Below are 41162 nucleotides of genomic sequence, written 5' to 3' on the forward strand. Positions count from 1 at the left end.
AGGGGCACATCCGGAACACCGGATGTGCCCCTCTCACTCGTTCGGGTGAGGATGTGCGGTGATCCGGCCCGATCGGACCATGCGCTGACCACAATCATGTTCGGCTGCCGGGCGACCGGAGCGAGCGCGCAGCACAGGCCGAGGGGGCCGTCGGCATGATCTGTTCCAAGACCAGGGCCCGTCCGGCGGATCAGTTCGGACCTGGACGGTCTCCGCGACCGCGCTGGCGGCCGGGCCGACCGCGATGGGGGATGCGCCGGGCGCGATGGCGGGTGCGACCGGTGCTACCGGGCGTGGCCCGCAGCCGCGTTCCCGCCGGGCACGCCTGTGCCACCGTCGCGCGACGGCCCGAGCCGCGCTGGATCAGGCGCGTACGACTGCTCGGCCTGCCGGCCGTGTGGGGAGCGGCCGGCGTCGCGTTCCGGATGACCTGCCCGCTCGCCCGGGGCGACGGGCTCGGCGAGCGGATCGTCGGCAGTGCCGTGTTCTTCGCCGCGGGAATCGGCCTGATACTCCGGGTTCGACACGTCCTGCTGCGCGAGTTGCGTCAGGCCCGCGCCGTCGCGGGCGCCGCCCAGTCCGTACTGCTCAGACCGCTGCCGCCGCGCATCGACGGGCTCGCGCTCGCCGCGGGCCAGCTCTCCGCCGACCGGGGCGCCAGTGTGGGCGGCGACCTGTACGACGTGGTGGCCACCGACCACGGGGTGCGCGTGGTGATGGGCGACGTGCGCGGCCACGGGCTCGCCGCGCTCGCCACCGCGGCGGCCGTGCTCGGCAGCTTCCGCGAGGCCGCCCACGACGAGGCCGAACTCGCCCGTGTCCTGCGGAGGCTGGAGCGCGGCCACGCCCGGCATGTGCGCCAGCGCTCGCGCGACGAGCACCCGTCCGCGGGCGGTGGACGGCCGCAGCATCCGCTCGCCGAGGAGTTCGTCACCGTACTCCTCCTGGAGATCCGGCGGGACGGCGCGGTGCACGCCCTCAACTGCGGTCATCCGTGGCCGTATCTGCTGCGTCCCGAGGCGGAGCGCCCCGCCGTGCCGGTGCGCGGCGGGGACCCGCTGCCGCCGCTCGGGGTCCTCCCGCTGCCCGACCGGCTCGTCCCGGTGCGCTGCGGGCGGCTCCTGCCGGGGGAGGGGCTGCTGTTGCACACCGACGGCGTGGAGGACGCCCGCGACGCGCATGGCCGGTTCTTTCCGCTGCCTTCCGTGGTCGCGGACGTCGTGCGGCACCGGACGGTGGCCCCCGCCGCCGTACTGCACGGCGTCTACGACCGGTTCGTGCGCCACGTCGCCGGACCGCTCGGCGACGACGCGGCGCTGCTCGTGCTCCGCAACGACCGCAGCCGTGTGCCCCAACAGGCCGGTGAGCCCCTGGCGCGCCCGGCGCACACCGTTCCCTGAGGTCACCTCAGGCCACCCGAGGGCACGGCCCCCGGAACGCGTCGCCCGCCCGCCGCGGAGTTTCGGGCAGGCGCACGGGCGGGCGACGCGGGAACGGGCCGCCGCACTGTCGAGGGGGAGCCGGCGGCCCGGCCGGCCTCTTGCGAGGCCCTTCAGTCAACAGGGTCGAATCCAGCCACAACAGAGTGCACCGCGCCCGGAGTTGGGCATTCCGTTCACACCCCGTGTGAACGGGGCGCGACTACTCTGTGCGGTACCGAGGCAACGGAGGGCATCCATGCAGCCCAACACCCTGCTCGACGCGATCCTCGACGAGGCCGGAGTCTCGCACGCGGGCCTCGCCGCGCACGTGAACCAGGCCGGAAAGGCCCGCGGTCTCGCACTGCGCTACGAGCACACCGCGGTCGCGCGCTGGCTCAAGGGCCAACGCCCGCGCGGCCAAGTACCCGACCTCATCTGCGAGGTGCTGGCCGCGCGCCTGCAACGGCAGGTCACCCTCGACGACATCGGCCTCGGCATCCCCGGACAGCCGACCGCCTCGCACGCCTCGTCGCTGTCCGGCTTCGTCGAGCGGGCCACCGCGCTGTGGCGCTCCGACGAGCAGCAGCGCGGACATGTCCTGGACGCCCCCGCCCTGACCGGCACCCCGGCCGTGATGCCGGTGTGGGAGTGGGAGAACCCGCCGGAGGACACCGACGTCTCGCGCGGCGGACGCCACCCGGTCAGCCCCGCCGACATCGACATGATGCGGTCGGCCCGCACCCACTACGAGCAGATGTACCGCAAGGCGGGCGGCATCGCGACACGCACCCGGATCGTGGGCTTCCTCAACGCCGAGGCGGCGCCGCTGCTGCGCGGTCGCTACACCGACGCGACCGGGCGGCAGCTGCACCGCGCGACCGGCGGTCTCGTCGCCATCGCCGGGATCTGCGCGTACGACTCCGACGCGCACGGCCTCGCGCAGCGCTACTTCCACCAGGCGCTGCGCCTGGCGAAGGCGAGCGCCGACCGGGGGCTCGGCGCGTACGTGATAGCGCTCCTGGTCAACCAGGCGCTGCACATGCGTGATTACCGGCAGGCCGTCGCCTTCGCGGAGGCGGCGCTGCGCGCGGCGGGCCGCCACATCACCCCGGCGCTCGCCTCCGACCTGTACGCGATGCAGGCGAAGGCGTACGCGCACCTGGGTGACGGCACGAGCGCCCTGGAGTGCATCCGGCGCGCCGAGTCCGCAGCCGACCGGATCCGGCGCGGTCATGAACCGGACGAGACCGGGTATGTGCAGCCGGGTTTCGTCAACGTACAGGTCGCTGAGGCGCTGTTCAGCCTCGGTGACTACGAGGGCGCCAAGGAGCACGCCACCGAAGCGGTGCACACTCCGGCGCACGACCGGGGGCGCGTGCACCGTCTCGCCGTGCTCAGCCAGATCCAGCTGCGCCAGGGCGACGGGGAACAGGCCGTGGCCACCGCCGTCGAAATGGCCGAACGGGCCCGCGGAATGGAGTCCCAGCGGCTGCGCGACAGACTCCGGGCCGTCCGTGAACACCTCGTGCGCAGCGGTTGCGCGGGCACGGCGGAGGCGGCCGAACTCATCGACGGCGCACTCCGCGTGCCCCTCTGATCCCGTCCGATCCGCTGCACGGGGAGCCCTTCGTCGCCGCTGCTGCGATATTGCCATCAACTCGGCGGAAGGTGGCAGAACCGTGCAGTGGACGAAACTCAACGAACAAACTGTGTATGGAAATCGCTGGTTCAGCGTCAATCTGGCGGACGTCGAACTACCCGACGGACGGCACCTCGACCACTTCCTGATCCGCATGCGCCCCGTGGCCGTGGCCACGGTGGTCAACGACGCCCATGAGGTGCTGCTCCTGTGGCGGCACCGTTTCATCACCGACAGCTGGGGCTGGGAACTTCCGGCCGGGGTCGTCGACGACGGAGAGGAGATCGCCGAAGCCGCCGCCAGGGAACTGGAGGAGGAGTCCGGCTGGCGGCCGGGACCGCTGCGGCACCTGATGACCGTGGAGCCGTCCAACGGCCTCACGGACGCCCGGCACCACATCTACTGGACCGACGAGGCGACGTACATCGGCCACCCCCAGGACGACTTCGAGTCGGACCGCAGAGAGTGGGTCCACCTCAAACTCGTCCCCGACATGATCGCTCGTGGAGAGGTCCCGGCCGCCAACATGGCAGCCGCGTTACTGCTCCTGCACCATCTCCGGCTCGGCTGACCGCTTCCTGCCCGCGGCCCCGGCTCAGCGGCCGAGCGCCTGCCAGAGTGTGACGGCCAGCGCTCCCACCGCGGCCAGCGCGGCGACCGTCGGCACGGGCCATCGGGTGCGCTCCAGCGCGGACACACGTGCGCTGAGCTCGTCCTGGTCCTTGGCGTTCTGGTCGTCGCGGTGGGCGAGCAGGGCCAGCCGGCCGTCGACGCGTGTCAGGCCGACCTCGAAGAGGCGTCGTAACTCTGCGAGTTCTTCCGGGACCACGGGATGCTCCGGATCGGTGGTCACGAGTCAGCTCCTTTCCGTGGGCGTCACATCCCCGTTGTGCGCATCGGAAGTCAACTCGCCTGGTCGACGCGGCGGGAGCGTGTGCGGAGGGCATATGCGTGCCCCCTGCGCACACCCGGTGCGAACGCGGCGGGCCCGGTGTTCCCGAGAACACCGGGCCCGCCGTCGTGCACGGAGTGTGAGCGGCCTACGAGGACCCGCGCGTCAGCCGTACGTGTAGAAGCCCGAGCCGGTCTTGCGGCCGAGCCGGCCCGCGTCGACCATCCGCTGGAGCAGCGGGGGAGCGGCGTACAGGGGCTCCTTGTACTCGGAGTACATCGAGTCCGCGATGGAGGCGATGGTGTCGAGGCCGATCAGGTCGGAGAGCTTGAGCGGGCCCATCGGGTGGGCGCAGCCCAGCTCCATGCCGTTGTCGATGTCCTCCCGGCTGGCGATGCCGGACTCGAACATCCGGATCGAGGACAGCAGGTAGGGCACGAGGAGCGCGTTGACCACGAAGCCCGAGCGGTCCTGGGCGCGGATCGCGTGCTTGCCGAGCACCTTCTCGACCAGCGCCTGGGCCCGGCTGATGGTGCCCTCGGAGGTGGTGAGCGCGGGGATCAGCTCGACGAGCTTCTGCACCGGCGCCGGGTTGAAGAAGTGGATGCCGATGACATGGTCCGGGCGGGACGTCGCCACCGCCAGCTTCACCAGCGGGATGGAAGAGGTGTTCGAGGCGAGGATCGCGTCGGGGCGGGCCACGACCTGGTCGAGGACCTGGAAGATCTCCGTCTTGACCTGCTCGTTCTCGACGACCGCCTCGATCACGAGGTCCCTGTCGGTGAACTCGCCGAGGTCGGTGGTGAAGGTGAGCCGGTCCTGGGTGGCCTTCAGCTCCTCCTCGCTGATCTTGCCGCGGGCGGCGGCCTTGGTGAGGGAGTTGAGCAGCCGGGTGCGGCCGATCTCCAGAGCCTCGCCGGTGGTCTCGGCCACCATCACGTCCAGACCCGCCCGGGCGCAGACCTCTGCGATCCCGGCGCCCATCTGGCCACAGCCCACCACTCCGACGCGTGAAATGTCCGTCAAGGCGTCCGTCACCTCGTGCCTCTCGCTGGTCTACCGGCCCTGCACGTTACCCCGTGCGCGTCCGGGGCGGGCAGTCAGGGTTAACGCCTGTTCATTCGTCTCATTCGTCCCCCGCGCACGGTGGCACAGGAAACCGGCGCCGACCATGCGATCCTTCTCACGCGGGCAGCCCTGTACGGGCCCGCGCCCCGTGACCGCCGGGGCACGACCCCTTCGCTCGCTTCGGCTGCTTCGGTCTCGGCTGTCGCGGCTACTTCGGCAGATCGGTGTCGTGGCGCACGACGGTGTCGGGGCCCGGCGACATGATCGCCTCGTGGCCGTCCTCGAAGCGCACACGGAAAGGCGGTTCGCCGTCCGTGCCGAGGACCTCGACGACCTCGGCGACACGGTCGTGCTGTCCGACGGTCCGGCCGTGCATCAGAAGCTGATCGCCTGTGGTTGCGTGCATGGGAGACCTCCTCGCGGTCCGGCCCTCGCTGTAGTGGCTCCTCGTCTGCAAGTCTAGGGTCTGTCCGCCCGAGGGGCGCTGCGCGCGAGCTCGCTGCGTCGCGGCGACACAGGCCAGCACGCACACCGCCGTGAGGGGCGCGGCCGCAGGCAGGTGCTCACCGAGCAGCAGCACCGACCAGGCGAGCGTGAGCAGCGGCTGGGCGAGCTGGAGCTGGCTGGCGCGGGGGATGCCGATCAGGCTCATGCCCTTGTACCAGGGCGTCAGGCCGACGAAGCTCGCCATCACGCCGACCCAGGCGAGACCGGCCACGCCCTGCCCGGTCAGGCGCACCGGCTCGTACGAGAGCGCCACCGACGCCGCGACGCCGGCCACCGGCAGGCACGCGACCAGGGCCCAGCCGACCACCTGCCAGCCCGGCAGTACCGAGGCCAGGCGCCCGCCCTCGGTGTACCCGGCGGCGCAGACCAGGAGCGAGGCGAACAGGAGACCGTCGGCGCGGGTCGGGGCGCCGCCGCTCTGCTGCAGGGTGAAGCCGACGACCGCGGCCGCGCCCAGGCACGCCGCCACCCAGAAGGCGCGGGGCGGCCGGGCGCCGGTGCGCACCGCCGAGAAGAGCGCGGTGGTCAGCGGAAGCAGCCCCACCACGACGGCCGAGTGCGCGGTCGTCGCGGACTGGAGGGCGAGCGTCGTCAAGGCCGGGAACCCGAGCACGACGCCGCCCGCGATCACGGCGAGGCCCGGCCAGTGACGCCGGTGCGGCACCGGCACCCGCAGCACCAGCAGGCACGTGCCCGCGAGCACACCGCCGATGGTCGCGCGCAGGGCGACGAGTGACCACGGGCCGAAGCTCCCCAGGCCCCACACGGTCGCCGGGAAGGTCAGCGAGAACGAGGTGACACCGGCGGCGGCGAGCAGAGTCCCGACGAGCCGGCCGCCGGGAGCGGCGCGAGCGCCTTCGGCGCCGGTCGCCGCCTCCACCGCTATCCTGCCCTGCCCGATAGCGCTATTGTCTGTCTTCATGCAACAGCGTAGCAGCGTGGGTGATTTGGCAGAACGGCTGCGGGAGGAGCTGAACCGCTACTCAGTAGGTGAGAAGCTGCCGTCCAGTCGTGCTCTTGTGGAGCGGTTCCGGGTCAGTCCGGTCACCGTCTCCCGCGCGCTCTCCCGGCTCGCCGCCGAGGGGCTTGTCGTCACTCGGCCCGGCGCGGGCGTCTTCCGGGCCGAGCCACGCGCCGCCGCCCCGGTCGGTGACACCTCGTGGCAGGAGGTGGCGCTCAGCGCGGACGCGGCGGCGGACATCGTTCCGCGCGCCGTCGACGCCTCCGGCGTCCTGGTCACGCTGGCCGCACCGCCGTCCGGGGTCATCGAGCTCAACACCGGCTATCTGCACCCCGTGCTCCAGCCCACGACCGCCCTGTCCGCCGCGCTCGCCCGCGCCGGACGCCGCCCCGGCGCCTGGGCCAGGCCGCCCGTCGACGGCCTGCCCGAGCTGCGCGAGTGGTTCGCGCGCGGCATCGGCGGGGCGATCACCGCCGCCGAGACGCTGATCACCGGAGGCGGCCAGTCCGCCCTGACCACGGCGCTGCGCGCGCTGGCCCCGCCCGGGGCGCCCGTGCTCGTCGAGTCGCCCACCTATCCGGGCCTGCTGGCCGTCGCGCGGGCCGCCGGGCTGCGCCCGGTGCCCGTCCCGGTGGACCGCGACGGGGTGCGCCCGCGGCTGCTCGCCGCCGCGTTCCGGGCGAGTGGCGCCCGCCTGTTCGTGTGCCAGCCGCTGTTCCAGAACCCGACCGGGGCTGTGCTCTCGGCGGAGCGGCGGCCCGAGGTGCTGCGCATCGCCCGGGAGGCCGGGGCGTTCGTCCTCGAGGACGACTACGTGCGGCGCCTCGTCCACGAGGACGCGGGCCCGCTGCCCGGGCCCCTGGCCACCGATGACCCCGACGGCGTCGTGGTGCACGTCTGCTCGCTGACCAAGGCGACCTCACCGAGCCTGCGCATCGGCTGTCTCGCCGCCCGCGGCCCCGTGCTGGAGCGGCTGCGCGCCATCCAGGTCGTCGACCACCTCTTCGTGCCGCGCCCGCTGCAGGAGGCCACGCTCGAACTGGTCGGTTCCCCGGCCTGGCCGCGCCATCTGCGGGCCGTGGCGGGCGAGTTGCGGAACCGGCGCGACGTGCTGGCCGCCGCCGTCGAGGCCCGGCTGCCCCGCCTGGACCTGACGCACGTCCCGGCCGGCGGCTACCACCTGTGGCTCCGGCTGCCCGACGGAACCGACGAGGCGACGCTCGTCGCGGGCGCGCTGCGGCAGGGCGTCGCCGTCGCCCCCGGCCGCCCGTACTTCGCCGCCGAGCCCCCGGCCCCGTACATCAGACTGAGCTTCGCCGGGGTGGCGGCCGCCACGGAGATCGCCGAGGGGGTACGACGCCTCGCGGCGGCCTGCGACGAACTGCTGCCGCGCTGACCGGGCCTGCCGCGGCCCTGTGCGGGGCCCGAACTCGTTCGACGCGGCCTGCCCTGCCCTGCCACGATGCCCGCATGCCAGCAGCGAAACCCGAGAGGCTCCCCGAGGGCTACGAGATCTCCACCGACCCCTCCCGCATCGACGCGGCCCGCGTGCACACGTGGCTGTCCACCGACGCGTACTGGGCCACGGGCCGTGCCCGCGAGACACAGGACGCGGCGGTCGCCGGATCGCTCAACTTCGGCGTCCACGACACCGCTTCGGGCGAGCAGGTGGCCTACGCCCGTGTCGTCACGGACCATGTCACCTTCGCCTGGCTGTGCGACGTGTACGTCGACCCTTCGGTGCGCGGCAAGGGCCTGGGCACAGCGCTGGTCGCCGCCGTCCGCGACCACCTCGAACCGCTTGGCGTGCGCAGGATGCTGCTCGCCACGCGGGACGCGCACGGGGTGTACGAGCAGGTCGGATTCGAGCCGCTGCCCGCCCCCGGCCAGTGGATGGCGCTCTACTTCGACGACTCGGCACGACCGCGGACCCGCTGAGCGGCATCAGCCGGGAGCGAAGCCTTGACCTGGGCCCGGGTCGGTCACACGATCGAGCCCATGCAGCTCAGCGTCACCCTTCTGGCCGCCGCGCGCGGCTCCTCGCTGCTCGCCGAACGGTTCGACGACGACCGTCCGCTCGACTCCGCGGGCTGGGACGACGTGCGGCGAGCGGCGCCGGGTCTCGCTCCGCTGGCCGCCGCCGAGCTGCGCTACTGCTCGCCGACGCCGCGCAGCCGCGCCACCGGGGACGCGCTCGGCCTGACGCCCCTGATCCAACCCGCCCTGCGCGACTGTGACATGGGCCGCTGGCGCGGGCACACACTCGGCGAGGTGACGGCCGTGGAACCGGCCGCCGTCGACGCGTGGCTGCGTGACCCGTGCTCGGCGCCGCACGGCGGTGAGCCGCTCATGGCGTTCATCGCGCGGATCGGCGAGTGGCTGGACACCCGGCCCGCGCAGGACGGCACGCGCATCGTGGCCGTCGCCGAACCGGCCGTGGTCCGTGCCGCGCTCGTCTATGTCCTAAAAGCGCCCCCGCCCTCCTACTGGAACATCGACGTGGGCCCGCTCTCCGCGGCGACGGTCACCGGTCACCGGGGACGCTGGAGTCTGCGGTTCGCCGGTGGTCCGTCGTGAGCAGCAGGTCCTTGGCGGGGCCGCGCACCCGCCACACCACCCGCCACCGGTCGGCGCCGTACACCGTGAACTCGCCCCGGTAGAGGTCCGCCGCGCACGGGTGGTCGGCCACGTCGTGCCCGGTGCGCAGATCGAGGCCGTGGAAGAAGCGCCCGTCCGCGAAGTGCGCCTCGGCCGTGCCCGGCGCCTCGCCCGGCAGCCAGCGCAGCGTCCGCTCGGCGGGGCGCGCCGTGCCGCGCCAGGTGAAGGTGCCCGACTCGCGGTGCAGAAGGGAGCCGCCGGGCCCGGCGGCGTCGGCGGTGACGTCCGCCGTGAAGTCCGCGGCGCCGCAGAACGTGCCGGTCAGGTCGTCGGCGAGGTCCCGCACCGTCCGCTCGACCTGCCAGCTGCCCCGCAGATAGGCCAACACGTCGGAAACCGGCCAGAGTTCAGCCGACACGCAGTATCCTCCCGATCACCTCTGCGCGAACCGTTGACGCGCGTACCGTCGCTTGCCGTCTTGTCGTTCGCACTCCAGGATGCCGTACGACATGTCGAACGACGCGATGAGGAGGCGGGCAGGGGCATGCGGCCTACGGTCCGGACGGGCCGGTGGAGTGCGCGCAGGAGCCGGTGACCTCCCAGGCCGCCTCGATCGTCCGGAAGATCTCGTCCACCGCGGCTCGCGGATCGGCCGCCTCGCGAGCCAGCGCACAGGCGTCGATCGCGAACCCGGCGATCGCCCGGCAGGCCGTGGTGGTCCGTGACGGGCCGGGATCGGCGGCGATGGCCGTCGCCGGCGCCTCCGCGTGGCGCAGTCTCATCGACTCCTCGTACTCGCGCAGGGCGTGATCCGGGAGCTCGTCGAGCTGACCGGGGACACGCGGAAGGTGATCTCCATCGCCGATCTCGGTGCGCCGGAGTTCGGTGTCCGATTCTCCGGCGCGGCCGGAAGCATGCCGCGAGCGCTGGCCGAGGCCGCCGACCTCATCTCGCGGGGGAGGCTCCGCATTCCGGTCGAGAAGGCGTACCCGCTCGCCGAGGCCGCGGCGGCGCACATCGACAGCCGGGCCGGTCACGCGCGCGGACGCCGGGTTCTGGTCATCTGAAGCGGGCTGTGCCTCGCCCTCGGTAGGAGGGGGCGGCGGCGCCGTCCGGTCTGCGGACGGCGCCACCTCCGGCTCGCCCCCGGCTCACCCGGCACGGCGGCCGACCATTGCATAAACGTGCATAGCGACGTATAGTCATGCCATCCAAGAGGAGGGCTTCATGGCGGTACGCGCAGCAGTGGCTGGAGCGAGCGGATACGCGGGCGGGGAACTGCTGCGTCTGCTGCTCGGCCACCCCGAGGTGGAGATCGGTGCCCTGACGGGCAACACGAACGCCGGCCGGCGACTGGGTGCGCTCCAGCCGCACCTGCTTCCGCTCGCCGACCGTGTCCTGCGGGAGACCACCCCCGACGTCCTCGCCGGGCACGACGTCGTCTTCCTGGCGCTGCCGCACGGGCAGTCGGCCGCCGTCGCCGAGCAGCTCGGACCGGACGTGCTCGTCGTCGACATGGGCGCCGACTTCCGGCTGAAGGACTCCGACGACTGGGAGACGTTCTACGGCAGCCCGCACGCCGGAACCTGGCCCTACGGCCTTCCCGAACTGCCGGGCGGCCGCGCCGCGCTGGAGGGGTCCAAGCGCGTCGCGGTGCCCGGTTGCTACCCGACCGCGGTCTCCCTCGCGCTCGTCCCCGCGTACGCGGCGGGACTCGTCGAGAACGAGGCCGTGATCGTCGCCGCGAGCGGCGCGTCCGGCGCGGGCAAGGCGCTCAAGCCGCACCTGCTCGGCAGCGAGGTCATGGGCTCCATGTCCCCCTACGGCGTCGGCGGTGGCCACCGGCACACCCCGGAGATGAGCCAGAACCTGACGGCCGCCGCCGGGGAGCGGGTCCGCGTCTCCTTCACGCCGACCCTCGCGCCGATGGCCCGCGGCATCCTCGCCACGTGCAGCGCCAAGGCCAAGGACGCGGTGGGCGCCGACGCCGTACGGGCCGCGTACGAGAAGGCGTACGGCGACGAGCCGTTCGTGCACCTGCTGCCCGAGGGGCAGTGGCCCGCCACGGCGTCCGTGTACGGGTCGAACGCCGTACACATCCAGGTCGCCCACGACGAAGCCGCCGAACGCGTCATCGTCGTCAGCGCGATCGACAACCTGACCAAGGGCACCGCGGGCGGTGCCGTCCAGTCCATGAACATCGCCCTGGGTCTCGCCGAGACCGCCGGGCTCTCGACGATCGGAGTCGCGCCGTGAGTGTGACGGCAGCCAAGGGATTCCAGGCCGCGGGCATCGCCGCCGGGATCAAGGAGAGCGGGAACCCGGACCTGGCCCTCGTGGTCAACCGCGGACCCCGCCAGGCCGCCGCGGGCGTCTTCACCTCCAACCGCGTCAAGGCCGCCCCGGTCCTGTGGTCCGAGCAGGTCCTCAAGCACGGCATCGTCTCCGCCGTCGTCCTCAACTCCGGTGGCGCCAACGCCTGCACCGGCCCCAAGGGCTTCCAGGACACGCACGCCACAGCAGAGAAGGCCGCCGAGGTCCTCGGCCTCAACGCCGGAGAGGTCGCCGTCGCGTCGACCGGGCTCATCGGCGTGCCGCTGCCCATGGACAAGCTGCTGCCGGGAGTCGAGACCGCCGCCGCCGCGCTGTCCGAGCACGGCGGCGAGAAGGCCGCCATCGCCATCAAGACCACCGACACCGTGCACAAGACCACCGTGTACGAGGGCGACGGCTGGACCGTCGGCGGCATGGCCAAGGGCGCGGGCATGCTCGCCCCCGGCCTCGCCACCATGCTCGTCGTCCTCACCACCGACGCCGACCTGCCCGCCGACGTCCTCGACAAGGCGCTGCGCGACGCCACCCGCGTCACCTTCGACCGGGTCGACTCCGACGGTTGCATGTCCACCAACGACACGGTGCTGCTGCTCGCCTCCGGTGCCGCCGAAGTCCGCCCGGAGTACGCGGAGTTCGCGGACGCCGTACGGTCCGTCTGTAAGGACCTCGGGCAGCAGCTCATCCGGGACGCCGAGGGCGCGAGCAAGGACATCAGGGTCGACGTGGTCAACGCCGCGAGCGAGGAGGACGCCGTCCAGGTCGGCCGGTCCATCGCCCGCAACAACCTCCTCAAGTGCGCCATCCACGGCGAGGACCCCAACTGGGGCCGCGTCCTGTCCGCCATCGGCACCACGTCCGCCGCCTTCGAGCCCGACAGGCTCAACGTCGCCATCAACGGCGTGTGGGTCTGCAAGAACGGCGGCGTCGGCGAGGACCGCGACCAGGTCGACATGCGCTACCGCGAGGTCGTCGTCACCGCCGACCTCGCCGCCGGCACCGAGACCGCCACGATCTGGACCAACGACCTGACCGCCGACTACGTCCACGAGAACAGCGCGTACTCGTCATGAGCAACACCGAAGAGACCCAGCCCACCGCGCGCAAGCACACCGCGCTCCCCAAGGCCCAGACGCTCATCGAGGCGCTGCCCTGGCTGACCCGGCACCACGGCAAGACCGTCGTCATCAAGTTCGGCGGGAACGCCATGGTCGACGAGGAGCTGAAGGCCGCCTTCGCCCAGGACGTCGTCTTCCTGCACCACGCGGGGCTCAAGCCGGTTGTCGTGCACGGTGGCGGCCCGCAGATCAGCGCCGCCCTCGAAACCCACGGCATCGTCAGCGAGTTCAAGGCGGGCCTGCGCGTCACCACCGAGGACGCCATGGACGTCGTCCGGATGGTGCTCGCCGGACAGGTGCAGCGCGAGCTCGTCGGCCTGCTCAACCGGCACGGGCCGCTCGCCGTCGGCCTCACCGGCGAGGACGCCCATACCATCACCGCCACCAAGCACCAGCCCCGCATCGAGGGCGAACTCGTCGACATCGGCCGCGTCGGCCAGATCACCGAGATCGACACCGGCGCCATCGAGGCGCTGCTGGCCGACGGTCGTATCCCGGTCGTCTCCTCTGTCGCCCGCTCCCAGGACGATCACCATGTCTACAACGTCAATGCTGATACGGCGGCTGCGGCACTCGCTGCGGCGCTGGACGCCGAGACCCTGATGGTCCTGACCGACGTCGAGGGGCTCTACGAGGACTGGCCGAACTCCGACGAGGTCATCAGCAAACTCACCGCGGGCCAGCTGGAGAAGCTGCTCCCGGAGCTGGCGAGCGGCATGGTGCCCAAGATGGAGGGCTGCCTGTACGCCGTGCGCAACGGCGTGCACACCGCCCGCGTCATCGACGGCCGGGTCCAGCACTCGATCCTGCTGGAGATCTTCACGGACGAAGGCATCGGCACGATGGTCGTGCCCGACGCGGAGGGGGAGAGCGGCTCATGACGGGCAACCAGGAACTGACGGCGCGCTGGCGGGGCGCTCTGATGGACAACTACGGCACCCCGGCGCTGCCGCTGGTCAAGGGGCAGGGCGCCAGGCTGTGGGACGCCGACGGCAAGGAGTACCTCGACTTCGTCGGCGGCATCGCGGTCAACGCGCTCGGCCACGCCCACCCGGCGGTCGTCGAGGCGGTCTCCCGGCAGATCGCCTCCCTCGGTCACGTCTCGAACCTGTACGTCGCCGAGCCGCCCGTCGCCCTCGCCGAACGGCTGCTCCAGCTCTCCGGCCGCGACGGCGCGGTCTTCTTCTGCAACTCGGGCGCCGAGGCCAACGAGGCCGCGTTCAAGATCGGCCGGCTCACCGGCCGCCGCCACATGGTCGCCACCACCGGCGGCTTCCACGGCCGCACCATGGGCGCCCTCTCCCTGACCGGTCAGCCCGGCAAACAGGACGGCTTCACCCCGCTGCCCGGCGACGTCACGCACGTACCGTACGGGGACGTGGACGCGCTCAGGGCCGCGGTCACCCAGGAGACCGCCTTCGTGATCCTCGAGCCGCTCCAGGGCGAGAACGGTGTCGTGGTGCCGCCCGCCGGATACCCCGGCTACCTCAGGGCGGCCCGCGAGATCACCCGCGCCACCGGCACCCTGCTCGTCCTCGACGAGGTGCAGACGGGCATCGGACGGACCGGGCACTGGTTCGCCCACCAGGCCGACGAGGGCATCGAGCCGGACGTCGTGACGCTCGCCAAGGCGCTCGGCGGCGGCCTGCCGATCGGCGCGCTCATCGCCTTCGGCGAGACCGCGAAGCTGCTGCGGCCCGGACAGCACGGCACGACGTTCGGCGGCAACCCGGTCGCCTGCGCCGCCGGGCTCGCCGTCCTCGACACCATCGCGGACGAGAGCCTGCTGGAGAACGCCAAGCGGATCGGCGCGAAACTGACCAGCGGAACGGAGGGCCTCGGCCACCCGTTGATCAGCCACGTGCGGGGCGCCGGACTGCTACTGGGTATCGTGCTCACCGGGCCGCGCGCACGCGAGGTGCAGCAGGCGGCCCAGGACGCGGGCTTCCTGGTGAACGCGCCCGCACCCGACGTCGTCCGGCTCATGCCGCCGCTGAACCTGACCGACGCCGAGGCGGACGCGTTCCTGACAGCGCTGCCCGCGATCCTGGACGCGGCGGCACGATCCTGAGGGACCCCGGGCAGAGACGGAATGGGACGACGATGAGCAGCGAAGCCGAGCACGCGGGCACCGGCGAGCGCGCCACAGCGGGCGGCCACGGCCCCGCCGTGCCGCAGACCCGCACCGCGCGCCACCGCCGGATCGTGGACATCCTCAACCGGCAACCGGTGCGCTCGCAGAGCCAGTTGGCCAAGTTGCTGGCCGACGACGGGCTGACCGTCACCCAGGCCACGCTCTCCCGTGACCTCGACGAGCTGGGCGCCGTGAAGATCCGCAACACCGGGGGCGAGCTGATCTACGCGGTGCCCAGCGAGGGCGGCTTCCGCACCCCGCAGGCGCCGCTCGGCGAGTCGGCGAAGGAGGAGCGGATGCGCCGCCTCGCCGGTGAACTGCTCATCTCCGCGGAGGCGTCGGCCAACCTGGTGGTGCTCCGTACGCCGCCGGGCGCCGCCCAGTTCTTCGCCTCGGCGATCGACCAGGCCGAACTCCACGTCGTCCTCGGCAGCATCGCGGGCGACGACACGGTGATGCTGATCAGCCGGGACCCGGCCGGCGGGCAGGCCCTCGCCGACCACATGCTGCGGCTGACACAGAACGACCACTGACACGTGCTGCGCCTGACGCGGAACGGCCACTGAGCGGTACGCACGTGTGCACGGCCGCCCGCGGGCCGACCGGACGGTGTTCCGGCCCGCCCGCGGTCAGCCGCAGCTGTCGACCGGTGTGAGCGCCACCACGTCCGTGTTGCGCAGTGTGACCTGCCGCTGCGCGCCGTCGCTGCCCGTGACCCGCAGCCGCACTCCGCCGATCCCCGCGCCCAGGAACTCCCCGCACCGCTCACCCGTCGTCGTGGTCACCCGCACCTGGGGCGCGGCCGCCGACCCGGTGGTGAACCAGGCCACCGTCACCGCGGACGCCGCGAGGACGATCCCGGCGACACAGCACACCGAGGCCCACCGCAGGGCGCGCGTCACCCGCACGACCTCGCCCTCCGTCCACCGCCGCAGAGCCTGGCCCGCCAGCAGGACCTGTTCTCCGGGCCGCCCGTGCGCGGCCCGCACGGACAGCAGTGAGCCCACGACGAGCAGCGCGAACGCCGCACCGAGCAGCCCGGACGCGAAATACCGTGCGCGGTCCGGCAGCTGGCCCAGGTCGTCCCGTCCCTTGAGCGTGACGAGCACGGCGAGCAGCGCGGCGAGTCCCGCCAGGCCGTTGCGCCAGCCCTCGGCCCGGTGCCTGAGCTCGGGCAGCTGCTGGAACTCCTGCTCGCGCGCGAGCAGTGACCACCGCCGCTGGGACTCCCCGCTCACGCCGGGTCCACCGCAGCCACGCGCCAACTCGCGCCGCACCCCACGAAGACGGCGTCGGCGGGCATCAGGGGATGCGGGTGCCCGCACTCGCAGTAGTGCCACTCCTCCAGCAGCGCGGCCAGGTCGTCGGCGGGCCGCGGCGCCTCCTGCTCCCCGCGCAGCCAGGACAGCAGCCCCTTCGTGCCCGCCCCCGGCACTCCGTGCCGGTACTCGGTCCTGGTCCGGCCGTGGCAGCCGGGGCACACGCCTTCGAGCACCACACCGCGGCCGTCCGGCGTGGGGCGGCCGGTGAACCGGGTGGTCGCGGTGCCGAGGTGCTGTTCTGCGTAAGCGGTGTCGAAGCTGTGGGGGACAGAGGCGGGGAGAGGGGGAACGGCGGCGGAGTCAGGCATCGGCGTCCTCGGCGATGTGCAGAGCGAACAGGTCGGCGTACAGGCGCAGGCGCCGGGCCACCCAGGCCGCTGACTCCCCGACGGCTTCGGCGGCGCGGGCGATGCCCGACGCCCCGACCGCGCCTTCGAGCGCCGGTTCCGAGCCGTCGAGATGGCGGGTGAGGATGGTCAGGTCCTGCCAGAGGGGAACGGTGTCCGGGGCGGCGGACAGGTCGGGCAGCGGCGGCCCCGGCAGGCCCGCGCACAGGGGCAGGTACGGCGCGATGCGGGCGACCGCCTTCGCCGGGGTGTCGCCGACGCGGGCAGCCGCGCGGACGAGTTCGAGCGGGGTGAGGGAGTGCGGGTCGTCCGGATGGGGCCAGAACGTGTGCAGCACATCCAGGTCGTAGGCGTCGGGGACCGGGCCGCGCAGCGCGTCGAGGGCGTCCGGGGTGAGCTCGGGGACGCGCGCCCCCAGTCGGCGCAGGCGCGTGAGTGAGGTCAGGGCGTCGGCCGGGGACAGACCCGTCAGGTGAGCCCGCAACGCCAGCTGCGGAGGGGTCAGCGGGACCCACACGGCCTCGCCGTCGTCGCGGTCATGGTCGCCGTTCTCGTCGACGTGGCCGAGGAGGGCGGCGCCCTCCGCCTCCACGGGCTGGTGGTCGAGGAGTTCCTCGGGCACGTCCGGCACGGGAAGGCCGATCGCGTCCGCCTCGGACCGGACGAGCTCCACGACGTTGCGCAAGGGCTCTTGCAGGATGAGGGCCGCGTTGAACAGTGTGGCGGAACTGAACGTCTCCGCCGGGAAGTTGCTGTTGGCGGTGGTGGAGAACGGGTGCGGTTTTCCGCCGAGAACGTAGCGGACGCGCAGCGGCAGCCGCGTCCACTGCTGGGCCACGCGGTAGGCGCGGGGAATCGGCAGCCCCATCGCCCGCAACTGGTCCACGGTCTCGTCGTCGCAGTCCACCAGTCGGCTCAGGTGCGGCCGGGACTCCGGGTCGAAGAACAGGCCCGTGTCATGTTCCAGATGGTCGGCGGCCAACGGTGTGGGCCGGATCTGCCGGGCAGGGTGCTCGGCGGCGGGAAAGGCCCGCCGGTAGTTCAGACGGAGTTTTGTGGCGAGGGAGGCCAGACGGTCCTCCGCCTCCCCGAGCGTACAGCTCTCCCGTCGGGCGAGAGCGGCGGTGGCGCCCCACCTGAGCACGGTCTCGCCGTGGCGCGTGTGGTGGAGGAACCTGATCAGGACACGGAAGTCGTCTCGGGGCACGTCCATCCAGGCCAGCACGTCGTCCAGGTCCGGCACGGCCCAGCCGAGCCACGCGTGAGCCGCGAGAACCTCCAGGACGGCGGACGGGGAGTCCCCGGTCGCCTCGCAGGCGAGGCGGACGCCGTACGGCTCCTGTACCGGGTCCGAGGGATGGCGGCGCGTGCGTACGAAGAGGCGGTCGAGCTCCATCGAGTCGCATATGTGCTGTCGGTGCGCCTCGGGCACCTCGGGAACGCGGGGAGCCCCGAACGGTTCGAACGGTGCGAGGCGAGCGGCCAGTGCGCCCATGGGCATGCACAGCCAGGCGGAGGCACGAGGAATGTCGCGCAGCTTGAAGGAGGCCGGCCCGTTCGAGAAGAGGCCGGCCGAAAGCGCCCTCTCATGGTCCAGCCGCCTGAGGAAGTCACCCTGTTCGGCGCTCGGAACCCAGTCGAGGTCCGTGGGCCGCTCGGGATCCTGCGGCGGCACCCAGCACGGGGCGGCGATGCTCAGCATGCGGCGGCGCCGCACGACCTGAGCCAGTGTCATCGAGCGGATCGCCGCCTGCTCGACGAGCTGCGGCCATGCCCTCTGTCCAGGCTGGGCCAGATGTCCGTCACCGGGCTCCGGGACCGGGTGTCCGCTCAGTTCCGTGGGGCTCGGTTCTGCATCGCTCACGTCGTGCCGCAGGACCGCGCAGCGCCAGGACAGCCATTCCACGAACTCGTGATCGCGCGGGCTGGGGTGCGCGCCGGTCAAGTGGGCATCCGGATGGAACCATCCCACGGCGTCCAGCTCGTGCGCCTTCCCCGACTTCTGCGGGATCCGCAGCCCCCGCCCCCGCCACTCCTGGCCCAGCACCACGGCCACGGCGGGATTCGACTCGTCCACCTCCCACACCCACTCCATGGTGAGATGCGGCCACCGCGCCAGCACGTCCGCCCCTTGCCTCCACTGCTCGGCCGCCCACGCCCGGTCGTAGTGCTGCAGTTCCTTGCGGCTCACGCTCAGTACGCCCGCGTGTTCCCCCGTCAGGTCGAGTACGCAGCCGAACGGCTTCTGGTCCGTGACGATGCCGTCGCACAGCACCGCGCCCTGACCGGTCACCCACCACAGCACCCCCGGTACGGCCTCCAGGGCCTCCTCGGAGCCCGTGAGCGAGGGCTGGAGCGCGCCGGGCCGCCAGGTGTGGGAGCCGCCGGCCGCGTCGCGTGCGGTCAGGGTGAACTGGCTGACCCTGACCAGTTGCCGCAGGACGGAGACGCAGGTGGCGCCGCCGTCCAGGGCGCCTTCGCGCAGGTAGAGCCGGATGCGGGTGCCGCCGTCGGCGAGGCCGTCGGCGCCGTGGTGCCGTTGGATGCGAAAGAGGCTGCCGCTGCTCGGAATGTCCACCCGCAGGGCGTGCTCGGCGGGGATGCCGTCGGGGCTGACCTGGCGGGTGACGATCGTCATCTCGTCGGCGAGCATGAAGTAGCTGAACACACCGATGCCGAAACGGCTGTTGGGGTACAGGCGCAGCGTCGGGTCGTGGCGCAGCCAGCGGGCCTGCTCGCGGCGGAACGCCTTGGAGCGCTCGAAACGGCTCCCGGCCCGTGTGAAGGTGTGCTTGAGGAGTTCGGCGCTCATCCCCACGCCGTTGTCGCGGCACTCGACGTAGCGGCCGCGCTCGTCCTCGCCCTCGGTGAACGTGATCTCGCCCGTCCAGGTGCCGGTGACCGTGCCACGGGCTCTGAGGTAGCGCCAGCGCGTCTCCCGGTAGCGGCAGGCGTCCATCGCGTTCTGGTACAGCTCGCGAAGGGCCAGGTTGGGCTCGCCGCCGTAGAGCTGCTCGCCCATCAGGAGCTCGCGCACCTCGGACTGGGCGAGGTGGAACCGCAGCAGCGGCACCTCGTAGGCGAGAAGGCCCGCGGAGCGGCTCGGCCGCAGATCGCGGTCGGTCACGCGGCGGGGCAGTTCGGCAAGGAGTTCCGCCTCGGACGCCGGAAGCTCCGCCGCGAGACCGGTGGTCTCCTCGGCCAGCTCGTCCGCCCGCTCCACCACGAGGTTCAAAGCGGCGTGCAGCGCCTGGTGCGGGCACAGGGCGTCGAGGTGCAGGGCGTCGCCCTCCCGGACCCAGCCCAGTTCGCGCGCCACCGCGACGACCTGCTCGGGCATGATCGGGTCCGTCACCCCTAGATGCTCCGCCACCACGTCCGGGAAGGTCCGCGCGTCCACGGCGAGGACCGCCGCGAGGCGCAGCAGACCGGCCAACGGGCGGATCCGCAGCGGCCGGTGGCCCGCGCGCAGCAGCACCTTGTCGGGCGCCGCCACCAGCGCGTCGAGCGGTTCCTCCGTGCTCAGACCTGCCGCCATCGCGCACAACGCCTCGGCGGGCTCCTGGGCGCGGTCCGCGCTCACTCCCATGGCCTCGAGGAGCCTGCGGGCCACGGCCGGTGCGACCGGCGCGTCGTCGGTCTCGAAGCGGTCGGCGATCCAGCGGTGCACCAGCCACATCGTCACCGCGGCCGCGTCCGATTCGCGGCCCCGCGCCCGGCAGTCGACCGCCCTGCGGCTGACGGACCGGTGCTGCTCGGCGATCTGCTCGAAGTGCAGGCGGTACGCGTCGGCGCCGGGCTTGCGGGCCGTGTCGCACGGGTCCGTCTCTGCGGCCTGGCTCAGCCGCTCGGCCCAGCCGCTCTCGTGCAGGAAGACGACCGCCACCGAGGCGGCGACCTCCACGGCGGACAACTCGGCCGACGCGGGCAGCAGTTCGGGCAGGTGGCGGTGGAGGAGACGTACGACGAACGTGTCGTCGGCCCAGCGGTCGTCGTACGGCAGCCGCTCCTGGGCGTGATGCAGCGTGCGGGCGCACTGGTCGACGAAGTCGGCCAGGCACTGCCGGAAGTGCTCCGCCTCGGCGAGCTGTCCGCTCGGGACACGGGACCACAGGGGCGTGTCGAGCGCCGCCTTGAGCCAGTCCTCCTTGAGGGACCGGCCGGGGCAGATCTCCGCGCCGCGGGTGCGCGTCTCGTGGTTGGTGCCGAATCTGACCGCGGGCCGCTGGGAGACACCGACGGCCCGCGCGGCCCTCGCCGTGGCCGCCCGCGCGGCGTCGAAGACCTCGGTGACGGTGCGCGCCGGGCTGAGCGGCCCGAGGGCGTCGGCCAGACCCCGGGTGAAGAAGCTGCCCTCGGGGCCGTAGCCGCCGCGCTCGCCGTGCGAGCAGCCGGTGAGGACGGCGTAGCCGCCGCCGGGCGGCCCGCTGTCGACACTGTTGCCGAACGCCGTCGTCCCGTCGGTCTGTTCCGTGCGGCAGGCGTCGATGACCCACAGGACCGTGCCCGCCTTGCAGTCCTTGAGGAGCGGGCTGATCGCGGCGGGCAGCAGCGACTCCGTGTACACCTCCTGCCAGACGCCGTCGTCCGGCCAGGCCGCGTCGGCCGGGACCAGGTAGTCCCGCTCGCCGATCCGGACGCCGTGGCCGGTGAAGTAGAGCAGCAGGACACCGTCGGCGGGCATGTCCCGCGCGCATTCGTACACGCGCCGCCGCAGCCGGCTCAGATGCGGGTCGAGCAGGGTCTCCACGGTGTACCCGGCCGGCCGGAGCGCCGATTCCATGAGCCGCAGGTCGGCCTCCACCACGGCGTCGAGCGGCGCGAGTTCCTCGGCCCGGTCCGGTACCCGCCCGACTCCCACGAGCAGCGCCCTGCGCATCTCGTTCATGTCCCTCCCCGCCCCCGTGCCCCGCAGGGGAACATGATGGCACCACGTGCGGTGGCCGTGTCCGGGAAACGGCGGGTCAGGACGGCACGGCGCCCGCGAACTCGCCCGTCGTCCACGTCGATCCGTCGGCCTCCACCGCGAACGCCGCGACCCGCGGCAGGCCCGCCAGCCACGTACGGGCCCCGGCGCCGCGGGCGTACGCGGCCGTGGCCAGGGTGTCCGCCTCCGTCAGGGTCGGGCACACGACGGTCAGGGAGAGCGGGGCGCCGGTCGGCGGCGCTCCGGTGTGCGGGTCGACGATGTGGCAGCCGCGCTCGGCCGTGCCGGACGTGGCCACCGCCAGCGGGCCCGCCTGTGACTCCACGACCGCCGCCACCTCACCGGTCCTGATCGGATGCGCGACGCCCACCCGCCAGGGCCCGCCGTGCAGCTGGACGTCGCCCCCGCCGTTCACGCACACGTCGCCGCCGCCCGCCTCCCGCAGCAGCCGCGCGGCCCCCTCGACCGCCCAGCCCTTCACCAGGCCGCTCGGGTCGAGGCCCGTCGAGTGCCGCGCCGAGAACCAGCCCTCGCTGCGCCGCTCGGCCCGCTCGCAGAGGCCGAGCACCTCGGCCACCTCCGTACGCCACCGCTCGGGCACCGCCTCGCCGCGCGAGAGCGCGCTGACCGCGCTGTCGTCCCGGAACGGCGAGAAGACCCGGTCGACGTGGTGGAGCAGCTCCTCCGCCTGGTCGAGGGCGCGGCGAAGGGCGGGAGCGGGGGCGTCGCGCACGGTGAACGAGAACACCGTGCCCATGGTGTGCACCACGCGGTGCAGTCCGCCGCCGTTCGACGTGTCAGACACCGGCCTTGTCCAATGCGCTCTGCAGCGAGGAGATGTAACCCTCGCTGGTGAAGGTGGCTCCCGAGACCGTGTCGATCTTGGCGTTCTGCGCGGACACGGTCTCCTGTTCCAGCACCGGTACGGCGTCGGCGTTGATCTGCTGACTGTGCGGGTCACCGTCGGGCGACTGTACCGCGCGGGCCGCTGTGATCTTCGACCCGTGCAGGGTGAGCTCGACCTGCACCGGCCCGTACCGGGTCTGTACGGTGTCGCCGGTCACCGTGCGGGTCGCGCTCGAACTCGACCCAGAACTCGACCCAGAACTCGACCCCGACCCCGAGCCCGACCGTGATCCTGATCCCGAGCTGGAGCTTCCGGTGCCGGACGACGCCGACGGCGCGGGCGACGTGGCGGAAGCCTTCGGCGCGGCGGACGAGACGGACGCGGCGGACTGCACGGCGGTGTGCGGCTTCATGGACAGTGCGAGGACCGTCACGGTGGCGGTCGCGGCGCAGGTCAGGACAGTGCGGCGAATCGGATGTGCTCTCATGCGCGATCGTCGTTCCTCACATGTCGAAGGACTCGTAATGGATGCGGGACGAGGGGACACCGGCCTCCCGCAAGGCGTCGTACGCGGCCAGGGAGAGGCCGGGCGGCCCGCACAGGAACACGTCGTGCTCCGCGATGTCGGGCAGCGTGGCCCGCAGCCGTGCCGCGGTGATCTCGACCCTCGTCCCGTCCGGCGCGTTGAGCGCGTAGAGCAGCCGGGCGCCGCGGCGGGCGGCGAGCGCTTCCAGCTCGTGGCGCAGGGCCAGCTCGTCCGCGGTGCGGGCCCGGTAGAGCAGGGTGAGGTCGCCGGACGTGGCGGGCAGCGTCTCGAAGAGCGTGCGCAGCGGCGTGATCCCGGTGCCACCCCCGAGCAACAGCACCTTGCGCCGGCGCCGCCGTGCCGCGGTGAACGCCCCGTAGGGGCCCTCGGCCCACACCCTCGTGCCGGGCGCGAGCGACGCCGCGGCGGAGCTGTGGTCGCCCAGCGACTTCACGGTGATCCGCAGCAGGTCCGGCTGCGGCACCGCCGACAGCGAGTACGGGTGCGAGGCGGCCCACATGCCCCGCGTGAGGAACCGCCACCGCAGGAACTGGCCGGGCTGGGCGCCCAGCTCGTCGAGGCGGTGCCCGCGCACCCACACCGAGTGCACGCCGGGCGCTTCCCGCACCACGGTCTCCACGCGCAGCCGGTGGCGCAGGTTCAGCCGCACCGGGACCAGGACGCGGAACCACACCACGAGCGCCGCCGCCCCGAGATAGAGCGCGTACCAGGCCATCTGCGCGCCCCGGTGGGCCACGAAGTCGGCGCCGATCGACAGCTGGTGGAAGAACGCGAGGAAGACGGCGCCGTAGGTGAGCAGGTGGATGTAGTACCAGGTCTCGTACCGCATGCGCCGCCGGACGGCGCGGGCCGAGACGAACCCGACCGTCAGCAGCACCACCGCGCCGGCGGTGCCCTTGAGCATGTCCGGCAGGTCGAAGACGATGGAGATGAACTCGGAGACCACGTTCGTGCGGGCCTGTGCGGCGTAGCCGAGCGTGATCAGCACGATGTGGCAGACGAGCAGGCCCACGGTCCAGCGCCCGGCCGAGGCGTGCCAGCGGGTGGCGCGGTCGCTGCCCACGCCACGCTCCAGCCACGGCACCCGGGCCATCAGGGCCACGAGGAGCGCGCACATGTAGCCGCACAGCAGCCCGGTGATGCGCCCGGCGCCGTTCAGCCACCCCGCGGCCCCGACGACGGACCCGGTGTTCTGCCACCACAGGGCGAGCACCGCGAAGCCGCCCGCCCACGCGGCGACCAGCAGCGGCAGGGCGGGGGTCCGGCGGGACGCGGACGAGGGGGCGCGGTGGCGCACCGGTGGCGGACTCTGGGTGACGGTCACCATGGATGCTCCTCGGAAGTCGCTCGGAGCTGCCACTGTGCGAGCCCAACTTCTGAGCGCCCTATGAGGACCCCGTTCCGGGCCCGGAATCACACGGGACTCGCACGGAACACAGAGGAGACTCAGAGGAAACCGAGAGATCCTGGAAGCACGATGAACCAACGCCCAGCCGCCCTGACCCGCCCCGACGGCTCCCCCGTGCGGGTGCTCGTCGTCGACGACGAACCCGACCTGGCCGAGGTCGTCACCGGCGCCCTGCGCTACGAGGGCTGGGAGGTGCGCTCGGCCGCCACCGCCGCCGCCGCCCTCGACACGGCCCGTGACCTGCGGCCCGACGCCGTCGTTCTCGACATCATGCTGCCCGACGGCGACGGCCTGTCCGTACTGCGCGAGCTGCGCGCCGAGCAGCCGCACGTGTGCGTCGTGTTCCTCACCGCCCGCGACACGGTCGAGGACCGCGTCGCGGGCATCACGGCGGGCGGCGACGACTACGTGACCAAGCCGTTCGCGCTGGCGGAGCTGGTCGCGCGGGTGCGCGGGCTGCTCCGCCGCGCCGGCATGACCCGGGAGCTGACCCAGGAGGCGCTGCTCACCGTCGGCGACCTGGTGATGGACGAGGACGCCCACGAGGTGACCCGCGGCGGCGAGCCGATCGACCTGTCGCCCACCGAGTTCCAGCTGTTGCGCTGTCTGATGCGCAACCCGCGACTGGTGCTCAGCAAGGCCCAGCTCCTCGACCTGGTCTGGTCGTACGACTTCGGGGGCCGGGCCCACGTCGTGGAGCTGTACATCTCGTACCTGCGCAAGAAGATCGACGCGGGCCGCGAACCCATGATCCACACGGTGCGGGGCGCGGGCTACGTGCTGAAACCGGTGGCCTGATGCGGTGGCGCAGGCCCAGGTTCCACACCATGCGCGCCCGGCTGACCGCGGGGCTCGTCGTGCTGCTCGCCGTCAGCTGCGCCGCCGTCGGCATCGCCGCCGTCCTGCAACTCGGCGGCTTCCTGACGGAGCGGCTCGACCAGCAGCTGCGCACCGCGGGCACCACTTTCCCGGCGAGCCTCGAACACCCCGGTGCCCGTCCGACCGACCACGACGGCGACGAGCACGGCGACACCCGTCGCCAGGCCGCCGGGACGCTGGGCGTGCGGATCGTCCATGGCACCGTCGAGCAGGCCGCTCGCGTCCCCCACGACGACGGCGGCGACCAGTCGGTGCGGCTGTCCGCCGCCGACGAGCGGAAGCTGGCGGCGGTGCCGGCGGACGGACGCGGCCACACCGTCGTCCTCTCCAGGCTCGGCGGCTACCGGGTCATGGCGTCCACGGGCCGGGACGGGGACGTCCTGATCACCGGCCTGTCCACGGAGCCCGTGGAAGCCGCCGTCCACCGGCTCGAACTCGGCTGCGCCCTCGTCTTCGGTGTCGCTCTCGTCGTCACCGGCGTCGCGGGCGCCCTGTGGGTGCGCTGGTCGCTGCGGCCGCTCAGCCGCGTCGCCGCCACCGCGACCCGCGTCAGCGAACTGCCGCTGGCCAGCGGAGAGGTGGCGCTGCCCGCCCGCGCGCCCCGGACCGAGCCCCCGGACAGCGAGATAGGCAGACTCACCCTCGCCTTCAACCGGATGCTCGGCCATGTCGAGAACGCGCTCACCCAGCGCCAGCGCAGCGAGGAGCGGCTGCGCAGCTTCTCCGCCGACGCCAGCCACGAGCTGCGCACCCCCGTCGCGTCGGTGCGCGGTCACGCCGAACTCGCCCTGCTCCATCCGGGCCCCGTCCCGCCGGAGGTCACCCGCGCCCTGGAGCGGATCGCCGCCGAGTCGGGACGGATGGGCGCCATGGTCGAGGACCTGCTGCTGCTCGCCCGTCTCGACGCGGGCCGCCCCCTGGAGCGGCTGCCGGTCGACCTGACCAGGCTCGTGCTCGACGCCGTCACGGACGCGCGGGTCGTGGGTCCCGGCCACCGCTGGTCGCTCGACCTGCCGGAGGAGCCGGTCACCGTCGCCGGTGACGCCCACCGCCTGCAGCAGCTGCTCGCCAACCTCCTCACCAACGCCCGCCTGCACACCCCGCCCGGTACCGAGGTACGTGTCGGCGTCGAGGCACGGGACGGCGAGGCGTGGCTCACCGTCTCCGACAACGGTCCCGGTATCCCCGAAGAGCTGCGCAAGACCGTCTTCGAGCGGTTCGTGCACGGCGAGGGGCGCCGCGCCGAGGGCGGCGGCACCGGCCTGGGCCTGTCGATCGTCGCGGCGGTGACACAGGCCCACGGCGGCTCGGTGGACCTGGAGAGCGAGCCGGGCGCGACGACGTTCACGGTGCGGCTGCCGTTGGAGCGGTGAACGCCGCCTGGAGCGGTGGACGTCAGAACGGCGCGGGCGGCAACGGCAGCGGAAGCCCCGGCAGGCCGTCGATGCTGGTCGCGATGTGTTCCTTCTTGTGGAAGTACGCGTCGAGCGAGGCGTCGTCCTCCCGCGCGAACCGCTTGGCGTGCAGGTCACGGTCCTCGTCGTACGCCATGAACGGCACGCCGTAGCCGCAGGTGTCGCGGACGAGTTCGGCGCGCACCACGATGATCGCGCGCAGCCCGTGCTGTGTCGGGTCGATGTCGGGGAAGTGGCCGAGGAGTTCGGCGAAGCGCGGGTCGTCGCGCAGCACGGGCTCGCCGCGGCCGTGCACCCGCACGATGTTCGGCGCTCCTTGGAAGGCGCACCACATCAGCGTGATGCGGCCGTTCTCCCGCAGGTGGGCGATGGTCTCGGCGTTGGACCCGGCGAAGTCGAGGTAGGCCACGGTCAGTTCGTCGAGCACGGCGAAGGAGCCCCGCAGGCCCTTGGGGGAGAGATTGACCGTTCCGTCGCCGCCGAGCGGAGCGGTCGCCGTGAAGAACACCGGCTGCTCCTCGATGAAGGCGCGCAGCCTGCCGTCTATGTGTTCGTGAGTCTTTCCCATGCGGCTCACCCTACTGGCGGGCCGTCACATGCCCGCCGCGTCGAGGGCGTACGGCGACCGCAGCGCCCTGGCCGCCGTGATCCGTCCGCCCGAGACCGTGATCTGCACGTGGACCGGGCCGTCCTCGGTCTGCACGGTGCCGCCCGTGACGGTACGCGTGGTGGTGGTCCGGGTGCGGGTGGGCGGAGCCGGTGTGGTCGGGGCGTGGCGCGTGGGCGTACGGGTGGCAGGCGGGACGGACGGTGTCGTCGGCGCCGTCGGTCCGGGCGCGTCCCAGACGGGCCACTCGATCCGGTGGTGTTCACAGTTCCTGGTGGATGTGGCCGGACGGGGCCGCGTTCCTCCGGACACGGATGCGGCGCCGGGGGCCGGCCGTACCCGTTCCTCTGGGACAGCGGATCGCCCGCGCCGACCGTCACCGCTCCCGCTCGGCGGCGGGGGAGTGCCGGTCCTCGGCAGCGCACATTGACAAAACATACGGAGGTCTGCATAGTTATACGGGTCCGTGACTGTGGCACATCGAGGAGCAACCGTGAGCAGCAACACCGGCGATGTCCGCCTCTGGGGCGGCAGGTTCGCCGACGGCCCGGCCGAGGCCCTGGCGAAACTCTCCGCCTCCGTCCACTTCGACTGGCGCCTGGCCCCGTACGACATCGCGGGCTCGCGCGCCCACGCGCGCGTGCTGCACACGGCCGGCCTGCTCACCGAGGACGAGCTCGCGCGTATGACCGCCGGGCTCGACCGGCTGGAGGCCGACGTCGCGGACGGCTCGTTCACCGGCACCATCGCCGACGAGGACGTGCACACCGCCCTGGAACGCGGCCTCCTCGAACGCGTCGGCCCCGACCTCGGCGGCAAGCTGCGCGCGGGCCGCTCCCGCAACGACCAGGTCGCCACGCTCTTCCGGATGTATCTGCGCGACCACGCGCGCGTGATCGGCGGTCTGATCGCCGACCTCCAGGAGGCCCTGGTCGGCCTCGCCGAGGCCCACCGGGACGTCGCGATGCCGGGCCGCACGCACCTCCAGCACGCGCAGCCGGTTCTCTTCGCGCACCACGTCCTGGCACACGTCCAGTCGCTGTCCCGGGACGCCGAGCGGCTGCGCCAGTGGGACGAGCGGACGGCCGTGTCGCCGTACGGCTCGGGCGCGCTGGCGGGCAGCAGCCTCGGCCTCGACCCGCAGGCGGTGGCGCGGGACCTCGGCTTCGAGCGTGGCAGCTCGGCCAACTCCATCGACGGCACGGCCTCGCGCGACTTCGTCGCCGAGTTCGCCTTCATCACCGCGATGATCGGCGTGAACCTCTCCCGGATCGCCGAGGAGATCATCATCTGGAACACGAAGGAGTTCTCCTTCGTCACCCTCCACGACGCCTTCTCCACCGGCTCGTCGATCATGCCGCAGAAGAAGAACCCCGACATCGCCGAACTGGCCCGAGGCAAGTCGGGGCGGCTCATCGGCAACCTCACCGGCCTGATGGCCACCCTCAAGGCGCTGCCGCTCGCCTACAACCGTGACCTTCAGGAGGACAAGGAGCCGGTCTTCGACTCCTGTGACCAGCTGGAGGTCCTGCTCCCGGCCTTCACCGGCATGATGGCCACGCTCACGGTCAACCGGGACCGCATGGAGGAACTGGCCCCGGCCGGGTTCTCGCTGGCCACGGACGTCGCCGAGTGGCTCGTCAAGCAGGGTGTGCCGTTCCGGGTCGCGCACGAGGTGGCGGGCGAGTGCGTCAAGGTCGCCGAGGCGGAGGGCAAGGAGCTCGACGACCTGACCGACGACCAGTTCGCGAAGATCTCCGAGCACCTCACGCCCGAGGTGCGGACCGTCCTGAACGTGCCCGGCGCCCTGGCCTCCCGCTCCGGCCGCGGCGGCACGGCGCCCGGCGCGGTCGCCGTCCAGCTCGCGGAGGTCAAGCAGGACCTGGCCGCCCAGCGCGCCTGGGCGGACGCGAAGAAGTAGCAGCCGCGAGGTTCGGGGGCCCGGTTCGTCCGTACGGGGACGGGCCGGGCCCCTTCGCGCGCCCCGCACGGGGCCGTGCGGGCACCCGCACGGGTCTCAGCGCCGCGCCCGCGAGCCGCCTCCGTAGCTCGACAGGTCGAGCAGCAGCCCGCACACCACGAGCACCCAGCCGATGCCGCGCACGCCGACGACCGGCGCGTACGCGAGCACGTACGCCAGGGTCGTCCACGGCAGCAGGATCAGGCCGAACAGGGGCATCAGGAGGCCCGTGAAGGCGCGGTCCACGAGGTTCGTGAACAGCCAGGTGCACGCCAGCGCGACCCGCGGCCCGATCGCCGCGAGGATCACGAAGATGCAGCACCCCATGCCGGTACCTCCTGGGTCCTGGGAAGTCTTTGAACCGCTTCAGTCGTAACACTGCGTGAGCCGACGGGCCACCGGAGACACATACACCCTGATGAGACATCTGTGTCTCACGTGGGCTACGCTTGTCTCATGCCAGTCGATCGCGCCCAGGTGCTGCACAGCGCTGCCGCCCTGCTCACCCGCAAGTCCACCGCCACGATGGACGAGGTCGCACGGGCCGCGGGCATCAGCCGCGCCACCCTGCACCGCCACTTCGCGGGCCGCGACGCGCTCGTGCGCGCCCTGGAGGACCTGGGCATCCGGGAGTGCGAGGCGGCGCTCGACCGCGCCCGCCTGGTCGAGGGCCGGGCCGAGGACGCGCTGCGCCGCCTGATCCGCGAGATCGAGCCGGCGGCGCCGCTGCTCGCCTTTCTCACCACGGAGAACCAGCTCTTCGAGGGCGACGCCCAGAACGAGGGCTGGACGCGGCTCGACACCCGCATGGCCGAGCTCTTCCGGCGCGGCCAGGAAGCGGGCGAATTCCGCATCGACCTGACCCCGGCCTGGCTGTGCGAGGCGCTCTACGGCCTCGTGGGCAGCGCCGCGTGGTCCGTGCAGGACGGCCGGGTGGCGGCCAAGGACTTCTCATTCATGATCGCCGAGCTGCTGCTCGGCGGCGTACGACGGAGAGTGGAACCATGACCAGCACACATCAGCGCACGCCCGAGGCGGAGGTGACGGCGGCCCGTCCCGGACGGTGGCTCGCCCTCTCCGTCCTGGTGCTGGCCGTGCTGCTCGTCGCCGTGGACGCCACGGTGCTCGGCCTCGCCACCCCCTACATCAGCGAGGACCTGAAGCCGTCGGGCACCCAGCTGCTGTGGATCGGCGACGTCTATTCCTTCGTCATCGCCGGTCTGCTCGTCTCCATGGGCAGCCTCGGCGACCGCATCGGCCGCAAGAAGCTCCTGCTGACCGGTGCGGTCGCCTTCGGCGCCGTCTCCGTGCTCAACGCCTACGCGACCACACCCGAGTTGATGATCCTGGCCCGCGCCCTGCTCGGCGTGGCGGGCGCGACGCTCATGCCGTCGACCCTGGCCCTGATCCGCAACATCTTCCACGACCCGCGCGAACGCTCCCTTGCCGTCGGCATCTGGGGCGCCATGGCGTCGGCGGGCGCGGCCGTCGGGCCGGTGGTCGGCGGGTTCCTGCTCGAACACTTCTGGTGGGGCTCGGTCTTCCTCATCAACCTGCCCGTGATGGCGGTCCTCGTCGTGGTCGGTGCCAAGCTGATCCCCGAGTCGAAGAACCCGGTGCCGGGCCCCTGGGACCTGCCGAGCGTCGGCCTCTCCCTCATCGGCATGATCGGTGTGGTCTACGCCGTCAAGGAGGCGGCGGCGAACGGCTTCCACTGGGACGTGGCGGCATCGGCGCTCGTCGGACTGGCCGCCCTGGCCTGGTTCGTGCGCCGACAGCTCACCCTGGACGCACCGCTCCTGGACATGCGCCTGTTCCGCAACCGCGGCTTCTCCGGTGCCGTCCTGGCCGACCTGCTGACCATCCTCGGCCTGTCCGGGCTGGTCTTCTTCCTCTCCCAGTTCCTGCAACTGGTGCAGGGCCGGGAGCCGTTCGAGGCGGGTCTGGCCGAACTGCCCGCGGCCGTCGGCGCGGTGGGCGCCGGTCTCCTCGCGGGCAGCGCGGCGCGCCGCTTCTCCGTACGCTCGGTGGTCGCCGGCGGCCTCGCGGCGGTGGGCCTCGCGCTCGCGGCGCTCACCACGCTGAGCCACTCCACCGGCTATCCGCTGCTCGGCGCGGTGCTCCTGGTGGTCGGGATCGGCGCGGGCTTCTCGTTCACGGTCACGGCCGACGTGATCCTCTCCAGCGTGCCCAAGGAACAGGCGGGCGCCGCGTCGGCGGTCTCCGAGACGGCGTACGAACTCGGGGCCGCGCTCGGCATCGCGCTGCTCGGCTCGATCGTCACCGGGGTCTACGCGGACTTCGCGACGCCTTCCGGTGTGCCCGGGGACGTGGCGTCGGCGGCACACGAATCGCTCGGCGGCGCCGTCGAGTCGGCGTCGGCGCTGCCACCGGCGCAGGCGGCGGATCTGCTGGCGCAGGCCAAGGGAGCCTTCGTGGACGGGTTGCAGGTGGCGACGGGCGTGGGCGCGGCGGTCCTGCTGGCCACGGCCGCGGCGGCGTGGTTCCTCCTGCGCGGCCAGCGCCTGGAGGCGTAGGGGCCCACCGTGCCCACGCCGGGACGGTGAGGCGAAGCCGCTACGCGGCCTTCGCCTTCGTCGCGTACATGTCGACGTACTCCTGTCCGGACAGCCGCATGACCTCCGCCATCACGGAGTCCGTGACGGCCCGCAGCACATACCGGTCCCGGTCCATCCCGTCGTAGCGGGAGAACTCCATCGGCTCACCGAACCGCACGGTCACCCGCCCCGGGCGCGGCATCCCCGCCCCGCCCGGCTGCAGCTTGTCCGTGCCGATCATGGCGAACGGCACCACCGGCGCCCCCGTCATCAGGGTCAGCCGCGCGATCCCGGTCCGGCCGCGGTACAGGCGCCCGTCGGGGGAGCGCGTGCCCTCCGGGTAGATGCCGAAGATCCGGCCCTCCTCCAGGACACGGCGGCCCGTCATCAGCGCGGCCACACCACCGTTGGCCCCGTCCCGGTCCACCGGGATCATGCCGACCCCGGTGAAGAACCACGCCATCAGGCGGCCCTTGAGGCTCTTGCCCGTGACGTACTCGTCCTTGCCGATGAAGAACACCTGCCGGTCGCAGACGAGCGGCAGGATCATCGAGTCGATGAACGTCAGATGGTTTCCGGCCAGGATGACGGGCCCGGTGCCCGGAATCCTCTCTGCGCCTTCCACGCGCATACGGAACATCAGGCGGATGATCGGTCCGAGCACTGCCTTGATGAGCGCGAAGCGGGACAACGGGCCCTCCGGAGTCGTGGAACAGGTCGACGAACAAAGCTATGAGTATGTGCAGGTGAGGACGATACTCGCGGCTGCCCGTCCCTCGCACATCGGGTTCACGGACCCGATACGCGAATTTGACACACGCGAACGGTCCCGACACCGCCGGCTCACGCGGATGTCACGCACGCGCTCTCCCCGGGCTGTCCCCGGGGGCTCTCCGCCCCACCGGTCCCCGCCGTCCGACCCGCCCCGTCAACGGCCGGCCCGCCCGCACCACCAGGAGTGGACCGAGGCCGCGTCGGCAACCGGAGCCCGGGCCGGCCGCGTCCCGCCGGGCATGACGTACGACGCGGTCATCGAAACGCTCCGCCCGCTGCTCGCCGCCGAGATCGGGGCCGAGCTGCCCGTCCCGACCCCGGCCGCAGAGCCGGGCGACGTCGAGCAGGCCGTCTGGCTGCGCCTGCTCGAACGGCTCGGCGCCCACGGGCCGCCGGGGGACCTCGCGGCCTGGCTGTCCTGCGCCGTCCGCGCCGAGGCGCGCCGTCAACGCCGTACAGCGGCGCGGCACGAGCCGCTGTACGGCACCGAGCCCGCCGCCGACGCGCGCGCCACCGACCCGGAGCTGCGGCTGCTCGCCAGGGAGCGGACCCGATCGCTCCATGCCGCCGTTCGGAGGCTGCCCGGTCGCTGCCCCCGCCTCATTCGGGCGCTGCTGTCCCCGCAGGACCTCACATACCGTGAAATCGCAGGTGAGTTGGGTATCTCACAAGGGAGTCTTGGGCCAGAACGTGCCAGATGTCTGGGATGCCTACGCAGAATCCTGTCGCCCGAGGTTGCGAGGACGGCCCGCCGGGGAAATGGTGAGGGACAACCGGTGAACAGGTGAGCGGGAGGCATGCACACATGGGCATGAGCGTGACCATCTCTGCGGCGACCGACGAGGATGCCGAACAGATTCTCAAGCTGCAGTACCTCTGCTATCAGAGCGAGGCCCAGCTCTACGGGGACTACTCGATCGAACCGCTCACGCAGTCCCTCGCCTCGGTCCGCGCCGAGCTGGAGAGCGGAACCGTCCTGGTGGCCCGCCTCGGCGACGAGGTCGTCGCCTCCGTGCGCGGCACCGTGGACGCGGAGGGCACGGCCCACATCGGCAAGCTGATCGTCCATCCGCGCATGCAGCGCCACGGCCTCGGCGGACGGCTCCTCACCGCGATAGAGACCCGGCTCGGCGAGGCGGGCGGGGCCAGGCGCTTCCAGCTGTTCACCGGCCACCGCAGCGACCACAACCTGCGCCTGTACCGCAAGCACGGCTACGCGCCCGTGACGACCGAGCGGATCGACGAGCGGCTGACCGTGGTGAGGCTCGCCAAGGACGCGCGGGCCGACGCGTTCGCGACCAGCGCGTAGCGACCGCTCAGGCGGACGTCTCCGGAAGCTGCTGCCGCAGCACGCCCTTGCGCAGCCAGTACATGGCGGTCACCGGCAGCAGCACCGGGATGAAGATGTAGCCCATGCCGTAGTCGGACCACACCGTCGCGTCCGGGAAAGCCGACGGGTCCGCCAGCGTCCACGTGCCGACGACCAGCACCCCCGCAAGCTCCAGCGCGCAGCACACGAACGCCGCCCGCCTCGCCGTGTCCCCGCCGCGCACCAGTGAGTACGTGATGAACCCGTAGACCACACCGGCGACCGCCGAAAGCGAGTAGGCGAGCGGCGCCTTGTCGAACTCGGTCGAGATCTGCACGGCGGAGCGCGAGACCGCGCCGACCACCATCACGCCGTAGAGCCAGACCAGCAGCATGCCGGGGCCGCCGATGAGCCGCCGCTTGCCGGACTTCTTCCCGGTCTTCTCCGTCTTCTCCGCGCGCGTGCCCTGTTCCGACGAGGTCACCGTCGCCTCATCCTCCCCAGATGTCGAAGAGCCGCACTTCGAGGACGGCGAGAACCACGCCGCCCGCGGCCGCCGTCACCGAACCCCAGCGGGTCCGCTCGGTCAGCGACATGAGCGCCACCGCCGGAATGCACGCGACCGACCCGATCAGGTAGGCGACGAAGATCGTCGTGCCCTGATCCGGTTTCTCGCCCCGCGCCAGCTGCACGATGCCGACCACCAGCTGGACCAGTGCGAGCAGCGCCACCACGGCCATGCCGATGAAGTGCCAGTCCTTGGTCGGCTGGTCGCGGTAGGCGGCGAAGCCGCACCACGCGGCGAGCGCGAGCGCGGCGACTCCGGTCGCCAGGGTCAGGGCATCAAGCATGGGCCAGAGACTATTACGGGCCGAGAGTCCTGATGCGCTCGCCCCCGAATCGCGTCCTGCCGCGAGGGCACGCGGGGGCGCACACGATGTGGCCCGCGACCGTGGCGTTGACCACAGCCCACGAGTCGCGCGAACGGGTCGTCGATGCCGTGACCGAGGACGGCCGAGGACCTGTCGTCCGTGTCGGCGCAGGTGAGCGGGGCCTCCGGGGAAGACACCGCCGAGCCGTGATCGTCTCCGGCATCCGGAACCCACCCGTCCACCGCTGTCCGCATTGCGGACAGCGGTGGTCGTCCGTCTCCGCCTGTCTGCTTTACTGGTCCGCATGACCACGACGAGCGACCGCACCCCTGCGACCGAGGCGACCATGACGCCCGGTGCTCGTTGTATGCGTCGAATGTGCGCCTTCTGAGGGCCCCCGCACCACCGTCTCTTCTCGCGCCCCGAAGCGAGACCCGGTTCTGCCCGCGCACAGCCTCTCCGTACTGACTCCACCGGAACCGCTCCGCGCAGGAGCGAGCACGAGAGCCCACCGCGCCCGGAAACCGCGCAAGTTCCCGAACGAATGCCCCGTGCCCGGCACCACCGTGCCGCGCACTCGACAGCTACGGAAACCCACGTGATCACCACCCAGGGCCTCACCAAGGTCTACCGCTCACGCGGCCGCGAGGTCACCGCACTGGACGGCGTCGACCTGCATGTGCGCGAAGGTGAGGTGTTCGGCGTCATCGGCCAGTCCGGCGCCGGGAAGTCCTCGCTGATCCGCTGCGTCAACCTGCTCGAACGTCCCACCCGCGGCACCGTGACCGTCGACGGCGTGGACCTCACCGCGCTCGCCGGGCGCGGCCCGCGCGCCGGCAAGGAGCTGCGCGCGGCGCGCAGCCGTATCGGCATGGTCTTCCAGCACTTCAACCTGCTCTCCTCGCGCACCGTCCAGGACAACATCGAGCTGCCCCTGGAGATCCTCGGGAAGTCGGGGAGGGAGCGCTCGGCCAAGGCACTCGAACTGCTCGACCTCGTCGGCCTCGCCGACAAGGCCAGGGCCTACCCGGCGCAGCTCTCCGGCGGCCAGAAGCAGCGTGTCGGCATCGCCCGCGCCCTGGCCGGCGACCCGAAGGTGCTGCTCTCCGACGAGGCGACCAGCGCCCTGGACCCGGAGACCACCCGCTCCGTCCTCCAGCTCCTGCGGGACCTCAACCGGCAGCTGGGCCTGACCGTCCTGCTCATCACCCACGAGATGGACGTCGTCAAGACCGTCTGCGACTCCGCCGCGCTCATGGAGCACGGACGGGTCGTCGAGTCCGGCACGGTCGGCGAACTCCTCGCCGCCCCCGGCTCCGAGCTGGCCGCCGCGCTCTTCCCGGTCGGCGGCGAGGCATCCGGCGACGACCGTACGGTCGTCGACGTCACCTTCCACGGGCAGACCACGACCCGGCCGGTCATCTCGCAGCTCTCGCGCACGTACAACATCGACATCTCGATCCTCGGCGCCGCGATGGACACGGTCGGCGGCAAGCAGGTCGGCCGGATGCGCATGGAACTGCCCGGCCGCTACGAGGACAACGTCGTGCCCATCGGGTTCCTGCGCGAACAGGGACTCCAGGTCGACGTGCACGACGGCGTACCCGAAGGCGCGGACGCCGCGCCCGTACTGGTGAAGGACGGTGGGTCCCAGTGAGCTGGTCCGAGATGCAGCCGCTGCTGTCGCAGGCGTGCTGGGACACCCTCTACATGGTCGGCTGGTCCGCGCTGATCGCCGTCGTCGGCGGCCTCCCGCTGGGCGTCCTGCTGGTCCTCACCGACCGCGGCGGCCTGCTGCAGAACGCCGTCGCCAACAAGGCCGTCGGGCAGATCGTGAACATCGCCCGCTCGATGCCCTTCATCATCCTCATGGTCGCCCTGATGGGCTTCACGCGCTCGATCGTCGGCACCACCATCGGCCGCGAGGCGGCCATCGTGCCGCTCGCCGTCGGCGCCGTCCCGTTCTTCGCCCGGCTCGTCGAGACCGCCGTGCGCGAGGTCGACGGCGGTCTGGTCGAGGCCGTCCAGTCGATGGGCGGCAACACCTGGACCGTCGTGCGCAAGGTCCTCGTTCCGGAGTCCCTGCCGTCGCTGATCTCCGCCCTCACCACCACCGTCGTCGCCCTCATCGGCTACTCCGCGATGGCCGGCACCGTCGGCGCGGGCGGCCTCGGCGACCTCGCGGTCCGCTACGGCTACCAGCGTTACGAGTCGGAGCTGATGTGGATCACCGTGGCGATCCTCGCGGTCGTCATCACGCTCATCCAGTTCGCGGGCGACAGCGGCGCCCGTGTCCTGCACCGCCGCGCGGGCAAGGGCGGCCGGCCGCTCCGCTTCCGCGTGCTCGGCGGCAGGACCCGCTGAACCCGCCGAACCGGCACCACCTGAACTCCCCGTCCTACCCGGCGGGTTGCACCACCCATGGAGAAAGGCACTTTTCGTGCGTAACACCACCAAGATCACCGCTGCCGTCCTCGTCACCGGAGCCCTCACCCTGGGGCTTACCGCGTGCGGCTCCGGCAAGAGCGACAGCAAGGACAAGGCGTCCGACCCGCTGGTCGTCGCGGCCACCCCCGTCCCGCACGCCGAGATCCTCGACTACGTCAAGGACCACCTGGCCAAGAAGAACGGCCTCAAGCTCGAGGTCAAGGAGTTCACCGACTACGTCACGCCGAACACGGCGGTCCAGGACGGTTCGGTGGACGCCAACTACTTCCAGACCAAGCCGTACCTCGACGACTACGACAAGAAGAACGGCGGCGGCATCGTCCCGGTCGTCACCGTCCACCTCGAGCCCCTCGGCCTGTACTCGCAGAAGGTCAAGAAGGCCGCCGACCTCCCCGAGGGCGCCACCGTCGCCGTCCCCAACGACACCGACAACGAGGCCCGCGCGCTCAAGCTGCTCGACGCCAACGGGATCATCACCCTCAAGAAGGGCGCGGGTTCCGACGCGACGCCGCGGGACATCGCCGAGAACCCCAAGGGCCTCACGTTCAAGGAGGTCGAGGCGGCCCAGACCGCGCGCTCCCTCAAGGACGTCGACGCCGCGGTCGTCAACGGCAACTACGCCATCGAGGCCGGTCTCAAGCCCGCCAAGGACGCCCTCGTCCTGGAGTCGGCGAAGAACAACCCCTACGGCAACCTCCTCGCCGTGAAGAAGGGCAACGAGAACGACCCGCGCGTCAAGAAGCTCGCCGAGCTCCTCACCTCGCCGCAGGTGAAGAAGTTCATCGAGGACAAGTACGACGGCTCGGTCATCCCCTCCTTCTGACCGGCCGCCACTTCCCGTCCCCCGGCGCCCCCGTGGGGGCCGCTCCTGGTAACAGGCGCGGCCCCCATGTGCAGTTACGTGCCTTCATGCTGCATGCTGGGCACTTCAAGCGGCCGCCGCGGTGGTTGGCGGCGGCCACGAAGGTTACGGAGCGGCGCATGAAGAACACCTTCCCCGAGGTCTCCATCAGTACGGAGCGCCTGGTGCTGCGTCCGCTCGACGAGGACGACGCCCCCGCCCTCGCGGAGATGATGAACGACGAGCTCGTCGCCGCGTGGACCGCGGTGCCGCAGCCGTTCACCGAGGAGGGCGCGCGCGGATGGATCACCGAGTATGCGCCGCAGGAGCGCGCCGCGGGCACCGGTCTCGACCTCGCCGTCACCGAGTTCCTCACCCAGCGTCTCGTCGGCGTCGTGCAGCTCACGAAGACCAACTGGCACGTACGCTCCACCGAACTCTCGTACATCGTCGCCCCCTGGGCCCGTGGCGAGGGCTACGCCTCCGAGGCCGCGCTCGCCACCGCCCAGTGGCTCTTCGGCGACCAGCGCCTCGAACGCATCGAGCTGCGCACGGCCGCCGACAACACCGCCTCGCAGCAGGTCGCCCAGAAGATCGGCTGCGTCAGCGAGGGCGTGCTGCGCAACGCGTGCATAGCGCGCACCCGCACCGAGGACGGCACCTGGGCCGAGGTGCGCACCGACTTCATCGTCTGGAGCCTGCTCCCCGAGGACCTGGAGGGCGTCACCGACCAGCTGGCCGAGGCCGGCGGGTTCACCGCCTTCTCCGACTGGAACTGAGCCCACAGGCGAACCGCGCGACCAGCAGGTACGCTCTCGGTGCCCCGCCCCGACCGCGCACACTCTGGAGACTGACGACGATGGCCGACCGGGTCACGGTGATCGGCTGGGACGGCTCGCCGCTGACCGCGGCCGCCCGCTCCGCGCTCGGCGCGGCCACCCTCGTGGCCGGGGCCGCCCACCACCTGGCACTGCCCGAGGTGCCCGAGCACGCCGAACGCGTCCGGCTCGGCAGCGTCTCCCTCGCCGCCCGCCGTATCGCCGCCCACCGCGGCACCGCCGTGGTCCTCGCCGACGGCGACCCCGGTTTCTTCGGCGTCGTCCGCACCCTGCGCGCCCCCCGGCACGGCCTGGAGGTCGAGGTCGTCCCGGCCGTCTCCTCCGTGGCCCAGGCCTTCGCCCGCGCGGGCATGCCCTGGGACGACGCCCAGGTCGTCGTGGCCCACCGGCCCACCCTGCGCCGGGCCGTCAACGTCTGCCGCGCCCACACCAAGGTCGCCGTGCTCACCTCGCCGGGCGCGGGCCCCGCCGAGCTCGGCCTGCTCCTCGAAGGCGTCCACCGCACCTTCGTCATCTGCGAGGAACTGGGCACCGACCGCGAACAGGTCACCGTCGTCACCTCCGACAAGGCAGCCGACCACACCTGGCGCGACCCCAACGTCGTCATCGTGATCGGCGGCACCGGCAGCGGCTCGCCCGACCCCGACGCGAACACCCCCTGGCTCGCCGGTGCCGCCCCCGACACCGGGCCACGGGGCTGGGCGCTGCCCGTGGACGCCTACCCCGGCCCCCTCGGCGAGGGCGAGACCGAACAACTGCGCGCCGCCCAACTCGCCCGCCTGGGACCGCGCACCGGCGACCTCGTGTGGGACATCGGCTGCGGCAGCGGCGCGTTCACCGCCGAGGCCGGACGGTTCGGCGCCGCGGTCATCGCCGTCGACCGGGACCCCGACGCCTGCGCCCGTACCCTCGCCACCGCGCGCCGGTTCGGCGTCCAGGCCCAGATCGTGCACGGCGTCGCGCCGCACGCCCTGGAGGACCTGCCGGAACCCGATGTCGTACGCGTCGGGGGCGGGGGAGCGGCGGTGGTCTCCGCCGTCGCCGACCGCCGCCCCGCCCGTATCGTCACGCACGCCGCGACACGCGACGCCGCCGAACTCGTCGGCAGGGACCTGACGGAGCACGGCTACGCCGTCGAGTGCGCCCTGCTGCAATCCGTCGAACTGGACACTCGTGCCTGGACGGAGAAGGAGCGGACCGTCGGGTTCCTGCTCTCGGGCAGTCTCAGAGAGCGCCACCCGTGAACCAGGCGCCCCCGCGCGCGCTGTAGGCTGGCCGATCGTTGTACCGCACCGGAGCGTCCGGCAGTTCGTCGGCCAATGTCCGGAAAACGCACCACTCTTGGGGTGCCTGTGGTACGGCAAGGACCGGAGGACGCGCAACGTGGCGCAGTCCACAGAAAGCCGTGCCCGTTCCCGGTGCCACGGTGGCGATCCGACCGGGACAATGCCTTTGTCCGGGGCGGTTCGTGCCGCGCGGCGCGTGCGCTCGTTGTCCAGGTGGGCGAAGGACGCACCGCTCCGGTCAGCGGCTCGAAGGGGCTCGCTCTCCGGCGGACGGCCGGGAGCGGCCAGAAGTTCTCATCGATGGGCGAGGGGTAGGCATGACCGACACCGGTCAGGTTCCGGGCGAAGGGCTGCCGGAGAACGCAGGCGGGGAACAGCCGGGCGTTCCCGCCCCGGGAGCCCAGGGGGCCCCGGGGACGTACCCCTACCTCGACGCGTCCGAGGCCGCGGTGGAGGACGACGACCTGCTCCTGATGCCGGGCTCGCAGGGCGCCTGGGGCGAGCCGCAGCCCGCCCAGCAGCAGCCGATGGCACCCGCGGCGCCGCAGGCCGCCGCCGACCCCGAGCCGGGGCCGCACGAGACGGCGGGCCGCGACAGCGGTCACCACGACCTCGGCGCCGTGCACGGTGCGGCGACCGCGCCGCAGCCCGCCCAGGGCCAGCCCCGCCGCCCGCTCCACATGGGCCCGGCCACGCCGGAGACCGGCGCGAGCCCGGTCCGCTCGCTCGCCGACCGGGGCCCCGCCCAGCAGACCCCACCGCACCCGATGCCCGAGCGCCAGGCGGGCCCGCCCACCACGGGGCCCGAGTACCTCGACGTCCCGCCGCAGGGCGCCGCGCCCTGGCAGCCCGCCGAGCAGCAGTCGCAGCCGGTCGGAGCCGAGCAGGCAGGGGCGCAGCAGGCCGCGGCCCGGCAGCAGACCCCCGCAGAAACGGTCGTCCCTGATCAGGCCGGCGCCCCCGCCCACGAGGCCGCCGCGGCCATGGCGTACGCCCAGGCGCCTGACGGCGCCCAGGAGTTCGCGCCGGCCCCCGAGCCCGCGCGGGCCGCCGCGCACGCCGGGCAGCAGCAGCCCGCGTACGCCGCCGCGCACGAGCCGATGGCACAGCAGCCGGGCGGTCACCCGGCGCCCGCCCCGGCGCACCCCCTGCCGGACGCGAGCACGCCCGCGCAGCCCATCGGCCAGTTCGTGCCGGTGGACGGCAGCGTGCCCACGACGCCGCACCTCGCGCCGCGGGTATCGTCAACCGGCTCGGCCAGCCCGACGTCTTCGGAGACAACGGGCTCGGCTGGACGAACGTCGCCA

At 72.5% G+C, this 41162-nt stretch carries 38 protein-coding genes and 4 pseudogenes; 25 read left to right on the forward strand and 17 right to left on the reverse strand.

Translation table 11 applies throughout. The annotated features are described in order from the left end of the window. Positions 1 to 293: 293 nt before the first annotated feature. From OFY01_RS22565 to OFY01_RS22575, 3 genes are all read left to right on the forward strand, one after another. Positions 294 to 1400 carry a PP2C family protein-serine/threonine phosphatase gene (locus OFY01_RS22565; protein ID WP_407700405.1) on the forward strand — a complete coding sequence of 369 codons (1107 nt, stop codon included), beginning with the start codon at positions 294 to 296 and terminating at the stop codon, positions 1398 to 1400. A gap of 277 nt (positions 1401 to 1677) precedes the next feature. Then, entirely contained in the window at positions 1678 to 3018 is a 1341-nt protein-coding gene (locus OFY01_RS22570; RefSeq protein ID WP_266602764.1) for a transcriptional regulator, read from the forward strand. Between the two features lie 82 nt (positions 3019 to 3100). Continuing rightward, positions 3101 to 3631, forward strand: a complete 531-nt coding sequence (locus tag OFY01_RS22575) for an NUDIX domain-containing protein (RefSeq protein ID WP_266602766.1) — start codon at positions 3101 to 3103, stop codon at positions 3629 to 3631. A gap of 24 nt (positions 3632 to 3655) precedes the next feature. On the opposite strand, the gene OFY01_RS22580 is transcribed toward OFY01_RS22575, so the two are convergent. The 4 genes and pseudogenes from OFY01_RS22580 to OFY01_RS22595 form a co-directional block, all read right to left on the reverse strand. Further along, complete coding sequence (locus OFY01_RS22580) at positions 3656 to 3913, reverse strand: hypothetical protein (RefSeq protein WP_266602767.1); 258 nt, start codon at positions 3911 to 3913, stop codon at positions 3656 to 3658. 204 nt (positions 3914 to 4117) lie between these two features. Then, entirely contained in the window at positions 4118 to 4978 is an 861-nt protein-coding gene (locus tag OFY01_RS22585; RefSeq protein ID WP_323135546.1) for a 3-hydroxybutyryl-CoA dehydrogenase, read from the reverse strand. A 250-nt stretch (positions 4979 to 5228) separates the two neighbouring features. Next, complete coding sequence (locus OFY01_RS22590; RefSeq protein ID WP_266602819.1) at positions 5229 to 5426, reverse strand: DUF1918 domain-containing protein; 198 nt, start codon at positions 5424 to 5426, stop codon at positions 5229 to 5231. Positions 5427 to 5510: 84 nt separating this feature from the next. Beyond that, positions 5511 to 6449 (reverse strand): annotated as a pseudogene (locus tag OFY01_RS22595) (DMT family transporter); the annotation flags it as partial. On the opposite strand from OFY01_RS22595, the gene OFY01_RS22600 reads away from it, so the two are divergent. From OFY01_RS22600 to OFY01_RS22610, 3 genes are all read left to right on the forward strand, one after another. After that, positions 6448 to 7884, forward strand: a complete 1437-nt coding sequence (locus OFY01_RS22600) for an aminotransferase-like domain-containing protein (RefSeq protein WP_266602771.1) — start codon at positions 6448 to 6450, stop codon at positions 7882 to 7884. The pseudogene OFY01_RS22595 and the gene OFY01_RS22600 overlap by 2 nt on opposite strands. A 74-nt stretch (positions 7885 to 7958) precedes the next feature. Beyond that, on the forward strand, positions 7959 to 8426 hold the full coding sequence (locus OFY01_RS22605; RefSeq protein ID WP_266602773.1) for a GNAT family N-acetyltransferase: 468 nt from the start codon (positions 7959 to 7961) through the stop codon (positions 8424 to 8426). Positions 8427 to 8486: 60 nt separating this feature from the next. After that, on the forward strand, positions 8487 to 9065 hold the full coding sequence (locus OFY01_RS22610) for a histidine phosphatase family protein (RefSeq protein WP_266602775.1): 579 nt from the start codon (positions 8487 to 8489) through the stop codon (positions 9063 to 9065). Here OFY01_RS22610 and OFY01_RS22615 read toward each other — a convergent pair. After that, positions 9013 to 9504, reverse strand: a complete 492-nt coding sequence (locus OFY01_RS22615; RefSeq protein WP_266602776.1) for a DUF6314 family protein — start codon at positions 9502 to 9504, stop codon at positions 9013 to 9015. The two genes, OFY01_RS22610 and OFY01_RS22615, sit on opposite strands and share 53 nt — an antisense overlap. 133 nt (positions 9505 to 9637) lie before the next feature. Further along, positions 9638 to 9892: pseudogene (locus OFY01_RS22620) on the reverse strand (TetR/AcrR family transcriptional regulator); the annotation flags it as partial. Between OFY01_RS22620 and OFY01_RS22625 the strand changes: the two are divergent. From OFY01_RS22625 to OFY01_RS22650, 6 genes and pseudogenes are all read left to right on the forward strand, one after another. After that, positions 9875 to 10153, forward strand: a pseudogene (locus tag OFY01_RS22625) (zinc-binding dehydrogenase); the annotation flags it as partial. The pseudogenes OFY01_RS22620 and OFY01_RS22625 overlap by 18 nt on opposite strands. A gap of 160 nt (positions 10154 to 10313) precedes the next feature. Continuing rightward, on the forward strand, positions 10314 to 11342 hold the full coding sequence (gene argC, locus OFY01_RS22630; protein ID WP_266602778.1) for an N-acetyl-gamma-glutamyl-phosphate reductase: 1029 nt from the start codon (positions 10314 to 10316) through the stop codon (positions 11340 to 11342). Continuing rightward, positions 11339 to 12490, forward strand: a complete 1152-nt coding sequence (gene argJ, locus OFY01_RS22635; protein ID WP_266602780.1) for a bifunctional glutamate N-acetyltransferase/amino-acid acetyltransferase ArgJ — start codon at positions 11339 to 11341, stop codon at positions 12488 to 12490. Before argC ends, argJ begins: the two co-directional genes overlap by 4 nt. Next, positions 12487 to 13416, forward strand: coding sequence for an acetylglutamate kinase (argB, locus tag OFY01_RS22640; protein WP_266602781.1), 930 nt, complete (start codon positions 12487 to 12489; stop codon positions 13414 to 13416). Before argJ ends, argB begins: the two co-directional genes overlap by 4 nt. Continuing rightward, positions 13413 to 14606, forward strand: a complete 1194-nt coding sequence (locus OFY01_RS22645; RefSeq protein ID WP_266602783.1) for an acetylornithine transaminase — start codon at positions 13413 to 13415, stop codon at positions 14604 to 14606. The genes argB and OFY01_RS22645 overlap by 4 nt, the downstream gene beginning before the upstream one ends. 32 nt (positions 14607 to 14638) lie before the next feature. Beyond that, positions 14639 to 15202 carry an arginine repressor gene (locus tag OFY01_RS22650; protein WP_266602785.1) on the forward strand — a complete coding sequence of 188 codons (564 nt, stop codon included), beginning with the start codon at positions 14639 to 14641 and terminating at the stop codon, positions 15200 to 15202. Positions 15203 to 15298: 96 nt separating this feature from the next. Here OFY01_RS22650 and OFY01_RS22655 read toward each other — a convergent pair whose 3' ends face one another. The 6 genes from OFY01_RS22655 to OFY01_RS22680 all read right to left on the reverse strand — a co-directional run bounded on the left by OFY01_RS22655 (position 15299) and on the right by OFY01_RS22680 (position 23986). After that, positions 15299 to 15907, reverse strand: coding sequence for a hypothetical protein (locus OFY01_RS22655; protein WP_266602787.1), 609 nt, complete (start codon positions 15905 to 15907; stop codon positions 15299 to 15301). Further along, the gene (locus tag OFY01_RS22660; protein WP_266602789.1) at positions 15904 to 16299 is read right to left on the reverse strand and encodes a hypothetical protein; all 396 of its coding nucleotides are present in this window, start codon (positions 16297 to 16299) and stop codon (positions 15904 to 15906) included. The genes OFY01_RS22655 and OFY01_RS22660 overlap by 4 nt, the downstream gene beginning before the upstream one ends. Continuing rightward, positions 16292 to 21226, reverse strand: coding sequence for an HD domain-containing protein (locus tag OFY01_RS22665; RefSeq protein ID WP_266602791.1), 4935 nt, complete (start codon positions 21224 to 21226; stop codon positions 16292 to 16294). Before OFY01_RS22665 ends, OFY01_RS22660 begins: the two co-directional genes overlap by 8 nt. Before the next feature lie 76 nt (positions 21227 to 21302). Continuing rightward, complete coding sequence (locus OFY01_RS22670; RefSeq protein WP_266602821.1) at positions 21303 to 22022, reverse strand: FAD:protein FMN transferase; 720 nt, start codon at positions 22020 to 22022, stop codon at positions 21303 to 21305. A gap of 40 nt (positions 22023 to 22062) precedes the next feature. Further along, positions 22063 to 22599: an FMN-binding protein gene (locus OFY01_RS22675; RefSeq protein WP_266602793.1), complete on the reverse strand. Its 537-nt coding sequence runs from the start codon at positions 22597 to 22599 to the stop codon at positions 22063 to 22065. Between the two features lie 16 nt (positions 22600 to 22615). Beyond that, positions 22616 to 23986, reverse strand: a complete 1371-nt coding sequence (locus OFY01_RS22680; RefSeq protein ID WP_266602795.1) for a ferredoxin reductase family protein — start codon at positions 23984 to 23986, stop codon at positions 22616 to 22618. A gap of 150 nt (positions 23987 to 24136) precedes the next feature. On the opposite strand from OFY01_RS22680, the gene OFY01_RS22685 reads away from it, so the two are divergent. After that, a complete protein-coding gene (locus OFY01_RS22685) occupies positions 24137 to 24865 on the forward strand; it encodes a response regulator transcription factor (protein ID WP_323135548.1) in 729 nt (242 codons plus the stop codon). Continuing rightward, positions 24865 to 26319 (forward strand): sensor histidine kinase, encoded by a 1455-nt coding sequence (locus tag OFY01_RS22690; protein WP_266602797.1) that lies wholly within the window; start codon positions 24865 to 24867, stop codon positions 26317 to 26319. The genes OFY01_RS22685 and OFY01_RS22690 overlap by 1 nt, the downstream gene beginning before the upstream one ends. A 22-nt stretch (positions 26320 to 26341) precedes the next feature. Here the strand turns inward: OFY01_RS22690 and OFY01_RS22695 are convergent, their stop codons facing one another. Next, positions 26342 to 26929, reverse strand: coding sequence for a pyridoxamine 5'-phosphate oxidase family protein (locus OFY01_RS22695; RefSeq protein WP_266602799.1), 588 nt, complete (start codon positions 26927 to 26929; stop codon positions 26342 to 26344). A 532-nt stretch (positions 26930 to 27461) separates the two neighbouring features. On the opposite strand from OFY01_RS22695, the gene argH reads away from it, so the two are divergent. Next, on the forward strand, positions 27462 to 28889 hold the full coding sequence (gene argH, locus OFY01_RS22700; RefSeq protein WP_266602801.1) for an argininosuccinate lyase: 1428 nt from the start codon (positions 27462 to 27464) through the stop codon (positions 28887 to 28889). A 96-nt stretch (positions 28890 to 28985) separates the two neighbouring features. On the opposite strand, the gene OFY01_RS22705 is transcribed toward argH, so the two are convergent. Next, positions 28986 to 29255 carry a hypothetical protein gene (locus tag OFY01_RS22705; protein WP_266602802.1) on the reverse strand — a complete coding sequence of 90 codons (270 nt, stop codon included), beginning with the start codon at positions 29253 to 29255 and terminating at the stop codon, positions 28986 to 28988. 129 nt (positions 29256 to 29384) lie between these two features. On the opposite strand from OFY01_RS22705, the gene OFY01_RS22710 reads away from it, so the two are divergent. Beyond that, entirely contained in the window at positions 29385 to 29936 is a 552-nt protein-coding gene (locus OFY01_RS22710; RefSeq protein WP_266602803.1) for a TetR/AcrR family transcriptional regulator, read from the forward strand. Beyond that, complete coding sequence (locus tag OFY01_RS22715) at positions 29933 to 31465, forward strand: MFS transporter (RefSeq protein ID WP_266602804.1); 1533 nt, start codon at positions 29933 to 29935, stop codon at positions 31463 to 31465. Before OFY01_RS22710 ends, OFY01_RS22715 begins: the two co-directional genes overlap by 4 nt. Positions 31466 to 31505: 40 nt before the next feature. On the opposite strand, the gene OFY01_RS22720 is transcribed toward OFY01_RS22715, so the two are convergent. Beyond that, the gene (locus tag OFY01_RS22720; protein ID WP_266602806.1) at positions 31506 to 32177 is read right to left on the reverse strand and encodes a lysophospholipid acyltransferase family protein; all 672 of its coding nucleotides are present in this window, start codon (positions 32175 to 32177) and stop codon (positions 31506 to 31508) included. A gap of 322 nt (positions 32178 to 32499) precedes the next feature. Between OFY01_RS22720 and OFY01_RS22725 the strand changes: the two genes are divergently transcribed. After that, the gene (locus OFY01_RS22725; RefSeq protein WP_266602808.1) at positions 32500 to 33048 is read left to right on the forward strand and encodes a sigma-70 family RNA polymerase sigma factor; all 549 of its coding nucleotides are present in this window, start codon (positions 32500 to 32502) and stop codon (positions 33046 to 33048) included. A 17-nt stretch (positions 33049 to 33065) separates the two neighbouring features. Beyond that, the gene (locus OFY01_RS22730; RefSeq protein ID WP_266602809.1) at positions 33066 to 33569 is read left to right on the forward strand and encodes a GNAT family N-acetyltransferase; all 504 of its coding nucleotides are present in this window, start codon (positions 33066 to 33068) and stop codon (positions 33567 to 33569) included. A gap of 7 nt (positions 33570 to 33576) precedes the next feature. On the opposite strand, the gene OFY01_RS22735 is transcribed toward OFY01_RS22730, so the two are convergent. Continuing rightward, positions 33577 to 33963, reverse strand: a complete 387-nt coding sequence (locus tag OFY01_RS22735) for a hypothetical protein (protein WP_266602825.1) — start codon at positions 33961 to 33963, stop codon at positions 33577 to 33579. Positions 33964 to 34060: 97 nt separating this feature from the next. Beyond that, positions 34061 to 34420: a hypothetical protein gene (locus OFY01_RS22740; RefSeq protein WP_266602810.1), complete on the reverse strand. Its 360-nt coding sequence runs from the start codon at positions 34418 to 34420 to the stop codon at positions 34061 to 34063. Positions 34421 to 35039: 619 nt separating this feature from the next. On the opposite strand from OFY01_RS22740, the gene OFY01_RS22745 reads away from it, so the two are divergent. The 6 genes and pseudogenes from OFY01_RS22745 to OFY01_RS32680 form a co-directional block, all read left to right on the forward strand. Next, positions 35040 to 36098 carry a methionine ABC transporter ATP-binding protein gene (locus OFY01_RS22745; RefSeq protein WP_266602812.1) on the forward strand — a complete coding sequence of 353 codons (1059 nt, stop codon included), beginning with the start codon at positions 35040 to 35042 and terminating at the stop codon, positions 36096 to 36098. After that, on the forward strand, positions 36095 to 36805 hold the full coding sequence (locus OFY01_RS22750) for a methionine ABC transporter permease (RefSeq protein ID WP_266602814.1): 711 nt from the start codon (positions 36095 to 36097) through the stop codon (positions 36803 to 36805). Before OFY01_RS22745 ends, OFY01_RS22750 begins: the two co-directional genes overlap by 4 nt. 76 nt (positions 36806 to 36881) lie before the next feature. Further along, positions 36882 to 37712 carry a MetQ/NlpA family ABC transporter substrate-binding protein gene (locus tag OFY01_RS22755; protein ID WP_266602815.1) on the forward strand — a complete coding sequence of 277 codons (831 nt, stop codon included), beginning with the start codon at positions 36882 to 36884 and terminating at the stop codon, positions 37710 to 37712. Positions 37713 to 37870: 158 nt separating this feature from the next. Beyond that, the gene (locus tag OFY01_RS22760; protein WP_266602816.1) at positions 37871 to 38509 is read left to right on the forward strand and encodes a GNAT family N-acetyltransferase; all 639 of its coding nucleotides are present in this window, start codon (positions 37871 to 37873) and stop codon (positions 38507 to 38509) included. Positions 38510 to 38589: 80 nt separating this feature from the next. Further along, the gene (gene cbiE, locus OFY01_RS22765) at positions 38590 to 39813 is read left to right on the forward strand and encodes a precorrin-6y C5,15-methyltransferase (decarboxylating) subunit CbiE (protein WP_266602817.1); all 1224 of its coding nucleotides are present in this window, start codon (positions 38590 to 38592) and stop codon (positions 39811 to 39813) included. A 359-nt stretch (positions 39814 to 40172) separates the two neighbouring features. Beyond that, positions 40173 to 41162, forward strand: a pseudogene (locus OFY01_RS32680) (nicotinate-nucleotide--dimethylbenzimidazole phosphoribosyltransferase); the annotation flags it as partial.

The sequence above is a fragment of the Streptomyces beihaiensis genome (assembly GCF_026274175.1).
GTDB lineage: Bacteria > Actinomycetota > Actinomycetes > Streptomycetales > Streptomycetaceae > Streptomyces > Streptomyces beihaiensis.

Coding starts and splice junctions, on each gene's coding strand:
- argC (WP_266602778.1), top strand. CDS start 10,314: ATGGCGGTACGCGCAGCAGTGGCTGGAGCGAGCGGATACGCGGGCGGG.
- OFY01_RS22680 (WP_266602795.1), bottom strand. CDS start 23,986: ATGGTGACCGTCACCCAGAGTCCGCCACCGGTGCGCCACCGCGCCCCC.
- OFY01_RS22605 (WP_266602773.1), top strand. CDS start 7,959: ATGCCAGCAGCGAAACCCGAGAGGCTCCCCGAGGGCTACGAGATCTCC.
- OFY01_RS22685 (WP_323135548.1), top strand. CDS start 24,137: ATGAACCAACGCCCAGCCGCCCTGACCCGCCCCGACGGCTCCCCCGTG.
- OFY01_RS22740 (WP_266602810.1), bottom strand. CDS start 34,420: ATGCTTGATGCCCTGACCCTGGCGACCGGAGTCGCCGCGCTCGCGCTC.
- OFY01_RS22600 (WP_266602771.1), top strand. CDS start 6,448: ATGCAACAGCGTAGCAGCGTGGGTGATTTGGCAGAACGGCTGCGGGAG.
- OFY01_RS22695 (WP_266602799.1), bottom strand. CDS start 26,929: ATGGGAAAGACTCACGAACACATAGACGGCAGGCTGCGCGCCTTCATC.
- OFY01_RS22705 (WP_266602802.1), bottom strand. CDS start 29,255: ATGGGGTGCTGCATCTTCGTGATCCTCGCGGCGATCGGGCCGCGGGTC.
- OFY01_RS22645 (WP_266602783.1), top strand. CDS start 13,413: ATGACGGGCAACCAGGAACTGACGGCGCGCTGGCGGGGCGCTCTGATG.
- OFY01_RS22650 (WP_266602785.1), top strand. CDS start 14,639: ATGAGCAGCGAAGCCGAGCACGCGGGCACCGGCGAGCGCGCCACAGCG.
- cbiE (WP_266602817.1), top strand. CDS start 38,590: ATGGCCGACCGGGTCACGGTGATCGGCTGGGACGGCTCGCCGCTGACC.
- OFY01_RS22660 (WP_266602789.1), bottom strand. CDS start 16,299: ATGCCTGACTCCGCCGCCGTTCCCCCTCTCCCCGCCTCTGTCCCCCAC.
- OFY01_RS22715 (WP_266602804.1), top strand. CDS start 29,933: ATGACCAGCACACATCAGCGCACGCCCGAGGCGGAGGTGACGGCGGCC.
- OFY01_RS22710 (WP_266602803.1), top strand. CDS start 29,385: ATGCCAGTCGATCGCGCCCAGGTGCTGCACAGCGCTGCCGCCCTGCTC.
- OFY01_RS22730 (WP_266602809.1), top strand. CDS start 33,066: ATGGGCATGAGCGTGACCATCTCTGCGGCGACCGACGAGGATGCCGAA.
- OFY01_RS22670 (WP_266602821.1), bottom strand. CDS start 22,022: ATGGGCACGGTGTTCTCGTTCACCGTGCGCGACGCCCCCGCTCCCGCC.
- OFY01_RS22675 (WP_266602793.1), bottom strand. CDS start 22,599: ATGAGAGCACATCCGATTCGCCGCACTGTCCTGACCTGCGCCGCGACC.
- OFY01_RS22690 (WP_266602797.1), top strand. CDS start 24,865: ATGCGGTGGCGCAGGCCCAGGTTCCACACCATGCGCGCCCGGCTGACC.
- OFY01_RS22590 (WP_266602819.1), bottom strand. CDS start 5,426: ATGCACGCAACCACAGGCGATCAGCTTCTGATGCACGGCCGGACCGTC.
- OFY01_RS22570 (WP_266602764.1), top strand. CDS start 1,678: ATGCAGCCCAACACCCTGCTCGACGCGATCCTCGACGAGGCCGGAGTC.
- OFY01_RS22735 (WP_266602825.1), bottom strand. CDS start 33,963: ATGCTGCTGGTCTGGCTCTACGGCGTGATGGTGGTCGGCGCGGTCTCG.
- OFY01_RS22665 (WP_266602791.1), bottom strand. CDS start 21,226: ATGAACGAGATGCGCAGGGCGCTGCTCGTGGGAGTCGGGCGGGTACCG.
- OFY01_RS22760 (WP_266602816.1), top strand. CDS start 37,871: ATGAAGAACACCTTCCCCGAGGTCTCCATCAGTACGGAGCGCCTGGTG.
- OFY01_RS22725 (WP_266602808.1), top strand. CDS start 32,500: ATGACGTACGACGCGGTCATCGAAACGCTCCGCCCGCTGCTCGCCGCC.
- OFY01_RS22610 (WP_266602775.1), top strand. CDS start 8,487: ATGCAGCTCAGCGTCACCCTTCTGGCCGCCGCGCGCGGCTCCTCGCTG.
- argB (WP_266602781.1), top strand. CDS start 12,487: ATGAGCAACACCGAAGAGACCCAGCCCACCGCGCGCAAGCACACCGCG.